This is a genomic window from Cellulomonas sp., assembly GCF_015234515.1.
Classification (GTDB): Bacteria; Actinomycetota; Actinomycetes; order Actinomycetales; family Cellulomonadaceae; genus Cellulomonas.
Genome location: NZ_JADGMY010000009.1, coordinates 1 through 42,566, shown reverse-complemented (window position 1 = coordinate 42,566; position 42,566 = coordinate 1). Strand labels below are relative to the sequence as shown.

44 protein-coding genes are annotated in these 42,566 nt (G+C 74.1%); 22 read left to right on the top strand and 22 right to left on the bottom strand.

Annotated elements, in window-relative coordinates; all coding sequences use genetic code 11:
* The 3 genes from purQ to IR158_RS02340 all read right to left on the bottom strand — a co-directional run.
* Positions 1–454 (bottom strand): phosphoribosylformylglycinamidine synthase subunit PurQ (purQ, locus tag IR158_RS02350; protein ID WP_291808975.1); only part of this gene is annotated, 454 nt, incomplete at its 3' end.
* A complete protein-coding gene (gene purS / locus IR158_RS02345) occupies positions 454–741 on the bottom strand; it encodes a phosphoribosylformylglycinamidine synthase subunit PurS (protein WP_227576449.1) in 288 nt (95 codons plus the stop codon). The genes purS and purQ, both read right to left, overlap by 1 nt.
* Positions 742–1,004: 263 nt before the next feature.
* Positions 1,005–2,537: an amidohydrolase gene (locus IR158_RS02340; protein WP_291808969.1), complete on the bottom strand. Its 1,533-nt coding sequence runs from the start codon at positions 2,535–2,537 to the stop codon at positions 1,005–1,007.
* Positions 2,538–2,795: 258 nt separating this feature from the next.
* Between IR158_RS02340 and IR158_RS02335 the strand changes: the two genes are divergently transcribed.
* The gene (locus IR158_RS02335; RefSeq protein WP_291808966.1) at positions 2,796–3,614 is read left to right on the top strand and encodes a DNA/RNA non-specific endonuclease; all 819 of its coding nucleotides are present in this window, start codon (positions 2,796–2,798) and stop codon (positions 3,612–3,614) included.
* A gap of 9 nt (positions 3,615–3,623) precedes the next feature.
* Here the strand turns inward: IR158_RS02335 and IR158_RS02330 are convergent, their stop codons facing one another.
* From IR158_RS02330 to IR158_RS02310, 5 genes are all read right to left on the bottom strand, one after another.
* A complete protein-coding gene (locus IR158_RS02330) occupies positions 3,624–4,550 on the bottom strand; it encodes a phosphoribosylaminoimidazolesuccinocarboxamide synthase (RefSeq protein WP_291808963.1) in 927 nt (308 codons plus the stop codon).
* Positions 4,551–4,722: 172 nt separating this feature from the next.
* Positions 4,723–6,015, bottom strand: coding sequence for a phosphoribosylamine--glycine ligase (gene purD / locus IR158_RS02325; RefSeq protein ID WP_291808960.1), 1,293 nt, complete (start codon positions 6,013–6,015; stop codon positions 4,723–4,725).
* A gap of 63 nt (positions 6,016–6,078) precedes the next feature.
* Complete coding sequence (locus tag IR158_RS02320) at positions 6,079–7,395, bottom strand: hypothetical protein (protein WP_291808958.1); 1,317 nt, start codon at positions 7,393–7,395, stop codon at positions 6,079–6,081.
* A gap of 87 nt (positions 7,396–7,482) precedes the next feature.
* Entirely contained in the window at positions 7,483–8,769 is a 1,287-nt protein-coding gene (locus tag IR158_RS02315) for an adenylosuccinate synthase (protein ID WP_291808954.1), read from the bottom strand.
* A gap of 207 nt (positions 8,770–8,976) precedes the next feature.
* Positions 8,977–9,393: a DUF3151 domain-containing protein gene (locus tag IR158_RS02310; protein ID WP_291808950.1), complete on the bottom strand. Its 417-nt coding sequence runs from the start codon at positions 9,391–9,393 to the stop codon at positions 8,977–8,979.
* A 172-nt stretch (positions 9,394–9,565) separates the two neighbouring features.
* On the opposite strand from IR158_RS02310, the gene IR158_RS02305 reads away from it, so the two are divergent.
* Entirely contained in the window at positions 9,566–9,931 is a 366-nt protein-coding gene (locus IR158_RS02305; RefSeq protein WP_291808947.1) for an STAS domain-containing protein, read from the top strand.
* 53 nt (positions 9,932–9,984) lie between these two features.
* Here IR158_RS02305 and IR158_RS02300 read toward each other — a convergent pair whose 3' ends face one another.
* A complete protein-coding gene (locus tag IR158_RS02300; RefSeq protein WP_291808945.1) occupies positions 9,985–12,084 on the bottom strand; it encodes a SpoIIE family protein phosphatase in 2,100 nt (699 codons plus the stop codon).
* A 218-nt stretch (positions 12,085–12,302) separates the two neighbouring features.
* Between IR158_RS02300 and IR158_RS02295 the strand changes: the two genes are divergently transcribed.
* A complete protein-coding gene (locus tag IR158_RS02295) occupies positions 12,303–12,632 on the top strand; it encodes an STAS domain-containing protein (RefSeq protein ID WP_291808943.1) in 330 nt (109 codons plus the stop codon).
* Between the two features lie 72 nt (positions 12,633–12,704).
* Here the strand turns inward: IR158_RS02295 and fbaA are convergent, their stop codons facing one another.
* Together fbaA and IR158_RS02285 are read right to left on the bottom strand one after the other, a co-directional pair.
* Complete coding sequence (fbaA, locus tag IR158_RS02290; protein WP_227576460.1) at positions 12,705–13,727, bottom strand: class II fructose-bisphosphate aldolase; 1,023 nt, start codon at positions 13,725–13,727, stop codon at positions 12,705–12,707.
* 106 nt (positions 13,728–13,833) lie between these two features.
* Positions 13,834–14,502, bottom strand: a complete 669-nt coding sequence (locus IR158_RS02285; protein WP_291808979.1) for a TrmH family RNA methyltransferase — start codon at positions 14,500–14,502, stop codon at positions 13,834–13,836.
* Between the two features lie 149 nt (positions 14,503–14,651).
* On the opposite strand from IR158_RS02285, the gene IR158_RS02280 reads away from it, so the two are divergent.
* Complete coding sequence (locus tag IR158_RS02280) at positions 14,652–15,440, top strand: IclR family transcriptional regulator (protein ID WP_291808938.1); 789 nt, start codon at positions 14,652–14,654, stop codon at positions 15,438–15,440.
* A gap of 48 nt (positions 15,441–15,488) precedes the next feature.
* Here the strand turns inward: IR158_RS02280 and nhaA are convergent, their stop codons facing one another.
* From nhaA to IR158_RS02265, 3 genes are all read right to left on the bottom strand, one after another.
* On the bottom strand, positions 15,489–16,748 hold the full coding sequence (nhaA, locus tag IR158_RS02275) for a Na+/H+ antiporter NhaA (protein ID WP_291808935.1): 1,260 nt from the start codon (positions 16,746–16,748) through the stop codon (positions 15,489–15,491).
* A gap of 201 nt (positions 16,749–16,949) precedes the next feature.
* Complete coding sequence (locus IR158_RS02270; RefSeq protein WP_291808932.1) at positions 16,950–17,840, bottom strand: NAD(P)-dependent oxidoreductase; 891 nt, start codon at positions 17,838–17,840, stop codon at positions 16,950–16,952.
* Positions 17,837–18,793 carry a DUF4862 family protein gene (locus tag IR158_RS02265; protein WP_291808929.1) on the bottom strand — a complete coding sequence of 319 codons (957 nt, stop codon included), beginning with the start codon at positions 18,791–18,793 and terminating at the stop codon, positions 17,837–17,839. The genes IR158_RS02270 and IR158_RS02265 overlap by 4 nt, the downstream gene beginning before the upstream one ends.
* A 252-nt stretch (positions 18,794–19,045) precedes the next feature.
* Here IR158_RS02265 and IR158_RS02260 point away from each other — a divergent pair, with 252 nt between their 5' ends.
* The 9 genes from IR158_RS02260 (at position 19,046) to IR158_RS02220 (ending at position 27,331) form a co-directional block, all read left to right on the top strand.
* Positions 19,046–20,104: a TRAP transporter substrate-binding protein gene (locus IR158_RS02260; RefSeq protein WP_291808927.1), complete on the top strand. Its 1,059-nt coding sequence runs from the start codon at positions 19,046–19,048 to the stop codon at positions 20,102–20,104.
* Positions 20,105–20,133: 29 nt separating this feature from the next.
* Complete coding sequence (locus IR158_RS02255; protein WP_291808925.1) at positions 20,134–20,637, top strand: TRAP transporter small permease; 504 nt, start codon at positions 20,134–20,136, stop codon at positions 20,635–20,637.
* Positions 20,638–20,651: 14 nt separating this feature from the next.
* On the top strand, positions 20,652–21,962 hold the full coding sequence (locus tag IR158_RS02250) for a TRAP transporter large permease (RefSeq protein WP_291808922.1): 1,311 nt from the start codon (positions 20,652–20,654) through the stop codon (positions 21,960–21,962).
* 100 nt (positions 21,963–22,062) lie between these two features.
* The gene (kduI, locus tag IR158_RS02245; protein WP_291808920.1) at positions 22,063–22,893 is read left to right on the top strand and encodes a 5-dehydro-4-deoxy-D-glucuronate isomerase; all 831 of its coding nucleotides are present in this window, start codon (positions 22,063–22,065) and stop codon (positions 22,891–22,893) included.
* A gap of 31 nt (positions 22,894–22,924) precedes the next feature.
* A complete protein-coding gene (locus tag IR158_RS02240) occupies positions 22,925–23,713 on the top strand; it encodes an IclR family transcriptional regulator (RefSeq protein ID WP_291808917.1) in 789 nt (262 codons plus the stop codon).
* Positions 23,714–23,742: 29 nt separating this feature from the next.
* Positions 23,743–24,525, top strand: a complete 783-nt coding sequence (locus IR158_RS02235) for an SDR family oxidoreductase (protein ID WP_291808914.1) — start codon at positions 23,743–23,745, stop codon at positions 24,523–24,525.
* The gene (locus IR158_RS02230; protein WP_291808911.1) at positions 24,522–25,541 is read left to right on the top strand and encodes a C-terminal binding protein; all 1,020 of its coding nucleotides are present in this window, start codon (positions 24,522–24,524) and stop codon (positions 25,539–25,541) included. Before IR158_RS02235 ends, IR158_RS02230 begins: the two co-directional genes overlap by 4 nt.
* A gap of 3 nt (positions 25,542–25,544) precedes the next feature.
* Positions 25,545–26,579: an alcohol dehydrogenase catalytic domain-containing protein gene (locus tag IR158_RS02225; RefSeq protein ID WP_291808908.1), complete on the top strand. Its 1,035-nt coding sequence runs from the start codon at positions 25,545–25,547 to the stop codon at positions 26,577–26,579.
* Positions 26,576–27,331, top strand: a complete 756-nt coding sequence (locus tag IR158_RS02220) for an SDR family oxidoreductase (protein WP_291808905.1) — start codon at positions 26,576–26,578, stop codon at positions 27,329–27,331. The genes IR158_RS02225 and IR158_RS02220 overlap by 4 nt, the downstream gene beginning before the upstream one ends.
* A 19-nt stretch (positions 27,332–27,350) precedes the next feature.
* Here the strand turns inward: IR158_RS02220 and IR158_RS02215 are convergent, their stop codons facing one another.
* The gene (locus IR158_RS02215) at positions 27,351–28,109 is read right to left on the bottom strand and encodes an FCD domain-containing protein (RefSeq protein ID WP_291808902.1); all 759 of its coding nucleotides are present in this window, start codon (positions 28,107–28,109) and stop codon (positions 27,351–27,353) included.
* Positions 28,110–28,171: 62 nt separating this feature from the next.
* Complete coding sequence (locus tag IR158_RS02210) at positions 28,172–29,494, bottom strand: L-fuconate dehydratase (RefSeq protein WP_291808900.1); 1,323 nt, start codon at positions 29,492–29,494, stop codon at positions 28,172–28,174.
* A gap of 143 nt (positions 29,495–29,637) precedes the next feature.
* Here IR158_RS02210 and IR158_RS02205 point away from each other — a divergent pair, with 143 nt between their 5' ends.
* The 7 genes from IR158_RS02205 to IR158_RS02175 all read left to right on the top strand — a co-directional run bounded on the left by IR158_RS02205 (position 29,638) and on the right by IR158_RS02175 (position 36,038).
* Positions 29,638–30,651, top strand: coding sequence for an NAD(P)-dependent oxidoreductase (locus IR158_RS02205; protein WP_291808897.1), 1,014 nt, complete (start codon positions 29,638–29,640; stop codon positions 30,649–30,651).
* 83 nt (positions 30,652–30,734) lie between these two features.
* Positions 30,735–31,358 carry a bifunctional 4-hydroxy-2-oxoglutarate aldolase/2-dehydro-3-deoxy-phosphogluconate aldolase gene (gene eda / locus IR158_RS02200; protein WP_291808894.1) on the top strand — a complete coding sequence of 208 codons (624 nt, stop codon included), beginning with the start codon at positions 30,735–30,737 and terminating at the stop codon, positions 31,356–31,358.
* A 35-nt stretch (positions 31,359–31,393) separates the two neighbouring features.
* Complete coding sequence (locus IR158_RS02195; RefSeq protein WP_291808891.1) at positions 31,394–32,497, top strand: sugar kinase; 1,104 nt, start codon at positions 31,394–31,396, stop codon at positions 32,495–32,497.
* Positions 32,494–33,201 (top strand): SDR family NAD(P)-dependent oxidoreductase, encoded by a 708-nt coding sequence (locus tag IR158_RS02190; RefSeq protein ID WP_291808888.1) that lies wholly within the window; start codon positions 32,494–32,496, stop codon positions 33,199–33,201. Before IR158_RS02195 ends, IR158_RS02190 begins: the two co-directional genes overlap by 4 nt.
* 106 nt (positions 33,202–33,307) lie before the next feature.
* On the top strand, positions 33,308–34,159 hold the full coding sequence (locus tag IR158_RS02185) for a VTT domain-containing protein (RefSeq protein WP_291808885.1): 852 nt from the start codon (positions 33,308–33,310) through the stop codon (positions 34,157–34,159).
* On the top strand, positions 34,156–34,929 hold the full coding sequence (locus tag IR158_RS02180; RefSeq protein ID WP_291808883.1) for an HAD-IIA family hydrolase: 774 nt from the start codon (positions 34,156–34,158) through the stop codon (positions 34,927–34,929). The genes IR158_RS02185 and IR158_RS02180 overlap by 4 nt, the downstream gene beginning before the upstream one ends.
* Positions 34,930–35,012: 83 nt before the next feature.
* Entirely contained in the window at positions 35,013–36,038 is a 1,026-nt protein-coding gene (locus tag IR158_RS02175; protein WP_291808881.1) for an AAA family ATPase, read from the top strand.
* An 83-nt stretch (positions 36,039–36,121) separates the two neighbouring features.
* On the opposite strand, the gene IR158_RS02170 is transcribed toward IR158_RS02175, so the two are convergent.
* The 6 genes from IR158_RS02170 to IR158_RS02145 all read right to left on the bottom strand — a co-directional run bounded on the left by IR158_RS02170 (position 36,122) and on the right by IR158_RS02145 (position 40,370).
* Positions 36,122–36,691 carry a LemA family protein gene (locus IR158_RS02170; RefSeq protein WP_291808879.1) on the bottom strand — a complete coding sequence of 190 codons (570 nt, stop codon included), beginning with the start codon at positions 36,689–36,691 and terminating at the stop codon, positions 36,122–36,124.
* A complete protein-coding gene (locus IR158_RS02165; RefSeq protein ID WP_291808877.1) occupies positions 36,688–37,563 on the bottom strand; it encodes a DUF3137 domain-containing protein in 876 nt (291 codons plus the stop codon). Before IR158_RS02165 ends, IR158_RS02170 begins: the two co-directional genes overlap by 4 nt.
* Positions 37,560–38,135 (bottom strand): orotate phosphoribosyltransferase, encoded by a 576-nt coding sequence (gene pyrE, locus IR158_RS02160; RefSeq protein ID WP_291808875.1) that lies wholly within the window; start codon positions 38,133–38,135, stop codon positions 37,560–37,562. The genes IR158_RS02165 and pyrE overlap by 4 nt, the downstream gene beginning before the upstream one ends.
* A gap of 83 nt (positions 38,136–38,218) precedes the next feature.
* Complete coding sequence (locus tag IR158_RS02155) at positions 38,219–38,836, bottom strand: OmpA family protein (protein ID WP_291808874.1); 618 nt, start codon at positions 38,834–38,836, stop codon at positions 38,219–38,221.
* Positions 38,833–39,480 (bottom strand): hypothetical protein, encoded by a 648-nt coding sequence (locus tag IR158_RS02150; RefSeq protein ID WP_291808873.1) that lies wholly within the window; start codon positions 39,478–39,480, stop codon positions 38,833–38,835. Before IR158_RS02150 ends, IR158_RS02155 begins: the two co-directional genes overlap by 4 nt.
* 92 nt (positions 39,481–39,572) lie before the next feature.
* Positions 39,573–40,370, bottom strand: a complete 798-nt coding sequence (locus IR158_RS02145; protein ID WP_291808871.1) for an SDR family NAD(P)-dependent oxidoreductase — start codon at positions 40,368–40,370, stop codon at positions 39,573–39,575.
* Positions 40,371–40,493: 123 nt separating this feature from the next.
* On the opposite strand from IR158_RS02145, the gene IR158_RS02140 reads away from it, so the two are divergent.
* Both IR158_RS02140 and IR158_RS02135 read left to right on the top strand, forming a co-directional pair.
* On the top strand, positions 40,494–41,309 hold the full coding sequence (locus IR158_RS02140; RefSeq protein WP_291808868.1) for an SDR family NAD(P)-dependent oxidoreductase: 816 nt from the start codon (positions 40,494–40,496) through the stop codon (positions 41,307–41,309).
* A 74-nt stretch (positions 41,310–41,383) separates the two neighbouring features.
* The coding region (locus IR158_RS02135; RefSeq protein WP_291808865.1) for an ATP-dependent DNA helicase RecQ at positions 41,384–42,566 on the top strand (1,183 nt) is incomplete at its 3' end.

Sequence of the window (42,566 nt, the reverse complement as noted above, 5' to 3'; positions counted from 1 at the left end):
GCTCGTCGGCGACGTACTGGCCGTCCTGGTTCTTCAGCGGGATCGTGATGCGCTCACCGGCCGTGAACGCGCGCGTCCACGCGGTGGTCGCGTTCTCCACCGACAGCACCTGCTCGCGGCACACGAAGTGCAGGTGGTCGTTCTTGATCATCGACCCGGGCAGCAGGTGCGCCTCGGTGAGGACCTGGAAGCCGTTGCAGATGCCGAGCACGGGCAGGCCCTTGCCTGCGGCCTCGACGACCTCGCCCATCACCGGCGCGAACCGGCTGATCGCCCCGGCGCGCAGGTAGTCGCCGTAGGAGAACCCGCCGGGCAGCACGACCGCGTCGACGCCCTTGAGGTCGGCGTCCGCGTGCCACAGCGCAACCGGCTCGCCCCCCGCCAGGCGCACGGCACGCGCCGCGTCCCGGTCGTCGAGCGTGCCGGGGAACGTGACGACCCCGACGCGACCCATCAGGCCAGACCCTGCGACGTGACGGTGGCGGCGGCATCGGCCTCGATGTCGGCGACGCGCACGACGTCCTCGATCACGGGGTTCGACAGGACCTGCTCGGCTGCGGCGGCGGCGGCCTCGAGGACCTCGGGCGTCACCGGCCCGTCGACCTCGAGCTCGAACCGCTTGCCCTGGCGGACGGCGGTGAACTGGCCGAAGCCGAGGCGCGGCAGCGCGTTCGCGACGGCCTTGCCCTGCGGGTCGAGGATCTCGGGCTTCGGCATGACGTCGACGACGACTCGTCCCACGGGGGTGCTCCCTGGTTCGCGGCGGTGGGGATCGCTGCCGATCCTACGGCGCGACGCGCGCACCCCGGACGCCGTCCCACGTGCCGGGCTGTCCGGCCCGGCGGCCCGATCCGTCTCCCGTCCCAGCACTTGGACTCACCACCCGACGACCTTGTCGTTCGGCGGCTTCTGGGGCGTCAGAAGCCGCCGAAGGACGAGTTCGCCGTGGGGTGGTGGGTGTGGGGGGTGGTGGGTCGGGGGGTGGTGGGTCGGGGGGTCGGGGGTCAGAGGGTCGTGTGGGTCCAGGTGGCGGCGACGAGGGTGGCGGCGACGCGGGTCGTGCGCACGGCGCCGGGCGTCGTGGCGAGCGCCAGCGGGTCGTCGTCCAGGACGACGAGGTCCGCCGGGTCGCCCGCGCGGGGCGTCAGCGGGCGGCCGTCGACGGACGACGCGAGCGCCGTCAGGGCGTCGACCGCCTGCTCGGGGTGCCAGGACGGGCGCGCGTCACCCGTGCGCCAGACCGCCGCGTCCACCGCGAGCCACGGGTCCAGGGGTGCGACGGGCGCGTCCGACCCGAACGCGAGGTCGACCCCGGCCGCGTGCAGCTCCGCCAGCGGGAACGCCCGGTGCGTCCGGCCGGCCCAGTGCCGGTCGGCGACGTCCCGGTCGTCGGGGATGTGCCCCGGCTGCACGCTCGCGGTCAGCCCCAGGGCGGCGAACCGCGCGACGTCACCCGTGCCGAGCAGCTGGGCGTGCTCGACCGACCCGCGCGCGCCGGTGGCCGCGAACGCGTCGAGGACGAGGGTGTTCGCCGCGTCGCCGATGGCGTGCACGGCGCACGTCAGCCCGTGGGCACGCGCGTGCCGCAGGAGCGGGACCAGCTCGTCGGCGGGCACGTTGAGCACGCCGTGCGACAGCGGGCCCTCGACGCCCGGGTACGGCGCGTGGCACCACGCCGTCCGCGTGTTGAGCGACCCGTCGACGATGACCTTGAGCGGCCCCTGCGTGACGCGCGCCCCCGCGACACGGTCGCCGGTGTGGAGCTCATCGGCGACGACGCGGTCCAGGTACGCCGGCCACACGCCCGCGCGCACCCGCACGACCGGGTCCCCCAGCTCGGCCCGTCGCCGCCAGACCGACACGTTGTCCGCGATCTCCAGGTCGACGACCCCGACGACGCCCCGGGCGGCCGCAGCGCGCAGCGCGTCGGTGACGAGCCGGTCCTGCACGTCCTCCGGGACGTGGTCGAGCGCCCCCATGAGGGGCATCCACTCGGTCTCGCGCAGGACGCCCGTGGGGTGCGTCGGCACGCCGAACAGGCGCAGGCCCGCGGTGGACACCCAGGCGCAGTGCAGGTCCCCGGACACGAGCACGACGGGCACGTCGCCGGCGACCGCGTCGAGCAGTGCCGACGTCGGCCGGTCGGGCCAGGAGCCGTCCCGGAACCCGATCCCGACGAGCGGCCGCCCGCTGGTGGGCGGGTCGGTCGCCAGCCGCTCGCGGACGAGGGCGGCGGCGTGCGCGGCCGACGTCGCGCCGGAGACGTCGAGCCGGCCGCGCGAGAGCGCCCACTGCGTGAGGTGCGTGTGCTGGTCCCACAGCCCGGGCAGGACGAGCCGGCCGTCCAGGTCGACGACCTCGGCGGCGCTCGCCGCAGGCCCCGGGGCCGCGGCGGAGGCCGAGCCTGCCGCCGGGCCGACCGAGGCGATGCGTCCGCCGCGCAGCACGACGTCGACGGGTGCGTCCTGACCGAGCAGGCGCGCGCGACGCAGGACGAGCGGGCGGAAGACGTCCACCGGACCTCCGGGACAGGACATGACACGACGTCGACGTGAACGGGGAGCTGCTGCGACACTACGCCGCGCCGTGGCCGGTCCCCTGCAGCCGCACGGCCGCCACCCCGAGCACGTCCGCACCGTGGGACGGGCCCTCCGCGAGACCGGCCTGAGTCGTCCTCCGCCCCGTCGTCAGCGCTCCCGGCCCGGTCTCGCGAACCGTCCGTCCCACCCAGCGGACGGCGGGACGTGGGTACGGTGAGGACGGTCCGACGGTCCGCTCGTGGGCAGGGGTGACACATGGGGTACGACCCGACGTTCCTGGGGCCCCAGGTCCCGCTGCCCATCCCGGCGCAGGCCGTGCGCGAGCTGCCCGCGACGCACTTCACCGTGCTGCTGGATCCCGTCCGCCGCCTGGCCGCCGCGACGGCGGTCAACGTCGACGGGGTCACGCTGCTCGACGTCCCGCGCGACGACGACTGGTACCTCGACCCGCGCATCGACGCCGACGAGCAGGCCGGTCCCGCGCTGTACGCCCGCAACGACCTGGACCGGGGACACCTCGTGCGGCGCCGTGACCCGGTGTGGGGCGAGCCGGGCGTCGCGGCGCAGGCCAACCGCGACACGTTCGCGTACCCCAACGCGGCGCCGCAGGCGTCGGGCTTCAACCAGAGCCGCGAGCTCTGGCTGGGCCTGGAGGACCACGTGCTGGAGCACGCCCGCGCGCAGCGGCTGCGCCTGTCGGTGCTCACCGGGCCGGTGCTCGCCGGTGACGACCCGGTCTACCGCGGCATCGGCCTGCCGCGCCGGTTCTGGAAGGTGGCGGCGTGGGCGCTCGACGGGGGCCGTCGCCTGGCGTCCGCGGCGTTCGTCCTCGACCAGACGCCGCTGCTGCCCGCCACCGAGCTGGCGGCGCGCACGCACGCGGCCGCCGCGGCCGACGAGCCGCCTCCGCTCGGGCCGTTCCGCACCTTCCAGGTCCCGGTCGCCGACGTCGCGGACCTCACGGGCCTCGACCTGGGACCGCTCGTGGCCGCCGACGTCCTGGGCGTGGCCACCGCGCAGGCGCTCCCGTGGCGTGAGCTGCACGCGCTGCCGGAGGTCGACCTCGGCACGTGACGCCCGACCTCACACGTCCAGAGGGTGCCCTGTCAGCCGCTCGTACGCCTCGAGGTAGCGGTCGCGGGTCCGGGTGACGACGTCCGCCGGGAGCGCGGGCGGCGGCGCGTCCGACGTCCGGTCCCAGCCCGACGCGGACGACGTCAGCCAGTCGCGCACGTACTGCTTGTCGAAGCTGGGCTGCGGGCGACCCGGCTCCCAGGCGTCGGCCGGCCAGAAGCGCGACGAGTCGGGGGTCAGCACCTCGTCGCCGAGCGTGATCGCCCCCGTCACCGGGTCCGTCCCGAACTCGAGCTTGGTGTCCGCGAGGATGACGCCGCGCTCGCGGGCGACGGCCTCGGCCCGCGCGTACACGGCCAGCGTGAGGTCGCGCAGCGTCTCGGCCGCGGCGGGACCCACGGTGTCGACGACGACCGAGAACCGCACGTTCTCGTCGTGCTCGCCGAGCTCGGCCTTGGCCGCGGGCGTGAAGATCGGCTCGGGGAGCCGTGAGCCGTCGACGAGCCCCGCAGGCAGCGGGATGCCCGTGACCTCGCCGCCGTCCCGGTACTCCGCGAGCCCCGAGCCCGTGAGGTAGCCCCGCGCGACGCACTCGACGGGGAACATGTCCAGCCGTCGGCACACCATCGCGCGCCCCGCGACGGCGTCGGGCACGTCGGTCGCCACCACGTGGTTGGGCACGAGGTCCGCGAGCTGCTCGAACCACCACAGGCTCAGCTGCGTCAGGACCACGCCCTTGCCGGGGATGCCGGGCGACAGCACGTGGTCGTACGCGGACACGCGGTCCGACGCGACGACGAGCACGACGTCGCCGTGCAGGTCACGCAGCGCGACGCCGGCGGGCGAGCCGTCGGGCTCGTACAGGTCGCGGACCTTCCCGGAGTAGACGTGCCGCCATCCGGGCAGCTGCGCGGGGACGTCGAGAGGTGCGTTCACGGGCACAGTGTGGCGTGCGACGCGGGTACGGGGCGACGCCCGACCGTCCAGCGGTCGCGCGTCACCCCGTGCCTCCGTGCGTCCGGGTCAGGCCGCCGTGCGCCGGCGGGCGACGAGGACGACCGTGGCGGCGACGCGGTCACCGGGCCGCGCGGGGACGTCGACGACGCGCTCAGCCCTCGCTCACGGCCAGCGCGATGTCCGTCCGGTGCTGCGAACCGGCCAGGGCGACCTGGTCGACCGCGACGTACGCGGCCCGCCGCGCCGCGGCGAGGGTCTCCCCCACACCCACGACGGACAGCACCCGGCCGCCGTCGGACACCAGCAGGGGGTCGTTGATCGGGTTCTCGGGGTCGTCGCTCGTGGTGCGCACCGCGGTGCCCGCGTGCAGCACGTGCACGCCGGGGACCGTGCCGGCCCCGTCCAGGCCCGTGATCGGGTCGCCCGTGCGGACCGTCCCCGGGTAGCCGTGCGCCGCGATCACCACGGTGACCGCGGCGTCCGCGCGCCAGTGCAGCGGCTCGACCTGCGCGAGGCGTCCCTGCGCCGCGGCGAGCAGCACCTCGGCGAGCGGCGACGCGAGGCGCGCGAGCACCACCTGCGTCTCCGGGTCGCCGAACCGCGCGTTGAACTCCACGACGCGCAGGCCCCGGCTCGTCAGCGCCAGGCCGCAGTACAGGACGCCGACGAAGGGCGTGCCGCGGCGCGCCATCTCGGCGACGGTCGGGCGTGCGACGGTCTCGACGACCTCGTCCACCAGCCCCTCGGGCGCCCACGGCAGCGGCGAGTAGGCGCCCATGCCACCGGTGTTGGGCCCCTGGTCGCCGTCGAGCGCGCGCTTGAAGTCCTGGGCCGGCACGAGCGGGACGACGTCGGTGCCGTCGCACAGGACGAACAGCGAGACCTCGGGGCCGTCCAGGAACTCCTCGACGACGACGCTGCCGCCCTCCTTGGCCAGGCAGGCGGCCGCGTGCGCGAGCGCGACCTCGCGGTCGTCGGTGACGACGACACCCTTGCCCGCGGCGAGCCCGTCCTCCTTGACGACGTGCGGCGCGCCGAACTCGTCGAGCGCGGCGGCGACCTCGTCGAGCGTCGTCGCGACCCGTGCGGCCGCCGTCGGCACGCCCGCCGCCGCCATGACGTCCTTCGCGAACGCCTTCGAGCCCTCGAGCCGCGCGGCCTGCGCCGACGGCCCGAACACCGGGATCCCCGCCGCGCGCACGGCGTCCGCGACGCCCGCGACGAGCGGCGCCTCGGGACCCACGACCACGAGGTCGACGCCCAGCGAGCGCGCGAGGTCGGCGACCGCGGCGCCGTCGAGCGGGTCGACCGCGTGCAGCGTCGCGCGCTGCGCGATCCCGGGGTTGCCCGGGGCCGCGTGGACGCGCGTCACCGCCGGGTCGAGGGACAGCGTGCGGGCCAGGGCGTGCTCACGGGCACCGGTGCCGATGACGAGGATCTCCACGTCGCCCGACCCTACCGGCCGCGCGGGTCCGGGCCTGTGCGCGTCCACAGGTCCGCGCCGGGCTCAGGCCGCGACGTCACCGACCCGGGCGCGCGCCCACGCCTGCACCTGCGCGTGGACCTCGCGCGGGTCGCCCAGGTACCCCCACGGGAGCTCGAGGAGGTGCTCGCGTGTGCGCGCGAGGTGCGGTGCGGCGTCGGCCGGCAGGTCGGCCAGCCAGAAGGCCATCGCCAGCACGTTGTGCCCCCACGCGCGGCCGACCGGCGACGGCTCCTGCGACGACCAGCGCTCCGCCGCGGCGCGCAGCTCGGCCCGCGTCGCGGGGCTCTCGATGTGGGAGTCGGCCGCGTGCTGCGACCGGTTGAGCAGGTGCGCGTACTGCTCGAGGTGCGCGACGACGACGAGCAGCCCGACCGCGTCGCCCGCCGGCGCCTGCCAGCTCACCGAGCGCGCCAGGCCGAACATCTCCTCGGTGCTGCCGTACCACTTCGGCGCGACGAACTGCAGCGCCTCACCGAGGCCGCCCCGGTGCAGCGGCGCGACCGCCCGCAGACGTGCGAGGCGACGCTCGTGCTCCTCCTTGCCCAGCTGCAGGCCGCGGGCCACCGCGAGCCGGGACGCCAGCACCGACGGGTCGTCGGGCCAGACCTGCAGGGCGGTGGTCGCCTCGGCGTCCGCCTCCTGCAGGCCGGCGAGGAAACCTTCGACGTCCCGCACCTCGTAGTCCGTGCCGCGGCGCAGCCACGCCCGCTCGACGGCGGCCTGCACGCCCACCGCGAGCGCGTCGCGCGCCTGCGGCTCCGCCTCGAGCCACGTCTCCAGCCAGCGGGGGCTGACCGCTGCCACGGTGGCGAGCTCGACGACGCGGTCGTGCCGCGCGTCCGCGTCGGCCGTGACGGCCAGCAGGTGCGCGGCAGGGCGCCAGTCGCCGCCACGTGCGGCGTCGCGGGCCGCACGCAGGTCGACGTCGTCACCCGCGCCGTCGGTCTGCACGTAGTCCGACTCGAGCGGGTCGTCCCACGTCGCCCGTCCCCCGGTGGCCAGGTGCACGGCGAGCTTGCCGAACCGTGTCACGGTGGCCCACAGCAGCAGGGCGGCCGACGTCCAGCACAGCGTCCACGCGAGCGTCGGGCCGACGTACGAGCCCGCGACGACGAGCACGGTCGCCCCGACGGCCACCAGCGCACCGAGGTACGCGACCACCGCGCCCTGCGTCTTGCCGCCGGCCGGGGAGAACCACCACGGCGCACCGTCCTGCATGCCGAGCAGACGGTGCGCCGGGCTCGCCGCGACCACGGCGACCAGCACCCCGACGACGACGAGCACGAGCGCCCCGACGACCACGTAGGCGGCGGGCGAGTCCCAAGCGGCGGCATCCACGGCGGGAGTCTCACACCACCAGCCGCACCGCCGTGACCACTAGGCACGACGGTCACCCGTCCGGACGTGCGCGCGGTGCGCGCGCTCTCAGGCCAGGAGCTCGTGCCGGATGATCGTCGCCTCGCGCCCGGGACCGACGCCGACCGACGAGATGCGCGTGCCCGACACGTCCTCGAGGAACTGCAGGTACCGCTGGGCGGCCTTCGGCAGGTCGTCGAACTCCCGCGCGTGGGAGATGTCCTCGCTCCAGCCGTCGAGGTACTCGTACACCGGCCGGGCGTGGTGGAAGTCGCTCTGGTCGATCGGCATGTCCTCGACGCGCCGGCCGTCCACGTCGTACGCGACGCAGACGGGGACCCGCTCGCGGCCCGTGAGCACGTCGAGCTTGGTGACGACGAGGTCCGTCAGGCCGTTGACCATCGAGGCGTAGCGCACGACCACCGAGTCGTACCAGCCGGTGCGGCGCGGCCGGCCCGTCGTGGTGCCGAACTCGCCGCCGGTCTGACGCAGCCACTCGCCGTCGTCGTCGAGCAGCTCGGTGGGGAACGGCCCCTCGCCCACGCGCGTCGTGTACGCCTTGGCGACCGCCACGACCCGGTCGATGCGGGTCGGCCCCACGCCCGAGCCCGTGCACGCCCCGCCCGCGGTGCACGCGGACGACGTGACGAACGGGTACGTGCCGTGGTCGACGTCGAGCATCGTGGCCTGCCCCGCCTCGAAGACCAGGGTCTTGCCCTCGTCGAGCGACCGGTTGAGGAACTGCGGGGTGTCCGCGACGAACGGGCGCAGGCGCTCGGCGTGGCGCAGCAGGTCGTCCAGCGTCTCCTCGACCGTGATCGCGCGCCGGTTGTAGACCTTCACCAGCAGGTGGTTCTTCTGGTCGAGCGCACCCTCGACCTTCTGCCGCAGGATCCCCTCGTCGAAGAGGTCCTGCACGCGGATGCCGATGCGGTTGATCTTGTCGGCGTACGTGGGGCCGATGCCCCGGCCGGTCGTGCCGATGCGGCGCTTGCCCAGGAAGCGCTCGGCGACCTTGTCCATCGTGCGGTTGTACGGCGCGATGACGTGCGCGGCCGACGAGACCAGCAGGCGCGAGGTGTCGACGCCCCGCGCCTCGAGCGCGTCGATCTCCTCGAAGAGCACCTCGATGTCGATGACGACGCCGTTGGCGATCACCGGGACGACGCCCGGGGTGAGGATCCCCGACGGCAGCAGGTGCAGGGCGTACTTCTCGCCCTCGATGACGACCGTGTGACCGGCGTTGTTGCCGCCGTTGAACTTCACGACGACGTCCGTGCGGTCACCGAGCTGGTCGGTCGCCTTCCCCTTGCCCTCGTCGCCCCACTGCGCACCGAGCACCACGACGGCCGGCATGACGATCACCACTCCCCGCTGCCTGCGATGCGGCTCCGCCCGCAGACGGGCGCGAGCGGGCTCGCGGCGCGGGTGACCCGAGGACGCGCGGCAGTGACGCGTACCACCGGAAGGGTACCGGAGGACCGCGTCGGCCAGCGGTGCGCGTCCACACCGCGAGGTCCGGTGCACGACGGCGGGAGCGTCGAGGGGCGCCCGCCGGCGTCCTCAGCGCAGCGCGGCGACCTCGTCGGCCGACGTCCCGCAGTCCCGCAGGAACTGGCGGCAGCGCTCGCCCTCCGCGGTCTCCCCCAGGGCGTCCGCCGCCGTCGCGAGCGCGAGCAGCGACCGCAGGAAGCCCTGGTTCGGCTCGTGCGCGACCGGCACCGGGCCGCGACCGCGCCAGCCGGCACCGCGCAGCGCGTCCAGGCCGCGGTGGTAGCCCGTCCGTGCGTACGCGTACGCCGCGACCGGGTCGTCCGCCCGCTCGGCCAGCAGCGCCCACACCAGCGACGCCGCGGGGGCCGCGCTCACCACGTCGCGCGGGTCCGCCCCGGAGGCGAGGGCGGCACGCGCCGTCGCGTCGGGGCCGTCGGCGGGCAGCAGCGTCGGCGCGGGGCCGTCGAGCAGGTTCTCGTGGGTCATGGCGCCAGTGTCGCACCGGCGTGCCCCGGGCGTACGACGCCCCGACCGGGGCGAACCGCCGTGACACGGACCTGCGGTCGCACCCGCTGGACGCCGCCGTTAGAGTCGAACGGCCGACCAGCACACCCCGCGGACTCCCCCTCCCCCGGTCGGCTCGGACCACAGGACAGCCATGATCGAGATATCGACGTCCTCCACGACCACGACGCTCCTCATCGCCGGTGACCTCGACCTGGCCGAGCGCGAGCAGTTCCCCGAGGTGACCGCGCGCGTCGTCGGCCTGCGTCGGCAGCTGCTGGTCATCGACATGTGCCGGGTGACCTTCATGGACTCCACGGGCGCCGCGTTCCTCATCTCGCTCGCCGACGCGGGCCGACGCCGCGGCGGTGCGACCGTCCTGCGCGGCGCAGCCGACCGCGACCTGTTCGTCCTGGAGATCTGCGGCGCGCTCGAGCTGTTCCGCATCGACGCGGACCACCGCTGCGAGCTCGGCGCCGAGCTCCCGAGCAGCCCCGAGGGCGAGCCCGCACCCGTCTGACCGGACCGCGCGACCGCACCACCGCGAGCGACGACGTCGCCGCTCGCGCTCGCCTACGCCCGGCGGGCCCCAGCGGGCAGGGACCCCGGGCGCACCTTCGCCCACACGACCTTGCCGCCGCGCGACTGGCGCCAGCCCCAGTCGGCCAGCCGCTCGACGATCTGCATCCCGAACCCCCCGACGCGCCCGGGGTGCCCGTCGGTCGTCACCGGCGGGGCCGGGTTGCCGTCCTCGACCTCGATGCGCAGCCCGTCGCCCGTGTCGTAGAGCTGCAGCGCCACGTGCCCCCAGCCGTGCAGCACGGCGTTGGCGACCAGCTCCGACACGATCAGCTCGGCGTTCGACGCGTCGGGCATCTCCCAGGCCTCGCAGGTCCGCACCACGGCGTGCCGCGCACGGCCGATCGACGCCGGCTCGCTCGGCAGCGCCCAGCGTCGGCGACGCGGGCTGACGGCACCCGCCAGGTCGTCGTCGCCACCGGGCACCCGCAGGACGACCATCGCGACGTCGTCCTCCGGGTGGTCCGCGAGGCGGGACAGCAGGTCCTCGCCGATCCCGGCCGCGTCCCGTGCCGTGATGCCCGCGGCGACCACCTCCAGGACCGCCAGACCGTCCCGCAGGCTGCGGTCGCGCCGCTCGACGAGGCCGTCCGTGTAGAACACCACGACGTCCCCGGGCGCCAGCGCGGCCTCGTCCGTCGCGCGGCCTCCGGACCCGAATCCCACGAGCCGCCCGCCGGTGCCCCGCAGCTGCTGCGCGTGGCCGTCCCGCACGAGCAGCAGCGGCAGGTGGCCGGCGCGTGTGTACTGCAGCACCCAGCCGCCGTCGGCGCCACGCCGCAGCGCGGAGTACACCATGCTCGCCGCGCGCGGGATCCGCATGCCGCCGAAGAGCTGGTCGACACGGTCCAGCACGGGCCCGGGCGTCGTGATGTCGAACGCGTAGGACCGGACCACCGAGCGCAGCTGGCCCATCGTGGCGGCCGCCTCGATGTCGTGCCCGACGACGTCGCCGATGACGACGCTGACCGTCTCGGGGTCGATCTGCAGCACGTCGTACCAGTCGCCGCCGACCTGGGCGTCGTCGGCGTTGGGCGAGTAGTAGGTCCACACGTCGAGCCCGTCGACCTCGGCCTGCTCCGGCAGCATCGCGCGCTGCAGCGTCTCGGCCAGGCGGTGCTCGCGGTCGTAGAGCCGCACGTTGTCGATGGACAGCCCCACGCGCCGCGCGACCAGCTCGACCACCGTGCGCTCCGACGCCCCCAGCGCGGCACGCCCCCCGCCGCCGTGGGGGCGCACGACGAGCACGCCCACGACGCGTCGCCGCCCGGGGACCGCCTGCACGACGACCCGGTCGCCGTCGTCCGCACCCTGCGCCGCCAGCCGGCCGGACAGCCACCTCGAGTACGTGCCCTCCGGGTGGTCACCGGCCAGGTCGAGCTCGACGAGGCCGTCGCGCGCGCCGGACAGGAGCTGCCCCACGGGGTCACGCGGGCAGCGCGACAGCATCCGGCCGGACGGGCCGTGGTGCCGCGCACCCGACCCGTGGACCGGCTCCAGCCCGTCCGCGGCCCACAGCCCGTGGTCGAACAGGAAGAACTCCGCACGGTCGACGACCTGCGACTCCAGCAGGTTCGCGATCTCCCGCAGGCCGCGTGGCTCGTCGAGGTTCATCAGCAGGTCCGAGACGCGCGCGATGAGCGACAGGCTCCGCCGTTCGCGGCGCTCCTCGGCGACCAGCGCCGCGTGCTCGGCGGACGCCGTCAGCTCGGCCGTGAGGTCCTGGACGGCGGCGACCAGCGTGCCCGCGGGCACGTCGGGACCCGGCGGCAGCGGTGACACGTGCACGACGCAGCGCACGTCCGTGCCGTCCGCGCGACGCAGCACGACGGGGTGCGTGGAGGGTCCGCGCGACACGTCGCGGGCGGCGTCGGGGTCGCACGGGCGCACCCGCGGGTCGGTCAGCACGTCGACGCCGACGACCTCGTCCGCGTCGTGACCGACGGCGCGTGCGAGCGCGTCGTTCACCCACACGACCCGCAGTCCCGCGCGGGCGACGCGCAGCAGCGCCATGGGGATCTGGGTGGCGGCGAGGGCGACCGCCAGGACCGGACGGGACGTCCCGAACGTCACAGAACGCCCGTCGCCGGGCATCTGCGGCGTAGGCTCTGGCATCGGTTCGGCGGCGTAGGAGTTGACCACCACCACCTCCGATCGTCTAGCGTGCCGAAGGACGGACGGCTCGACCACCCCGGTGAGCCCCGCCAGCGCCCGGAAGGAGCATCGTGCGAGACGTTAACAGTCCTTCCGCCGGCCAGGACGCCGCCACGTCAGACGCGACGGAAGCCACGACGGTCGGGGAACCCGGCGCCGTGCAGGTCATCGTGGGTGCGGACCGCACCCGCATCGTCCTCTCGGGAGAGGTCGACGCCGACCTCGGCCCCGAGCTCCAGGAGGCGACCGCCGAGGCCGAGCAGCGCGGTCTGCCGATCGAGGTCGACGCGCACCACGTCACGTTCATGGACTCGTCCGGCGTCGCGTTCCTCGCGCGGCTGTCGATCCGCAGCGAGCACCGGGTGCGTCTGCTGCGGGTGCCGCCGACCGTGCGGTTCCTGCTCGAGGTCACCCGCATCGGCGAGCTCCTCGACGTCGTCGACGACGACGTGGACGAACCCTTCGAGCCGGTCGAACCGCCCGCCTGAGCACCTGGTCCGACGCGGACGGCCCCGGCCCCCTCACGGGGACCGGGGCCGTCGGCGTCGAGCAGGCGGTGATCAGGAGATCTTGGTGCCCGCCGACCGCAGCTGCTGGCACGCCTCGACGATGCGCGCGGCCATGCCGGCCTCGGCGAGCTTGCCCCACGCGCGGGGGTCGTACGCCTTCTTGTTGCCGACCTCGCCGTCGATCTTCAGGACGCCGTCGTAGTTCGTGAACATGTGGCCGACGACGGGACGCGTGAACGCGTACTGCGTGTCGGTGTCGATGTTCATCTTGATGACGCCGTTGTCGACGGCCTCCGAGATCTCCTCGGCCGTGGAGCCCGACCCGCCGTGGAACACGAGGTCGAACGGGTTCTCCTTGCCGATCTCGGCACCGACGGCCTTCTGGATGTCCAGGAGGATCGACGGGCGCAGCTTGACGGCACCCGGCTTGTACACGCCGTGCACGTTGCCGAACGTCAGGGCCGTCAGGTAGCGGCCCTTCTCGCCGGCGCCGAGCGCGCGGACCGTCGCCAGGCCGTCCTCGGCCGTCGTGTAGAGCTTCTCGTTGATCTCGGCCTCGTGGCCGTCCTCCTCGCCACCGACGACGCCGACCTCGATCTCGAGGATCGTGCGTGCCGCCTGCGACATCTCGAGGAGCTCCGCCGCGATGACGAGGTTCTCGTCGAGCGGGATGTCCGAGCCGTCGAACATGTGCGACTGGAACGTCGGGTTCTCGCCGCGCTTGACCTGCTCCGCCTCGAGCTCGAGCAGCGGGCGGACCCACGAGTCGAGGTTCTTCTTGACGCAGTGGTCGGTGTGCAGGGCGATCGTGACGCCGTAGTTCTTGGCGACCTCGGTCGCGTACGCCGCGAGGGCGAGCGTGCCCGAGACGCGGTTCTTGATGGTCGAGCCGGAGGCGTACTCGGCGCCGCCGACGGAGACCTGGATGATGCCGTCCGACTCGGCCTCCGCGAAGCCCTGGATGGCGGCGGTGACGGTCTGGGACGACGTGATGTTGACGGCGGGGTAGGCGAACTTGCCGGCCTTCGCCCGGTCGATCATCTCGGCGTAGACCTCGGGGGTTGCGATGGGCATCGCGGCATCTCCTGGTGATCGGGGTGCGGTACGACACGAGTCTGCCACCACCGGGCCGGAAGCGTTCCGGGACGTCCACCGGGACCCCGTCAGGCACCCGCCGGCGTCACCTCGCCACGTGCTGGACGGCCCACGTGTGCATGGCGATCGCGGCCGCCGCGCCGGCGTTCAGGGAACGCGTGCTGCCGTGCTGGGTGATGTGCACGACCACGTCGCACACCGCCTGCGCCGCCTGCGTCAGCCCCGTCGACTCCTGACCGAGCAGCAGGACGCACCGCGGCGGGAAGGTGTACGCCTCCAGGGGGACTGAGCCGGGCACGTTGTCGACGCCGACGATCGGCAGGCGCGTCCCGGCGGGCCCGGCACCGGCGGCCCACGTCGCGAGGGCCGCCGCGTCCGGGTGGTGGTGGACGTGCAGGTAGCGGTCGGTGACCATGGCGCCGCGGCGGTTCCACCGGCGGCGGCCCACGACGTGGACGCCGGCGCTGTTGAACGCGTTCGCGGTCCGCACGACGGACCCGATGTTGAGGTCGTGCGCCCAGTTCTCGATCGCGACGTGGAACGGGTTCCGCCGGGTGTCCAGGTCCGCGACGATCGCCTCGACGGTCTGGTACCGGTACGCGTCGACGACGTTGCGCCGGTCGCCGTGGGCGAGCAGCTCGGGGTCGTAGCGCGGGTCGAGCGCGCCCGACGCGAGCCGCGGCCACGCGTCCGGCCCGCCGGGCCACGGACCCACGCCGACCTCGGCCTCGGTGTCGTGCGGGGGCCCGGGCACGGCGCCGGCGTACGCACCGCCGTCCGGCCCGTGACCTGCGGCGTCGTCGGGGATCGGCACACGTCGAGCCTAGCGGCGGCGCACCACCGGCCCCGGTCCGGCGACGCACCTGGTCCGCGCCGCGGCCGTACGGCTCCTAGGCTGCAGGCATGGCAGACCCGGACGACGCCGCGCCCCCCGCCGCCGGGGACGGTGCCGCGTCGCCCGTCGAGGCGGTCGACCGGGCGCTGCGCGTGCTCGAGGCCCTGGCTGCCGCGGGGCCGGCCGGCACCGGGCTCGCGGAGCTGGCGGCCGACCTGGGCCTGAACAAGACGACCGTGCACCGGACGCTCGCGGCGCTGCGGCACCGTGGCTTCGCGACGCAGGAGCCGTCGGGGCGGTACGCGCTGGGCGCCGCGGCGACGCGGCTGGGCGACGACTACTTCGGGGACGAGAACCTGCCGGTCCTGCTGCACCCGGCCCTGCTGGCGCTGAGCCGCGAGGTCGACGAGCTCGTGCACCTCGGCGTGCTGAGCGGCCGCGAGGTCGTCTACCTCGACAAGGTCGAGCCCGACCGGCCGCTGCGGGTGTGGTCGGCGATCGGGCGCCGCAGCCCCGCGGTCACCACGGCGCTGGGGCGGGCGCTGCTCGCGTACCGCGGGACGGACCGCGCGGCGCTCGACGGGTACCTCACGGCCGCGAGGGTCGACGGCGACCACGTGTGGGAGGTGGTCGAGCGCGCCCGCCGCACCGGCTACGCGACCGAGGTCGAGGAGAACGAGGCGGGCATCAGCTGTGTCGCCGTGCCGCTCGTGCGCGCGGGGGCCGCGGTCGCGGCGGTGTCCGTCACGGCACCCGTCGAGCGCATGACGCCCCGGCGCGTCGCCGACCTGCACGCGGCCGTCCTGCGGGTCCTGCCGCCGCTGCTGCCCGACGGGCTCGCGCTCCCCCGTCCCTGAGCGCGCGCACGCCCCCGGCCCCGCAACCAGGGCCGGGGGCGTGCGTCGTCAGGCAGGAACGGCGACCTCGTCGTCCGTGGCGGTCCGGCGGGCCTGCACGCGGGTCCGCCAGGTGAGCAGCGCGGCACCGAGCGCGGCGGCCGTCAGCGAGCCCAGCAGGATCGCCGCCTTGACGTTCTCGCTGTGCGGCGAGTCCGCGGCGAACGAGAGCTCACCGATGAGCAGCGAGACCGTGAACCCGACGCCCGCCACGACGCTGACGGCCGCCAGGTCGGGCCACCGCACGCTCGGGTCGAGCGTCGCCTTGGTGAGCTTGACCAGCAGGAACGTCGCCAGCAGGATCCCCACGGGCTTGCCGAGCACCAGGCCGAGGGCGACGCCCTGCGCGGCCGGGTCCGACACCGCGTCGGCCAGCGCGCTCGGGCTCATGCTCACCCCCGCCGCGAACAGCGCGAAGACCGGCACGGCGACGCCGGCGGACACCGGCCGCCACAGGTGCTCGAGGTGCTCGGCGCGGCTGATCGTCTCGCCCTTGCGGGCGAGCGCCGGCACGGTGAACCCCAGGATGACGCCCGCGATGGTCGCGTGCACACCGGACATGTGCATGAAGGCCCAGGCCAGGACGGCGAGCGGCACCAGCACCCACGCCGACGTCCGGCGCCGCACCAGCACCGCGAACACGCCGATCGTCGCGAGCGACACGGCGAGCCATACGAACTGCAGGCCGACGGCGTAGAAGACCGCGATGACGACGATGCCGAGCAGGTCGTCGACCACGGCGAGCGTGAGCAGGAACGCGCGCAGCGCCGTGGGGAGCCGCTTGCCGAAGACCGTCAGGACGGCCACCGCGAACGCGATGTCGGTCGCCACCGGGATGGCCCAGCCCTCGGAGCTGCCGCCGGCCTGCAGGTTGACCACCGTGTAGATCAGCGCGGGCGCGGCCATGCCGCCGACTGCCGCGAGGATCGGGACGATCGCGGTCGACGGGCGCCGGAGCTGCCCGTCGACCATCTCGCGCTTGAGCTCGAGCCCCACGACGAAGAAGAAGATCGCGAGCAGCCCGTCGGTCGCCCACTGCGCGACGGTCAGGTCGAGGTGCAGGGCCGCCGGGCCGACGACGGTCCCGCTCAGCGTGTCGTAGCCGGCGGACCACGGGGAGTTGGCCCAGACCAGGGCGACGACCGCCCCGAGCAGCAGGAGGATCGCACCGGCGTTCTCGGCGCGCAGCGTGTCGGCCAGGTTGCGCAGGGCACCGGGCGTCAACCGCCCGCCGACGCGGGCGTGGGGTTCAGGGGTGGGGTCGGTCATGGCGTTCCTCGCGTGTGCTCGGGCCCCCTCCGGGCGCCGGTGCCCGGGGAGCTGCGGTGGAAGGTAGTCGGGAGCGGGCGCCCCTTCCGAGGAGTGAGGTCCTCGCAGGGCGCCCGCCGTGGGTGGTACTCGCACTCGCCCGCGCCGCGCGGAGATGAGTGCGGGCACCGTCGTGCACGGCGCGCCGCGCTCGCCCGGGGCTCACCCCGGGGGTGTGCGCCCCGCGATCCAGTCCTGCACGACCGACGTGTCGAGGTCCCCCAGGCCGGCGTCCGTCACGCTCGTGAAGACCTCGAGGAGCACGTCGGTCAGGACGGTGGCCGTCCCGGTGCGGCCCGCCTCGTCGAGCGCGCCGCGCAGGTCCTTGACCATGTAGCGGGCCGGGCCCGACGGGCTGTGGTCGTGGGCGACGAACCGGTGCTTCTTGACCTCGAGCACGCGGCTGCCGGCGTACCCGCCCGCGAGCAGGTCGAGCATGCGGGCGACGTCCAGGCCCGCGCGCTCGGCCAGGACCGCGGCCTCGGCCAGCGCCGTGACGGTCGCCGCGACGACGACCTGGTTGCACGCCTTGGCGACCTGCCCGGATCCCAGCGGCCCGAGGTGCACGGGCGTGCCCGCCGCCTCGAGCACGGGCAGCACGTGCGCGACGTCGTCCGGCGTGCCGCCGACCATGATCGCGAGCGTCCCGGCCTCGGCGCCCTCCTGGCCGCCGCTGACGGGAGCGTCCACCAGCCGCACGGCACCGCCGGTGCGCGCGTCGAGGGCGGCGCCGAGCTCGCGCACGCCCGTCGGTGAGCTCGTGGAGCACACGACGAGCACGAGCGGCCCGGCCACCCCGGCGAGCAGCCCGTCGGGGCCCTCGAGGACCCCGACGAGCTCCGGCAGGTCGGGCAGCACGGTGACGACGACGTCGCTGTGCGCCGCCAGGTCGCGCGCGGTGGCGTGCGCCGTGGCGCCGTCGGCCACGAGCGCCGCCGTCGCCTCGGGGCGGCGGGCGGTGACGTGCAGCGGGAAGCCGGCGGCGAGCACGTGCCGCGCCATGGGCGCGCCCATCGTGCCCAGGCCGACGACGCCCACGCGGGCCCCGGTCATCGGCCGTGTCCCGACGCCGCGGCCACCTGGGCGAGCGCGGCGCGCGCGACCGCGATCCGGGTGGCGACGTCGGCGTCGGCGGGCCGCACCGCGATCTTGACGGCGACGAGGCAGCCCGGCCCGGTGAGCGCGAGGGCAGCGGCGACCTCGTCCGGTCCCAGCAGCGAGTCGGCGGACGCGCCGAGCGCCGGGGCGTCGCCGCGCGGCGGGATGTGGGCGTCGGACCACGGCGCGCCCCACGGCGTCTGCGCGTCGGTCGCGCCGGACAGCACCAGGGCGCCGAGCAGCCCGGCGTCGGACGCCGCCTGCAGGTGCTCGAGCGGGGTGTGCAGGCTGCGCCCCTCGATGGCGGACCGGCCCCAGTTGACCGCGAGGCCGGGGCCGGCGCCGTCGGACCCTGCACAACCGGCGAGGACGGCGAGCTCCTCCTCGATCGGCAGGAACCCCTTGGCGGGCTGCTGCCCGGCGACCAGCGCGTCGCAGTGCTCGACGAGCAGCCGGGCCCCGGCGAGGTCCCACGCGAGGATCTCGTCCAGCGAGCGGGCGAGGGCGTCGCGGCTGCCGCAACGCGGCCCGGGCGCGCTGTGCACCTGGATGGCGGCGACGCGTGCGCCCCCGGCCGCGGCCTGGTCCTCGGCCAGGTCGCGGGCCCGGCGGACGTCCGCCAGCGCGCTGCGTCGCGCGTCCTCGTCGGTCGAGGCCAGGCCGTACGCGGGCTGCTCCGCGAGCCGGCCCATGACGGTGGGGATGCAGGTCACGAGCAGGCGCAGGTCGCTGCGCGCGGCGAGGGTCGCCGGCTCGGGACCCGCGCCCGGCGCGGGCAGCGGCAGCTCGAGGCCGCCGGCCGGCAGGTCGGCCACGGCGTCCCAGAACCGCGCCCGCTGGTCCCCCTCCCGCGGCGCCATCGCGTACGCCCCGAGCAGGGGGCGGTCGGGGGTGAGGGTGGAAAGCATCGTTGCTCCGTCTCGAATGTCGGCTACGGCACGGCGGATCACCGCCCACCCGGGACCAAAGTTGTGCTACGGGGCTTCGGTATCGGGCAAGGTTTGTTCCGTGCCTCGGAACATGGTTCCATACCCGTGGCACTGACAGCGAGGTCAGCACGAGTCGCGACACGGTCGTCGGGACTCAGCCCACAACCGGGCGGTGCTCACCGAGCACCACCCGCTCACCCCCCGGTGAGCCGACAGAGGAGTACACCCCCCATGAGGCGAAACAAGGCCGCGACGATCACCGCGCTCATCGGCGCCTCCGTGCTGGCGCTCACGGCGTGCAGCGCGGGCACGTCACCCGCCGCGAAGGACACCCCCAGCGCGACGGCCGAGGGTGACGCAGCGAAGCCGAACGCGGACACGCTGGTCATGAAGGCCGCGTTCAACCAGCCCGAGAACCACCCGCAGTACATCGTGCTCGACGAGCTCGGCGACAAGCTGTTCGAGGCGACCGACGGCGCGTACGACATCGAGGTGTTCCCGAACGAGACGCTCGGGGCGCAGCGCGAGACCATCGAGCTGGTCCAGGCCGGCACGATCGAGATGGCCTACATCGGCGGCTCGCTGCTCGAGAACTTCAACCCGGACTTCGTGGTCTTCAACCTGCCGTTCGTCTTCGACTCGCAGGAGCACCAGAGCGAGGTGACGAACGACCCGGCGATCGTCGGCGACCTGTACTCCTCGCTCGAGGACCAGGGCATCAAGGTCGTCAGCGCGTTCCACGGCGGCGTCCGGTCGGTCTACAACGCCGAGAAGCCGATCAACACGCCGGCCGACCTCGCGGGCATGAAGATCCGCGTCATCGAGTCCGACACCAACATCGAGATGATGTCGCTGATGGGCGGCACGGGCACCCCGATGGGCCAGGGCGAGGTCTACACGGCCATCCAGTCCGGCGTCATCGAGGGCGGCGAGAACAACGAGCTCATCTACTCGAACCTCAAGCACGCCGAGGTCGCGCCGTACTACAGCTACACGCGCCACCTCATGTTCCCCGACTACCTGATCATCAGCCCTGACGTCTACGACGCCATGACGCCCGAGCACCAGGAGATCTTCACCGAGCTCCTCGCCGAGGCGCGCGTCGAGGAGGCCAAGCTCTGGAAGGAGCAGGTCGCCGAGGGCATCAAGGCCGCCGAGGCCGCGGGCGCGAAGTTCAACGAGGTCGACACCGAGGCGTTCAACGCGGCGATCGCTCCGCTGACGGAGAAGAAGCTGACGAACGACGTCACCAAGACGATCTACGACCAGGTCCGCGCCGCGGCCAAGTGACCGGCGACCGACGCGAAGAGGTCTGACCAATGACCAGAGCAAAGCTGCTCCTCGACCGGCTGCTGACGTGGGTGTGCGTGGTGCTGTTCGCCGTGCTCGTCGTCGACGTCACGTGGCAGGTCTTCACCCGACAGGTCCTCGACCAGCCCAGCACCTGGTCCGAGGAGCTCGCCAAGTACCTGTTCATCTGGCTGGGCCTCTTCGCGTCGGCGCTCGTCTTCGGCGAGCGCGGCCACATCGCGGTCGACTTCGCCGTGAAGAAGCTCCCCGGCAAGGTGCAGGTCGTCGTGGCGGTGCTCGTCCAGCTCGCGATCCTCGTCTTCACCGCCCTCGTCCTCGTGTGGGGCGGGCTGCAGGTCGTCGAGCTGGCCTGGGACCAGAACCTCACCGGCCTGCCGGTGAACGTCGGCCCGCTGTACCTGGCGCTGCCGATCTCCGGGGTGCTCATCGCCCTGTACACCGTCTACCACCTGGTCAGGATCCTCACCGGCGCCGAGCGCGCCGTCGAGGACGCCGAGCCTGACGTCCTGTGAAGGAGGCCTGACCCATGGACCCCGCAGCACTCGCCGCACTCATCCTGCTCGGCGGCATCGCCGTCTTCCTGCTCATCGGAGCACCCATCAGCGTCGCCGTCGGCCTGTCCTCGCTGGCCGCGATGGTCACCGCTCTCGGCTTCGAGAACGGTGTGCTCACCTCGGCCCAGCAGGTCTTCCGGGGGATCAACTCGTTCCCCCTGCTCGCGATCCCGTTCTTCGTGCTCGCCGGCGTGATCATGAACCAAGGCGGGATCGCGCTACGGCTCGTCAACGCCGCCAAGGTGATGGTCGGGCGCATGCCCGGCTCGCTCGCCCAGACGAACGTCGCCGCCAACGCGCTCTTCGGCGCGGTGTCCGGCTCCGGCGTCGCCGCCGCGGCCGCCATCGGCTCGACCATCGGCCCGATCCAGCAGCGCGAGGGCTACGACAAGTCCTTCGCGGCCGCGACGAACATCGCCTCGGCGCCCTCGGGCATGATCATCCCGCCGAGCAACCTGATGATCGTGTACTCGCTCGTCTCGAGCGCCTCGGTCGCCGCGCTGTTCGTCGCCGGCTACATCCCCGGTGCCATGTGGGCCGGTGCCTGCATGCTCATCGTGTACCTGTACGCCCGCAAGCGGCCCGAGCTCAAGGTCACCGAGCGCATCGGCTTCCGCCAGGGCACGCGCGTCATCCTGGCGGCCGTGCCGGCCCTGCTGCTCATCGTCATCGTCATCGGCGGCATCCTGGCCGGGTACTTCACCCCGACCGAGGGCTCGGTCATCGCGGTCGTCTACTCGCTCGTCCTGTCGTTCTTCTACCGGACCATCAAGGCGCGCCAGATCCCCACGATGCTCATGGACGCGGCACGCACCACGGCCGTCGTCATGTTCCTCGTCGGGGTCAGCTCGATCATGGGCTTCGTCATGTCGTTCGCCCAGATCCCGCAGATGGCGTCCGAGGCGATCTTCTCGGTCAGCACCAACCCGGTGGTCATCCTCCTGCTGATCGCCGTCATCCTGCTGATCCTCGGGTGCTTCATGGACCCGACGCCGGCGGTGCTGATCTTCACGCCGATCTTCCTGCCGATCGTCATGGCCATGGGGATCCACCCCGTGCACTTCGGCATCATGATGGTCTTCAACCTCTCCATCGGGACCATCACGCCACCGGTCGGGCCGATCCTCTTCGTCGGCGCCAAGGTCGCGAACATCTCGATCGAGGCGGTGATCCGGCGCCTGCTGCCCTTCTTCGGCGCCCTGATCCTCGTCCTCCTCATGGTCATCTTCACGCCGGCGCTGTCGATGTGGCTGCCCACGCAGCTCGGCCTCGTCACGCCCTGACCACCACCCGCCCGGACGCTGCGCGGCCTACGTCGCGCAGCGTCCCGGGCAGGCGGCCGCACGCCGCGCCGCCGCACGCCCCACCCCAGGAAGGTCCCTCATGGAACAGCGCTACGCGACCAGCCCCGAGCAGATCCCCGGCATGGACACCGCCGAGCTCCGCCGCCGCTACCTCGTGCCCGGCCTCTTCGTCGACGACGAGGCGAACGCGGTCTACACCCACCACGACCGCGTCGTCCTGCTGGGCGCCAAGCCGGTCACCGGACCGGTCGCCCTGCCGACGTTCCCCGAGATCCGCTCCGAGTACTTCCTCGAGCACCGCGAGGCGGGCGTCGTCAACGTCGGCGGCAGCGGGACCGTCACGGTCGACGGCACGACGTACGACCTCGCGCACGGCTCGTGCCTCTACCTCGGGCGCGGCGCGCGTGACGTGACGTTCGCGTCCGCCGACGCGACGAGCCCCGCGCGCTTCTACGTCGTCTCCGCCCCCGCCCACACCGCCTACCCGACGACCCTCGTCGAGGCCGGCCACGGCACGGTCCGCGAGCTCGGCGACGCGCTGACGTCCAACCGCCGCACGCTCAACCAGTACATCCACGAGAACGGCGTGCGCTCGTGCCAGGTCGTCATGGGCGTGACGACGCTGCACCCCGGCAGCATGTGGAACACCATGCCGGCGCACACGCACGACCGCCGCATGGAGGCCTACCTCTACTTCGACCTGCCCGACGACGCGCGCGTCGTCCACCTGCTCGGACGCCCCGACGAGACGCGGCACCTGGTCGTCGGCAACGAGGAGGCGATCATCTCCCCCAGCTGGTCCGTCCACTCGGGTGTCGGCACCGCGAGCTACAGCTTCGTGTGGGCCATGGCGGGCGAGAATCAGTCGTTCGACGACATGGACGGCTTCCCCATCACCGACATGCGTTGACGGTTTCGACCCGCGACGAGAGGTGAGCCCCATGGCCCAGACCCAGCCCACGCCCCGCGAGCACGACGCGCAGGGCGCGAAGACGAACGCGAGCGAGAAGACGCTGCTCGTGCTCGAGGCGGCGCTGCGCCACTCGCGGTTCACCGACGTCGTGGAGGCGACGGGCCTGGCGAAGGCCACGACCCACCGGGTCCTCGCCACGCTCGTCGACCGGGGCTTCATCGTCGTGACGTCGGACGGGCTCTACCAGCCCGGCCCGCAGATCCTGTCCCTGGCGGGGCGGGCGCTGCAGCGGCTCGACATCTCGGCGATCGCGGAGCCGTTCGTCGGCGAGCTGGTCGACCGCGTCCACTGCACGGCCCACGTCGGGGTCGCCAACGGCGACGAGATCGTCTACCTCGTCCGCATGGACTCCGACAAGCCGTACCAGATGCCGTCGCGCGTCGGGCACGCGATCCCCATGCACTCGTCGGGGATCGGCAAGGTCGTGCTCGCCGCGCGCGGCGACGAGGAGATCCAGCGCTTCGTCGCCCGCTCGGGCCTGCTGCGCCGCACCGAGCGCACGATCACGCAGCTCAGCGACCTGCAGGCCGAGCTGGCGCGCGTCCGCGAGCGCGGGTACGCGTTCGACCTGGAGGAGAACGTCCCCGGGATCGTCTGCGTCGCCGCCCCGGTCTACGACCACACCGGCACCGTCACGTACGGCGTCAGCATCTCCACCCTGGCCGTCGAGTGCTCGCCCGAGCAGCTCGAGGCCCACGCGCCGGCCGTCGTCGAGACGGCCGGCCTGATATCCGCCGCCCTGGGCCACACGCCCTGAGGCGCACCACCGAAGGAAGAGAGCACGTCATGACGACGAACCCGGCCGAGTACACGGCGAGCCTGTTCACCCTCGAGGGCCGCCTGGCCGTGGTCACCGGTGCGAGCCAGGGCATCGGCCTGGCGATCGCGCAGACCCTCGCCTCGGCAGGGGCCGACGTCATCGGCGTCAGCTACGACATGGAGGACGGCGACAGCGAGGTGCGCCGCGCGGTCGAGGCGACCGGACGGGCCTTCACGCCGCTGCGGTCCGACTTCTCGGACCGCGAGCAGGTCGCGGCGCTCGCCGCGGACCTCGGTGCGCGGGACGTCGACATCCTCGTGAACAACGGCGGCACGATCCGCCGCACGCCCGTCGCGCAGCACTCGGACGAGGACTTCGACCACGTCCTGGACGTCAACATGCGCACCGCGTTCGTGCTCTCGCGCGAGGTCGGCCGCCGCATGCTCGAGCGCGGGCACGGCAAGATCGTCAACACCGCCTCGATGCTCAGCTTCCAGGGCGGCATCAACGTCCCCGGCTACACGGCGTCGAAGTCCGCCATCGCGGGCCTGACCAAGGCGTTCGCGAACGAGTGGGCCGGTGCGGGCGTCAACGTCAACGCCGTCGCCCCCGGCTACGTCGCCACCGCGAACACGCACGACCTGCGCCAGGACGCCGCCCGCAGCCAGGCGATCCTCGACCGCATCCCCGCCGGCCGCTGGGCCACCCCGCAGGACATCGCCGGAGCCGTGCTGTACCTGTCCTCGCGCGCCGCGGACTACGTGCACGGCGCCGTGCTGCCCGTCGACGGCGGCTGGCTCGCGCGATGAGGATCGTCGTCACCGAGTGCGACCACGACTCCTTCGACGCCGAGCGCGAGATCACCGCGGCCGCGGGGGCCGAGCTCGTCGTCACGCAGTCGTTCACGCCCGAGGCCCTCGTCGCCAACGCCGCCGGCGCCGACGCGGTCCTCGTGCAGTACGCGTCGATCACCGCCGAGATCATGGACGCCCTGCCGAGCCTGCGGGCGATCGGCCGCTACGGCGTCGGCATCGACTCGGTCGACGTCGCCGCCGCGACCGCGCGCGGCATCGCCGTGTGCAACGTCCCCGACTACGGCACCGAGGCGGTGTCCGACCACGCGATCGGCATGACGCTCGCGGCAGCCCGGGGCATCCCGCGGCTCGACCGCGGCATGCGGGCCGGCTCGTTCGACCTCGCCGCCATCCGGCCCGCGTACCAGACGCGGGGCCGGGTGTTCGGGGTCGTCGGCATGGGCCTGATCGGCGCCGCGACCGCGCGCAAGGCCGCCGGCCTGGGCTACGAGGTCATCGGGTACGACGTCGCGGCCGACCCCGACGCGACCGAGTACCACGGCTTCCCGTCGGTGAGCCTCGACGAGCTGCTCGAGCGCGCGCAGGTCGTGTCGCTGCACACGCCCCTGGACGACTCGACGCGCGGCATGATCGGCGCCGCCCAGCTCGCCCGCATGCGCTCCGACGCGATCCTCGTGAACACGAGCCGCGGCGGCGTCGCCGACACCGCCGCGCTGGTCGAGGCGCTGCGCACGGGCGGCATCCGGGCCGCCGCGATCGACGTCCACGACATCGAGCCGCTGCCCGTCGACCACCCGCTCATGGAGCTCGACAACGTCGTCCTGACGCCGCACCTCGCCTGGTACAGCGAGGAGTCGTACGACGAGCTGAAGCGGCGCACGGTCGCCAACGTCGTCGAGGTCTGCGCCGGCCGGGCGCCGCGCAACGTCGTCAACCCCGAGGTGCTCGGCGCCCCGGGCCGCAACCAGGACTGCGCGCCCGTGGGCGCGGCAGCCCGGACAGGAGCCTGAACGATGAGCACCATGCGCGCGGCGGTGTGGACCGGCGCGGACGAGATCGCCGTCCAGCAGGTCCCCCTGCCGCAGGTCCCCGACGGCTGGGCCCTGGTCCGCGTCGCCTACAACGGCATCTGCGGCACCGACCTGTCGATCTTCCACGGCAAGCACCCGCGGGCCCAGGCCCCGCTGATCCCCGGGCACGAGCTCTCGGGCTGGGTCGAGCAGGCCGGTGCGACGGGTCCGCGCGAGGGCGCGCTCGTCATCGCCGAGCCCCTCATCTCGTGCGGCGAGTGCAAGGCCTGCCGCGACGGGCACGGGCACGTGTGCCGCCGCCTGGGCCTGTACGGCATCGACGCCCCCGGCGGCATGGCCGAGTACGTCGCGCTGCCCCCCGAGGTGCTGCACGAGGTGCCCGCGGGCGTCGACCCGCGCCTCGCGGCGCTCGTCGAGCCGCTGGCCGTCGCGGTGCACGCGCTCGACCTGTCCGGCATGGAGCAGGGCGACACCGTCGCCGTCTACGGCGCCGGACCCATCGGGGTGCTGACCGCGCTCGTCGCGCGGCACGCCGGAGCGGGGACCGTCGTGGTCACCGAGCCGAGCCCGTGGCGCCGTCAGGTCGCCGCGGACCTGGGGCTCACGGTCGTCCCCGAGGGCTCGACCATGGCCGAGGTCCTCGCGCCGCTCACCGACGGCGAGGGCGCCGACACGACGTTCGACTCCGCCGCGCACCCGACCGTCGCAGCCGATCTGGCCGCCGCGACCCGCGTGCTCGGCCGGATCGTCATCGTGGGCGTCTACAAGCAGCCCACGCCGCTGGACCTGCAGGCCGTGTGCTTCAAGGAGCAGTCGATGGTCGGCGTGCGGGTCTACACGTCCGCCGACGTCCGGCGCGCGATCGAGCTGCTCGCGTCCGACGAGCTCGGCCTGGCCGCGTTCCCCACCCGGGCCTTCGACCTGGCCGACGTGGACGCCGCCTTCGCGGCCGCGACGTCCGGCCAGGACTGCCTCAAGGTCCTCCTCACCCCCCTGCACGGGAAGGCAGACGCATGACCACCCCCTTCGACCTGACGGGCCGCACGGCCGTCGTCACCGGCGGCGGCCGCGGCCTGGGCCGCGGCATCACGCAGGCCCTGCTGGAGGCCGGCGCGGACGTCGTCGTGCTCGCGCGCAACCCCGTGCCGTCCGACCTGGCGGACCAGGCGGCGGCGCTCGGGCGCAGGCTCGCGTTCGAGCCGCTGGACCTGGGCGACGGCGACGCGATCGCCGCCACGGCGGAGCGCGTGCTCGCCGAGCACCGCGTCGACATCCTCGTCAACAACGCCGGCACGCAGGACCGCTACCCCGCCGTCGACTTCCCGCTCGAGGCGTGGGACCGCGTCATCGACGTCAACCTGCGCTCGGTGTTCCAGCTCTGCCAGCTCTTCGGGCGGCCGATGCTCGAGCGCGGTGACGGCAAGATCGTCAACCTCGCGTCGCTGCTGTCGTTCCAGGGCGGGCTGACGGTGCCGGCGTACGCGGCGAGCAAGGGCGCGGTCGCGCAGCTCACCAAGGCGCTGTGCAACGAGTGGTCGGCCAAGGGTGTCAACGTCAACGCGGTGGCACCGGGCTACATGGACACCGACATGAACGCGGCCCTGCTGGCCGACCCCGTGCGCCTCGAGCAGCTCTCGGTGCGCATCCCGGCCGGGCGCTGGGGCCGTCCCGAGGACATCGGCAACGTCGTCGTGTTCCTCGCGTCCCCTGCGGCCGCGTACGTGCACGGCCAGGTGCTCGCGGTGGACGGCGGGTGGCTCGCGCGCTGAGCGCGACCGGCGGCCCGCCTCAGCCCGCGTCGGTGCGCAGGAAGTCCTCGACCGCGAGCAGGTGGGCCGCCATCCGGACGCGGGCGCGGTCGACGTCCCCGGCCGCGACCGCGTCGAGGATCGCCTCGTGCTCGCGCTGCGTGCGGGCCTCGGCACCGGGCTCGGTGACGCCGCGCGACAGCCGGTGCCGGGCCGTGCGCCCGCCCATGGCGTCGGTGAGCGCCGCGAGGACGGGGTTGCCGGCGAGCGCCCCGAGGGCGCGGTGGAACGCGAGGTCGGCCGCGAGGAGCGCCTCGTGGTCGCAGAGCACGTCGCCGGGCTCCCCGTCACCGGACTCCCCCTCGCCCGAGGTCGCGGGGTCGTCCGACCCGGCCCGGGCGAGCACCGCCGCGCCCTGCGCGAGCGCCTCGCGTGCCGCCGTGAGGTCGGCGCCCGGGGCCCGCGCACCCGCCGCGGCGAGCCCGGCGACCTCGGTCTCCAGCAGCCGGCGCACGGTGTGCACGTGCAGCGCGTGCCCTGCGGCCTGCAGCTCGACGACGAGCCCGAGCGGCGCCACGAGGCTGCCGGGGTCGAGCGCCGTGACGTACGTGCCGTCGCCCTGCCGGGTCTCGACGACCCCGAGCACGGCCAGCGCCCGGATGCCCTCGCGCAACGACCCGCGCGAGACGCCGAGCGCGTCCGCGAGGTCCTTCTCCACCGGCAGGCGCTGCCCCGGCCCGAGGCGGCCGTCAAGGATCATGGCGGTGACGCCGTCGACGACCCGGTCCGTGCGTGACATGCCTGGAGTATGCCGAACGGCGGGGGCGGCCGGTGCCGCCCCCGCCGTCCTGGTCGGGTCGCTCACGCCGACGCGAGCCGTCCGGCCCAGTACGCGCCGTCGGGGAAGCGGAACTCCGCGACCGACGCCTCGTGCATCTGCGTCGAGTACCCCGGCCGGCTCGGCAGCACGTAGGCGGCCTCACGCACGACGCAGGGGTCGGTGAAGTGCTCGTGCAGGTGGTCGACGTACTCGGTGACACGGCCCTCGCGCGACCCCGAGACCGCGACGAAGTCGAGCATCGAGATGTGCTGGACCATCTCGCACAGGCCCACGCCGCCGCCGTGCGGGCACACCTTCACGCCGAACTTCGCGGCGAGCAGCAGGACCGCGACGATCTCGTTGAGGCTCGCGAGGCGCCCGGCGTCGAGCTGGCAGTAGTCCATGGCACCGGCCTGCATGAACTGCTTGAACATCACGCGGTTGTGGCCGTGCTCGCCCGTCGCGACGCCCACGGGTGCGACGCCCCGGCGGATCGCGGCGTGGCCGAGCACGTCGTCCGGGCTCGTCGGCTCCTCGATCCACAGCAGGTCGAACCGCGCCAGGGCGTTGGTCCACTCGATCGCCTGGTCGACGTCCCACACCTGGTTGGCGTCGATCATGAGCGCCCGGTCGGGCCCGATGACGTCGCGCGCGATGCCGCAGCGGCGCACGTCCTCCTCGAGGTCGGCGCCGACCTTGAGCTTGATGTGCTGGTAGCCCTCGTCGACGGCCTCCTGGCAGAGCCGGCGCAGCTTCTCGTCGCTGTACCCGAGCCAGCCCGCGGACGTCGTGTAGCAGGGGTACCCGGTCCGCTCGAGCTCGGCGATGCGCTCGGCCTTGCCGCCCTCCTGGGCGCGCAGGAGCGCGATCGCCTCGTCGCGCGTCAGGGCGTCGGAGAGGTAGCGCAGGTCGGCGACGTCGACGAGCTGCTCGGGCGTCATGTCGGCGAGCAGCCGCCACACGGGCTTGCCGGCCACGCGACCGGCGAGGTCCCACGCGGCGTTCATGACGGCCGACAGCGACAGGTGCACGACGCCCTTCTCGGGGCCGAGCCAGCGCATCTGGGCGTCCGCGGTGAGGTCGCGGTAGACGCCGCCCATGTCGGCCACCATCTCCTCGACGTCCCGGCCGACGAGCAGCGCCGCCTGCTGGCGCGCGGCGATGCCGACGATGTCGTTGCCACGGCCGGTCGTGAACGTCAGGCCGTAGCCGGCGAGCGGCGCGCCCTCGGCGTCGGTGCCGTCGGTGCGCAGGACGACGTAGGCGGCGGAGTAGTCGCCGTCCTTGTTCATGGCGTCGGAGCCGTCAGCGGTGAGCGAGGTGGGGAACCGGACGTCCTCGACGTCGACGGCGGTGATCTTCACGAGCGCTTCCTCTCGGTGGGGGTGAGGACACCGTACCTCGATTCATCAGACCTTTGCAGCGCCGCGCGCACGCCGCTCCGCAGGGGTGGTGCAGGGCGAGGGCTATGTTTGGCTCGATACATCAGATGACTACGGAGGGTTTCATGCGCGACACGTACCACGTCGGCGTCACCGCCGACGGCTTCCTGCCCGACGGCTCGTCCCGGTTCGGTGACCTCGGCCTCGACCGGCTCACCGCGGCGGGCCTCACCTGGGAGTACCTGCCGGCCGTCGAGCACCAGCTCACGGCGGACGTCCTGGCCCCCTACGACGCGGTCCTGTCCCTGGGCCACCTCGGACTGACGCGGGAGGCCGCGGCCGCGGCTCCCCGCCTGCGCCACCTCGCGCGCTACGGCGCGGGCTACGACGGCATCGACGTCCCGGGCGTGGCGGCCGAGGGTGTCGTCGTGACGAACACCCCGACCGCCGTCCGCCGGCCGCTGGCCCTCGCCGCGCTGACCCTCCTGCTGGCGCTCGCCCACCGGCTGCCCGAGAACCACCGGGCGGCGGCCGAGGGGCGCTGGGGCGACCGCGGCCTGTACCGGGGACCGGGCGTCGCCGGCCGCACCGTCGGCATCGTCGGCCTCGGCGGCGTGGGCTGCGAGCTGGCCGAGCTCGTCCGGCCCCTCGGGGTCCGCGTGCTCGCCGCCGACCCGGGCGCCGACACGGCGCGCGCCGAGCGCGTCGGCGCGCAGCTCGTGCCGCTCACCGAGCTCGCCGCCGAGTCGGACTACGTCGTCCTCACGGCCGCTCTCACGCCGTCGTCGTACCACCTGGTCGACGCGGACCTCCTGGCCGCGATGCGACCCACGTCCTACCTCGTCAACGTCGGCCGGGGCGGGCTCGTCGACCACGACGCGCTGCGGTCCGCGCTGCTCGCGGGCCGGATCGCGGGGGCCGGGCTGGACGTGCTCGAGCCGGAGCCGCCCGCGCCGGACGACCCGCTGCTGACGCACCCGGACGTCATCGTCACGCCGCACGCGCTGTGCTGGACGCAGGACTTCACCGACGCGGTCGCGACGAGTGCCCTCGAGGCGATCGTCGACGTCGCCCAGGGCCGCCGACCGGCGCACGCGCTGGACCCGTCCGCGCTGCACCACGAGCGGCACGCCCGCTGACGCCGAGCGTCCCGTTGTGAGAGAGTGTTCCTCACAACGGGACGCTCGTTCCGCCTAGCGCAACGCACAGAGGAGATCCCCCGATGGACACCCTGGACCAGCTCGCCGCCGCCCGGCTCGTCCCGGTCGTGGTGCTCGACGACGCCGCCGACGCCGCACCGCTCGCCGCCGCGCTCGCCGCGGGCGGGCTGCCGGTCGCCGAGGTCACGTTCCGCACCGCCGCGGCCGCCGACTCGATCCGCGCGATGAGCGAGCGCGGCGACATGCTCGTCGGCGCCGGCACCGTGCTGACCCCGGCCCAGGTCGACCAGGCCGTCGCCGCGGGCGCCTCGTACGTCGTCTCCCCCGGCCTCAGCCGCGCCGTCGTCGAGCGCTGCCAGGAGCACGGCGTCCTCGCGCTGCCCGGTGCCGTCACCGCCACGGAGATCCAGGCCGCGCTCGAGCTGGGGCTCACCACCGTGAAGTTCTTCCCCGCCGGCACGTCGGGCGGCCCCAAGGCCATCGCGGCCCTCGCGGCGCCCTTCGGTGGCCTGCGCTTCGTCCCCACCGGCGGCGTGAGCGCCGCCAACCTCCACGAGTACCTCGCCGTGCCGGCGGTCGTCGCCGTCGGCGGCTCGTGGATGGTGAGCAAGGACCTCGTCCGCGCCGGCGACTTCGCGGGCATCACGCGCCTCACCGCCGAGGCCGTCGCCCTGACCCGGCGCTGACCCCACCCGCGCCGACCACGAGACCGAGGACCACCATGACCGCCCTGTCCATCCGCCCCGCGGCCGAGTGCCGCTACGACGTCGTCTCCCTCGGTGAGGTGATGCTGCGCCTCGACCCGGGTGAGGGCCGCATCCGCACCGCCCGCCAGTTCCGCGCGTGGGAGGGCGGCGGCGAGTACAACGTCGCACGCGGCCTGCGCCGCGCGTTCGGCCTGCGCGCGGCCGTCGTCACCGCCCTCGCGGACAACGAGGTCGGCCGCCTGGTCGAGGACTTCATCCTCACCGGCGGCGTCGACACGTCGTTCATCCGGTGGGCGCCGTACGACGGCATCGGCCGCGGCGTGCGCAACGGCCTCAACTTCACCGAGCGCGGCTTCGGCGTCCGCGGCGCCGTCGGCGTCTCCGACCGCGGGCTGACCGCGGCCTCGCAGATGAAGCCCGGTGACGTCGACTGGGACCACCTGTTCGGTGAGCTCGGGGTGCGCTGGCTGCACACCGGCGGTATCTACGCCGCGCTGAGCGAGACCACCGCCGAGGTCGTCGTCGAGGCCGTGACCGCCGCCCAGCGCCACGGCACGGTCGTCTCCTACGACCTCAACTACCGGCCGTCGCTGTGGAAGTCCATCGGCGGCCAGGCGAAGGCGCAGGAGGTCAACCGGCGCATCGCCGAGCACGTGGACGTCATGATCGGCAACGAGGAGGACTTCACGGCCTCCCTCGGGTTCGAGGTCGAGGGCGTCGACGAGAACATCTCCGCCATCGAGGTCGACGCGTTCGCCGCGATGATCGAGACGGCAGCAGCGGCCTACCCGAACTTCAAGGTCATCGGTACGACGCTGCGCACCGTGCACTCCGCGAGCTGCAACGACTGGGGCGCGCTCGCGTGGTCGCGCGAGACGGGCGTCGTGCAGGCCACGTACCGCGAGCGCCTGGAGATCCTGGACCGCGTCGGCGGCGGCGACTCGTTCGCGTCCGGCCTGGTCTACGGGCTGCTCGACGAGCAGCCGCTCGCCACGGCCGTCGAGTACGGCGCGGCGCACGGCGCGCTGGCCATGACGACGCCGGGCGACACCACCATGGTGACCAAGGCCGAGGTGCTCAAGCTCGCCGGGGGCGGCAGCGCGCGGGTCGACAGGTGACCGGACCCCTGCAGGGCCGCACGGCGCTCGTCACGGGCGGCGGCACGGGCATCGGCCGGCAGGTCGCGCTCGCGCTCGGCCGCGCCGGCGCCGACGTCGCCGTGACCTACCGCACGCACGACGCCGCGGACCTCGTGGCCGAGCTGCGCGCGATGGGCCGCACGGCCGTGGCGTACGAGCTCGACGCGACCGACCCCGCCGCCGTGCGCGAGGTCGTCTCCGCGGCCGCCCGGGCGCTCGGCGGTCACCTCGACGTGCTCGTCAACAACGCGGGCGGCATCGTCGGCCGCGTGCCGTTCGCCGAGGTCGCGCTCGACCACTGGCGCGCGGTGGTGGACGTCAACCTCACCAGCACGTACCTGGTCACGCAGGCCGTGCTCGACGTCATGCCGGACGGCGGGCGCGTCGTGCAGGTGTCCTCGGCAGCCGGCCAGGACGGCGGCGGTGCGGGCGCGAGCGCCTACGCGGCGGCCAAGGCCGGCGTCGACGGGCTCACGCGCGCACTCGCCAAGGAGCTCGGTCCCCGCCGGATCACGGTCAACTCCGTGGCACCCGGGTTCATCGGCGACACCCCGTTCCACGAGCGGTTCACGCCCGAGGCCGGTCAGCGCGCAGCCGTCGCCGGCACGCTCGTCGGGCGGCCGGGACACCGCAGGACGTCGCGGCGGCCGTCGTGTACCTCGCGACGGAGCCCGGCTTCATGACGGGTGCCGTGCTCGACCTCAACGGCGGCGGGCACCTGCGCTGACGGGCGCCCCCGGGGACGACGACCTGTCCCCGGGGGCCCTCGTGCGCCGTACCCTGGTCCCCATGCTGATGACGACGGTGCTCTCGGCCGCCCTGACGGACGGGTCGCTCCCGCTGCTCGCAGGCGGTCCCCTTCCCGCCCTGGGCCCGGACTTCCTGGAGCCCGAGCACCTGATCCGCTCGTTCGGCACGGCGGCGCTCATCGGCATCGTGGCCATCGTGTTCATCGAGACGGGGCTGCTCTTCCCGTTCCTGCCCGGCGACTCGCTGCTGTTCACCGCGGGCGCGCTGGTGGCGCAGGACTCCCTGCAGCTCAACATCTGGGTGCTGTGCGGCGTGCTCTTCCTGGCGGCGTTCGCCGGCGACCAGCTGGCCTACGCGATCGGGCGCAAGCTCGGGCCCAAGGTCTTCAGCCGCCCCGACTCGCGGTTCTTCAAGCAGAAGTACATCGACCAGACGTACAAGTACTTCGACAAGTACGGCGGCCGGACGATCATCGTGGCGCGCTTCGTGCCGTTCGTGCGCACCTACGCCCCGGTCGCGGCCGGGGTCGGCAAGATGAGCTACCGGCACTTCGTGTCCTACAACGTGGTGGGCGCGCTGCTGTGGGGCGTCGGCGTGACGCTCCTGGGGTACTGGCTGGGCAACTTCTCGTTCATCAAGAACAACATCGAGGCCCTGCTGATCCTCATCGTCGGGGTCTCGGTCCTGCCGGTGGCGTTCGAGCTGTGGCGCGCGCGCCGCAAGGAGCAGGCCGGTGAGACCGTCGAGGGCCGCGACACCGGGTACGACGAGCCGGTCGAGCGCGCGGCCGTCGAGCGCGAGGTCTTCGGGAACGCGGCGACGCCGCCCGTGCCCGGGCAGGCCGGCACGCCGGCCGTCGACGACGAGATCGGGGAGCGCACGCAGCGATGACCCGCGAGATCCGGTCGTGGCTCTCCGACATGGACGGCGTCCTCGTCCACGAGGGGACGGCCCTGCCCGGCGCCGCCGACTTCGTCGACGCGCTGAAGGCGGCGGGACGCCCGTTCCTCATCCTCACGAACAACTCGATCTTCACGCCGCGCGACCTGCGCGCGCGCCTCGCCGCGACGGGCATCGACGTGCCCGAGGAGGCGATCTGGACCTCCGCGCTGGCGACCGCGCAGTTCCTCACCGACCAGATGCCCGGCGGGTCCGCCCACGTCATCGGCGAGGCCGGGCTGACGACCGCCCTGTACGAGGCCGGGTACACGCTCACGGCCGCGCGCCCGGACTTCGTCGTGCTCGGTGAGACCCGGACGTACTCGTTCGAGGCGATCACGCAGGCGATCCGGCTGATCCAGGCCGGGGCGCGCTTCATCGCGACCAACCCGGACGTCACCGGCCCCAGCGCCGAGGGCGACCTGCCCGCGACGGGCGCGGTGGCCGCGATGATCTCCGCCGCGACGGGACGCAAGCCGTACTTCGTCGGCAAGCCCAACCCCATGATGATCCGCTCGGCGCTCAACCGGATCGACGCCCACTCGGAGACGACGGTCATGGTCGGCGACCGCATGGACACCGACGTGGTCGCCGGGATCGAGGCGGGCCTGCGCACCTACCTCGTGCTCACCGGCTCGACCCGCGCGAGCGACGTCGAGCGCTTCCCGTTCCGCCCGACCTCGGTCCTCGACTCGGTGCAGGACCTCATCGAGCTGGTCTGACCAGGACGTATCCGCCCCGTCCAGCGGCCCGACGGGGCCGTTCGTCCCGGCCGGGACGTCCCGGGAGCGACCACCCTGGACGTATGCGCAACAGCGAGCTCGCCCAGGTGCTGCGCGCGGCCAACCCCTGGTGGTCGCGCCGTCGCCGTGCCTCGTGGGTGCTCGACGACGCCGACCTCGCGTCGCGCGCCCGCCACGAGTGGGCCCCGGCGACCACCGAAGCCCGTTCGACGCTCGCCACCGTCACCGACAGGCCTCGCCCCGGCACCGTGACGCTCGTCGTGGGGATGCGCGGCGTCGGCAAGACGACCGCGGTCAAGGACGTCGTCGCGCACCTCGTGGCCGACCCGGCGACGGACCCCCGTCGCGTCGTGCTGGTCCCGGTCCAGCTCGCGGACGACGCCGGCGCGATCTCGACCCTGCGCCCGACGGACCTGGCGACCGCCCTGCGCACCCCCACCCGTACCGGTGCGCCGGCGTGCGACGGGCACCGCGTGCTGGTCGTCGACGAGGTCGGCACGGTCGCCGGCTGGCCGCAGATGCTCGCCGACGCCTGCCGTCGTGGTGACCAGGTGCTGGCCACCACGTCGGTCCTCGACCCCGCCGACCTCGCCGTGCTCGCGTCGGCCGTGCCCGCCGGGGCGCTGGCCGTGCGGCACCTGCAGCCCGCCAGCATGTCCGAGCTGCTGCTCGCGCAGCCCGCGGGGAGGTCGGGCGACGTGCGGGCCGACTACCTGCGGCACGGCGGGCTGCCGCGCGCGATCGCCGAGCACCGTGACCTGGGCGACGTCGGCGACGAGCTCGTCGAGCGCCTGGCCGCCGGCCTGCACGTCGACGTGTGCCGCGGCGAGGACCGGTGCCCGCTCGACGTGCTGCTGTCGGCCGTGTGCGCGACCACCGACAGGTTCGTCGAGCCCGAGCACCTGGCGCACCTGCTGAGCCTCACGACGCCGGAGGTGGGGCTGCTGCTCTCGCGCCTCGAGCAGGCCCACGTGCTGGACCCGCGCCGCGGCCTCGTGGACCCCCTGCTGCACCGCCTGCCGTCGCTCCTCGCGCCGGAACGTCATACCGAGCCCTCGACGCAGCACATCGCGACGTTCTCGCACTGAACTCGGCACGGCGACGCCCGGCACGGCGACGCCCGGCCCTCCGACGGGAGGACCGGGCGTGGCGCACGGGGCGGCGCGGCCGCTCAGAAGCCGACGGCCGGCGCCTGACGGACCTGCGGGTCCTCGACCTCGAAGTACTCGGCCCGCGTGAACCCGAACATGTTCGCCACGACGTTGGCCGGGAACGTCTCGACCTTGGTGTTGAGCGTGCGGACGTTCGCGTTGTAGAACCGCCGGCCCGCGGCGATGCGGTCCTCCGTGTTGGCCAGCTCGGCCTGCAGCTGCTGGAAGTTCTCGCTGGCCCGCAGCACCGGGTAGTTCTCGGCCACCGCGAGCAGGCGCCCGAGCGCGGCGTTCAGGGCGTTCTCCTGCACCGCCTGCTGGGCCGGGCTGTCGACGGGCCCCGCTGCGGCCGCCCGGGCGCGCGTGACCTCGTCGAACACGTTGCGCTCGTGCGCCGCGTACCCCTTGACGGTCTCGACGAGGTTCGGGATCAGGTCGTGCCTGCGGTGCAGCTCGACGTCGATCTGGCGCCACGACTCCTGCACCAGGTTGCGCAGCCGGACGAAGCCGTTGTACTGGGCGACACCCCACAGCAGGACGATGACGACGACGGCGATCAGGACGACGAGGGCGATGGTGCCACCGGTCACGAGGACTCCTTGGGGACGGGGTGTGGCTCGATCGTAGCGAGCGGGTCGTGGCCGTGGTCCTGCCACACGTGCCGTGGCACGGCGTCCGCGACCACGGTCAGCACCATGAGGCGGTCGGCGATGCGGTCGACGTCGGTGCGCCCGTCGTCCCACGTCACGAGCCACGTGCCCTCGATGCGCCAGTGCCGCCCGACCAGGTGCGGCTGCAGCAGCCGTTCCATGAGGCGGGGGTGCAGGACGGCGTGCGCGGTCCGCTCGTCGGACGCCACGACGCGGTACGCGCGGTTGAACGCCTCGAGCTCGAGCTGCAGGTCCTTGCCGCCCGCGAGCTTGATGAGCCGCGCCCCGACGCCCTCGGGGGTGACCTCGAGCCTCGGCAGGTAGGCCGGGAGCCGCAGCGCCACGACGTGCGCGTACGACGTGCTCCGGTCCTTGCCCGAGCCGGTCGTCCACCGGTAGGTGAACGACACGGCGGGTCGACCCTGCCAGTCGCGGCGCATCACCTCGATCGCCGCGTGGGAGTCCCCGGTGTCGAACGGCGCGCCGCTCTGGATGCGCTCGAGCTCCCGGTCGTACCGCACGTAGTCCCACCCGTGGGTCCGTGCCCACGCCGCGAGCTTCTCGTGGCGCCGCTTCTGCCACGCGTTCCCGAGCGCGACGGCGACGAGGCCGAAGACCCCGAAGAAGGCCACCCCGACGAGGTCGGAGGCGTCCAGGGTCACCCTCGTCAGCACGAAGTACCCGATGAAGCCGGTCCAGACGACGGCGATCGAGTAGAAGACGACCCGGGACAGACGGAGCTGCCGTCGCCGCGGCGGTCCACCCGGCTCGGAGCCCGGTCGCCCCGGGCCCGGCGGAGGTACCGAGGTCACGCGAGACCGAGGTCGGCCAGGTCCAGCAGGTGGTGGTAGGTCACGCCGAGCGCCTCGATGGCCTCGCGCGCGCCGGTACCGCGGTCGACGATGGTCGCGACGGCCACGACCTCGCCGCCGGCCTCGCGGACCGCCTCGACGGCGGTGATGGCCGAGCCTCCGGTGGTCGAGGTGTCCTCGACGACGACCACGCGCCGCCCGGCGACGTCGGGGCCCTCGATGCGGCGCTGCAGACCGTGCGCCTTGCCCGCCTTGCGCACCACGAACGCGTCCAGGTCCTGCCCGCGCGACGCGGCCGCGTGCAGCAGCGCCGTGGCGACCGGGTCGGCGCCGAGCGTCAGACCACCGACGGCGTCGATCTCCGCCGTGCCGAGACCGGCCTCCTCGAGCAGGTCGAGCATGAGGTGGCCGATGAGGGGCGCGGCGCGGTGGTGGAGCGTCACGCGCCGCAGGTCGACGTAGTAGTCGGCCTCCTTGCCGGAGGACAGCGTCACCCTGCCGTGCACCACGGCGAGGTCACGGACGAGGGCGACGAGCTGGTCGCGGGGCGCTGCGGCGGGGGCGTCGGTCACGGCCGTAGGGTATCGGGCCGTCTCGCCGCCGTCGTGCGTCGTCCGGGTGGGCCGCGCGGTCGCGGCAGGCCGGTGCCGGCCGGTCAGCCGGTGACACGCACCTCGACGCGACGGTTGAGGGCACGGCCGGAGGGGTCGTCCCGCCCGCCGGTCTGCTCCTCGGCGACGGGGTTCGCGCTGCCGTGACCGGTCACGGTCAGCACCAGGTCGGGCCGGGCGGCCGCGAGAGCGCCCGCGACGGCCTGCGCGCGCGCCTGCGAGAGCGGCACGTTGACCGCGTCGCCGCCGAGCCCGTCCGTGTGCCCGTCGACCGCGACCGCCGCGCCCTGCGGCAGAGCGGCGGCGATCTCGCCGATCGCGGCGCTCGCGCCCGGGGCGAGGTCGGCGCTGTCGAACCCGAACAGCAGGTCCGACGTCAGCGTCGTCACGCCCTGCGACTCGCGCGCGAGCTCCCGCACCGACTTCTCCCGGACGAGGGCGAGCGGGCCGCCGACCAGGTGGAGCGGCCCGCCCGTGAGCCGCAGCGTCGCGCGCTCGATCATGTCGGGCGTGACGGGCGTCCGTGCGAGCTCGGCCCAGGGCGGCTCCCCCGGCGTCGCCGTGGCCGCGGCCGGGGACGCCCCCGGCAGCCCGACGACCAGCGGTGCCGCCGCGACGAGCGCGATCGCCAGGCGGCGGCGACGCGGGGCCCGTCCCGTCACGACCCCTGCCGTGCGGTCACGCCGGTGAAGACCGGCAGGCCGTCGGCGATCAGCACGTCGAGCGAGCCGCCCTCGTTCTCCGGCGCCGGGAGCGCCGCCCAGCCCTCGAGCGTCGAGTGGTTGCGCACCTTGGTGTTGATGTGCACGAGGGGGGAGGCGAGCATCGTGGCGTCGCAGAGATCGCGGTCCGCGCCGTCACCGTTCCAGTCACCCTTGACGCACAGCGGCAGGAACGCCTGCAGGTGCGTCGTGTCCGTCACGAGGGGCACCGGGTCGATCCCGAGGTCGAAGAGGCTCATCTCCTCGTCGTCGCCGCGGTCGGGCGCTTCCCATCGCAGCGCCCAGCGCACCGTGAGCACCTCGGCGTCGACCCGCACGTCACGCAGGATCAGCGTCACCTCGCCGCCGGCGACCTCGGAACCGGCCGGCGTGTCGACCGTCTGCTCGGCGATCACCTGGGTCGCGACGTCATCGACGGGCGCGACCTGCTCGCCCTCCCCGCCCTCGGCGGCCGGCCCGCTCGCCGTCGCGGAGGGCGTCGGCTCGTCGGTGTCACCGGTGCAGGCCGACGTCAGCGCCACGGCGCCGACCGCCACGAGGGCCACCAGCGCACGGCGCAGGACGGAACGGTGGGTCAGACGCATGCGGGTCCTCCGGGAACGGTCGACGAGTGCTGCACGCTACCCGGCTCCACCCCCAGGCGGACGAATCGGACGTCCGCCGTCGCCCGGACGGGTCAGTCGTCGGCCGCGGGCGTCTCGGCCGCGTCGTCGGTCAGCGCCCGGCGGTAGCTGCTGAACGACCGCACCGCGGACCGCGGGGCCAGCCTCAGGAGCGTCGAGACCGCCTTGTAGCGCAGGCTCGGGGTCGACAGGACGACGCCGCGGCGCACGTCCGCGAGCGCGCCGGCCACCACGTCCTCCGCGTCGAGCCAGGCGACCGCCGGGTAGTGGGCCGTGTCGATGCGTCCCCGCTCGTGGAACTCCGTGTGCGTGAAGCCCGGGGCGACGACCGTCGCGGTGACGCCCGTCCCCTTGAGCTCGACCGCGAGCGCCTCGGTGAAGACCCGCACCCACGCCTTGTGCGCGGAGTACGTGCCCGACGCGACGAGCCCGGCGACCGAGCCGACGTTGAGGATCGCGCCGCGGCCGCGCTGCTTCATCGCACCGGCGGCGGCGTGCGAGAGCACCATGACCGTGCGGACCATGAGCTCGAGCGCCCGCTCCTCCGCGGCGATGTCGCCGTCGACGAACGGCTGGTTCAGCCCCATGCCGGCGTTGTTGACCAGCAGGCCCACCGGACGCTCGTCGTCCCGCAGCCGCGCGGCCACACGCTCGACGTCGGCCCGGTCGGTGAGGTCGGCGGCCAGCACCTCGGCGCGGATCCCCGCCGCGGCCTCCAGCTGCGCCGCGAGGCGGGTCAGCCGCCCCTCGTCGCGCGCCACCAGGACGACGTCGTGACGTGCCGTGGCGAGCTGCCAGGCGAACTCCAGACCCAGGCCGGCGCTCGCGCCGGTGACCAGTGCGGTACCCATGGCGTCACCCTACGGACACCGGCGCCGCCGCGTCGCGCGCTCCCGCGTGTCGGCGCCGCCTCCCCTGGTGCGGCCACCCCGGCCCGCCCGTAGCGTGGGGCCCACGTCGACACGGAGGTGAGCATGGAGAACGCACTGGTCCCCGCACCGCTCGCACTGGTCACGGGCGCGTCGAGCGGCATCGGGCTGGAGATCGCCGTCCGGCTGGCCGAGCTGGGCCACGACCTGGTCGTCACGGCCGAGGACGACGGGCTCGCGCTCGCGGCCGACGGCCTGACGCAGCACGGCCGCGCGGTGCGCGCCGTGCGGGCCGACCTCACGCAGGCCGCGGGCGTCGACGCGCTGGTCGCGGAGGTGAAGGGCACGGGTCGCCCGCTCGACCTGCTGGTCCTCAACGCCGGCACGGCCGCGGGCGGCGCCTTCCTCGACGTCCCCCTCGAGGACCACCTGAGGACGATCGCGCTCGACGTCGTCGCACCGGTGCGCCTCGCCGGCGCGCTGCTGCCCGCGATGGTCGCGCGCGGGTCCGGGCGCGTGCTGGTGACGTCGTCGGTGGCCGCGCTGATGCCCGGGCCGTACTACGCGACGTACGCGGCGTCGAAGGCGTTCGTCCTGTCGTTCGCGCAGGCCCTGCGGTACGAGCTGCGGGACACCGGCGTCACGGTGACGGCGCTGCTGCCGGGCCCCACGGACACCGACTTCTTCGAGCAGTCCCACATGGAGGACACGCGCGTCGCGCACGGCGGCAAGGACGACCCCGCGGACGTCGCGCGGCAGGCCGTGGAGGGCCTGCTGAAGGGCGACGAGAAGGTCGTGGTGCGCTCGGTGCGTGCCAAGGGCCAGGCGGCTGCCGGCGCGCTGCTGAGCGACGGTGCCGGGGCAGCGCTGCAGGCGCGGTACACCGAGCCGCTGGGCAGCTCCGACGCCGACGCACGCTGACGCCGGGGCGCACCCGTCCACAGCCTGACCGGCGGGGGTCCCGGGTGACCCCCGGCGGCTCGTAGGGTGGTCGGGTGCAGCCGGACCCCGCCGTTCCCCAGGCCCGTCGACGACGGGCGACGGGTGCTCTCGACGACGCACCGGCCGTCGACGCCCCGACCTGGGACGCCGAGCCGGTGGAGCCGTGGTGGGACGAGGCTCCCCCGCCGCCCGACGACGCCCCGCCGCCCGAGTCGTGGGCCGAGGACCCGTGGGCGGGCGCTCCCCCGTCGACCGGCCGCACGAGCTCCCGGCGTCCCGACGCACCGCGCAGCACGGCCGCGGGGGCGCCCGCGCCGTCCCACGGCACCGCCGCCGACGTGCTGCACCGCGTGTGGGGCTACGACGCGTTCCGCGGCGACCAGGCCGCGGTCGTCGACACCGTGGTCGCCGGTGGCGACGCGGTCGTGCTCATGCCGACCGGCGGCGGCAAGTCGCTGTGCTACCAGGTGCCCGCGCTGGTCCGCGAGGGCACGGGCGTCGTCGTGTCACCGCTGATCGCGCTCATGCAGGACCAGGTGGACGCGCTGTCGGCGCTGGGCGTGCGGGCCGGCTTCCTCAACTCCACGCAGGAGCGCCACCAGCGTCGCGCGGTCGAGGACGCGTTCCTCGCGGGTGAGCTCGACCTGCTCTACCTGGCACCCGAGCGGCTGCGCGTGCCCGAGACGCTCGACCTGCTGGACCGCGGGCACGTCGCGCTGTTCGCGATCGACGAGGCCCACTGCGTGTCCCAGTGGGGGCACGACTTCCGGCCGGACTACCTCGCGCTGTCGCTACTGCACGAGCGCTGGCCGGGCGTGCCGCGCATCGCGCTGACCGCGACGGCGACGCACGCCACGCACCGCGAGATCTGCGAGCGCCTGCAGCTCACCGACGCGGCGCAGTTCGTCGCGAGCTTCGACCGGCCCAACATCCGCTACCGGATCGTCCCCAAGGACAACCCGCGCGCGCAGCTGCTGCACCTGCTGCGCACCGAGCACGAGGGCGACGCGGGCATCGTCTACTGCCTGTCGCGCGCCTCGGTCGAGCAGACGGCCGAGATGCTGCGCAAGGAGGGCATCGACGCGCTGCCGTACCACGCGGGCCTCGAGCGCCGCGTCCGCGCCGCGAACCAGTCCCGGTTCCTGCGCGAGGACGGGGTCGTGATGGTCGCGACCATCGCGTTCGGCATGGGCATCGACAAGCCCGACGTGCGGTTCGTCGCGCACCTCGACCTGC

What these genes read in the sequence shown, in the direction of transcription:
- IR158_RS02250 (WP_291808922.1), top strand. Translation starts at nt 20,652, where the DNA reads ATGGACCCCGCAGCACTCGCCGCACTCATCCTGCTCGGCGGCATCGCC.
- IR158_RS02230 (WP_291808911.1), top strand. Translation starts at nt 24,522, where the DNA reads ATGAGGATCGTCGTCACCGAGTGCGACCACGACTCCTTCGACGCCGAG.
- IR158_RS02310 (WP_291808950.1), bottom strand. Translation starts at nt 9,393, where the DNA reads ATGACCCACGAGAACCTGCTCGACGGCCCCGCGCCGACGCTGCTGCCC.
- IR158_RS02195 (WP_291808891.1), top strand. Translation starts at nt 31,394, where the DNA reads ATGACCGCCCTGTCCATCCGCCCCGCGGCCGAGTGCCGCTACGACGTC.
- kduI (WP_291808920.1), top strand. Translation starts at nt 22,063, where the DNA reads ATGGAACAGCGCTACGCGACCAGCCCCGAGCAGATCCCCGGCATGGAC.
- IR158_RS02140 (WP_291808868.1), top strand. Translation starts at nt 40,494, where the DNA reads ATGGAGAACGCACTGGTCCCCGCACCGCTCGCACTGGTCACGGGCGCG.
- IR158_RS02335 (WP_291808966.1), top strand. Translation starts at nt 2,796, where the DNA reads ATGGGGTACGACCCGACGTTCCTGGGGCCCCAGGTCCCGCTGCCCATC.
- IR158_RS02180 (WP_291808883.1), top strand. Translation starts at nt 34,156, where the DNA reads ATGACCCGCGAGATCCGGTCGTGGCTCTCCGACATGGACGGCGTCCTC.
- IR158_RS02315 (WP_291808954.1), bottom strand. Translation starts at nt 8,769, where the DNA reads ATGCCGGCCGTCGTGGTGCTCGGTGCGCAGTGGGGCGACGAGGGCAAG.
- IR158_RS02260 (WP_291808927.1), top strand. Translation starts at nt 19,046, where the DNA reads ATGAGGCGAAACAAGGCCGCGACGATCACCGCGCTCATCGGCGCCTCC.
- IR158_RS02340 (WP_291808969.1), bottom strand. Translation starts at nt 2,537, where the DNA reads ATGTCCTGTCCCGGAGGTCCGGTGGACGTCTTCCGCCCGCTCGTCCTG.
- IR158_RS02185 (WP_291808885.1), top strand. Translation starts at nt 33,308, where the DNA reads ATGCTGATGACGACGGTGCTCTCGGCCGCCCTGACGGACGGGTCGCTC.
- nhaA (WP_291808935.1), bottom strand. Translation starts at nt 16,748, where the DNA reads ATGACCGACCCCACCCCTGAACCCCACGCCCGCGTCGGCGGGCGGTTG.
- fbaA (WP_227576460.1), bottom strand. Translation starts at nt 13,727, where the DNA reads ATGCCCATCGCAACCCCCGAGGTCTACGCCGAGATGATCGACCGGGCG.
- IR158_RS02175 (WP_291808881.1), top strand. Translation starts at nt 35,013, where the DNA reads ATGCGCAACAGCGAGCTCGCCCAGGTGCTGCGCGCGGCCAACCCCTGG.
- IR158_RS02300 (WP_291808945.1), bottom strand. Translation starts at nt 12,084, where the DNA reads ATGCCCGGCGACGGGCGTTCTGTGACGTTCGGGACGTCCCGTCCGGTC.
- IR158_RS02305 (WP_291808947.1), top strand. Translation starts at nt 9,566, where the DNA reads ATGATCGAGATATCGACGTCCTCCACGACCACGACGCTCCTCATCGCC.
- IR158_RS02235 (WP_291808914.1), top strand. Translation starts at nt 23,743, where the DNA reads ATGACGACGAACCCGGCCGAGTACACGGCGAGCCTGTTCACCCTCGAG.
- eda (WP_291808894.1), top strand. Translation starts at nt 30,735, where the DNA reads ATGGACACCCTGGACCAGCTCGCCGCCGCCCGGCTCGTCCCGGTCGTG.
- IR158_RS02280 (WP_291808938.1), top strand. Translation starts at nt 14,652, where the DNA reads ATGGCAGACCCGGACGACGCCGCGCCCCCCGCCGCCGGGGACGGTGCC.
- IR158_RS02265 (WP_291808929.1), bottom strand. Translation starts at nt 18,793, where the DNA reads ATGCTTTCCACCCTCACCCCCGACCGCCCCCTGCTCGGGGCGTACGCG.
- IR158_RS02150 (WP_291808873.1), bottom strand. Translation starts at nt 39,480, where the DNA reads ATGCGTCTGACCCACCGTTCCGTCCTGCGCCGTGCGCTGGTGGCCCTC.
- IR158_RS02240 (WP_291808917.1), top strand. Translation starts at nt 22,925, where the DNA reads ATGGCCCAGACCCAGCCCACGCCCCGCGAGCACGACGCGCAGGGCGCG.
- IR158_RS02215 (WP_291808902.1), bottom strand. Translation starts at nt 28,109, where the DNA reads ATGTCACGCACGGACCGGGTCGTCGACGGCGTCACCGCCATGATCCTT.
- IR158_RS02145 (WP_291808871.1), bottom strand. Translation starts at nt 40,370, where the DNA reads ATGGGTACCGCACTGGTCACCGGCGCGAGCGCCGGCCTGGGTCTGGAG.
- IR158_RS02270 (WP_291808932.1), bottom strand. Translation starts at nt 17,840, where the DNA reads ATGACCGGGGCCCGCGTGGGCGTCGTCGGCCTGGGCACGATGGGCGCG.
- IR158_RS02205 (WP_291808897.1), top strand. Translation starts at nt 29,638, where the DNA reads ATGCGCGACACGTACCACGTCGGCGTCACCGCCGACGGCTTCCTGCCC.
- IR158_RS02255 (WP_291808925.1), top strand. Translation starts at nt 20,134, where the DNA reads ATGACCAGAGCAAAGCTGCTCCTCGACCGGCTGCTGACGTGGGTGTGC.
- IR158_RS02225 (WP_291808908.1), top strand. Translation starts at nt 25,545, where the DNA reads ATGAGCACCATGCGCGCGGCGGTGTGGACCGGCGCGGACGAGATCGCC.
- IR158_RS02220 (WP_291808905.1), top strand. Translation starts at nt 26,576, where the DNA reads ATGACCACCCCCTTCGACCTGACGGGCCGCACGGCCGTCGTCACCGGC.